We start from the raw sequence: 44,902 nt of genomic DNA on the forward strand, positions 1-44,902 counted from the left end.
AGGCATCGTAGTCCTTTGCCATCGGCCGGTAGAGCGGATCGCCTGCATTCTGACGGGTTGACGATTTCGCACTCAGAGGTACCCGATCCGGGAAAAACCGGTTCGGTTCGGCGTGGATCAACAAGTCGACTGCGCGTCGCAGCAAGAAAAATGGCTTGCCCGTTCAATCTTATCCATGGATGATTCACTACACATCAGGTTGAAATGCGATGCTTGTACGAATTTGGCTACTCATAGCCGGCGACTGGAAAGATCAATCCGACATCATCGGGAGAGATGCATGCCAACTGGGACTGGAACCTCATCTCGCAAGCGTCACCGACACCAGTGTTTGGCAATTTGCTCGCTTGCCCAGCATCGGAAGCATATTGCGCGCGACCCCGACCGAGTGATCGCCCTTTTTAGGCAGACCGGTGTCATCAATCACCAGAAACGCATCGGATGCACCAACGATCCTGTCAGCCTGTCGCGCAAGCTCGGTCTCAAGAGGCGCAGCATCCCAAACGCTGTCGGCAATGAAATGGTGGAGGCGGTCATACTTGCCTGGAGCAAACCGTTCCGCCATCGGCTCGATGGTCTTGCGGTCACCGGGACCGATGAGCCCGGATAGGTAAAGCGGACACATCTGTCATCGTTTCTTGTGTCCCAGCTGGTCCAAAAATGGCTGCAAAAATGCTGAATGCTCCGTATCCAAATCGGCCATATCGCGCTCCCAATGAAGAGAGCGAAAATCATCGCAAACCAGCCTTGCCTCAAACTGCCAAAGTAGTGCTTCTATAATGGGCCTTTTGTTCGTCAAGTACCCTCCGATACCAAAATCTCGTCACCAGAATCATGCTTCTGTCCGTGGTCAACACGAAGGTCGCCACACTATTCCTTATGATCAGAACCGGCAGGTCAATCTAGGCGACGTGGATTGCCGAAGCCTCACAGCACTACTTACGACCTTGCCAATTGTATTTTCAGCGTCACAATGTACCTGTCACACCGTATGAAATAATCGATCACGCGTGCGTCAATATTCGCCACAAGCCTTCCGGCGCGATTTATGCCTGGGAGTTTGTTCAGGATGGAAAGGAGTTTACGGTCAAGGGCAACGGACAACTGATTTTCAACAGTATCATGCATGTCATGAACGGCGCCATCGAAGGGTTAGAACTGGCATATGTGCCTGAGGAACCTGCCGCTCCACATTTAGCAGACGGCAGGATTTTTCAGGATTTCATCTATACTATCGAAATCGCTGTCAGGCATCCCCCGCGTTTACCGTATTCGTTGATGCACTACGGTATCGCATCTAGCTTAGAGGGCTGTCCACCTTTTCGATCAACAAAGCGCGCTCCATCAACGATGATCTCCATCTGAAACCAAATATCTCAATTCATGCGTGCCGTGCATATGTTTATGCATGAATCACGAAATAGTCGGCATGAATCCTCCATGTTAGCTTCAAGGCATATGGCCGGCGCGCGCCGTCGTGCCCGGGCCTATAACACAGGGAGAAGAAAAATTTCTCATTCACTTTCCACACGAGCTGGGGTGGTTGCGCTTGCTGGCCTCGGCGTTCTCATCATCGCAATCGGCCTGTTCCTGGCCATTGGCGGCTTATACCTGATCACTCTTGGAGGATCGTGGTATTTCGCTCTGGCTGGTGCGGCACTCCTTGCCTCCGGTTATCTCATTGCTCGACGGCGACCTTCAGGGGCCGCTGTTTTCCTTATCGTATTTTTCGCTACGATCGTGTGGGCGATATGGGAAGTCGGGTTCGACTTTTGGCCGCTCGTGTCCCGGCTTTTTGCGCCTGCTGTCATTGCTCTGCCCGTTCTGCTGGTTACGCCTGCCCTGCTCCGTGGTTCGCGCCGACGGTTCAAGGCTCCTTCCTACGGTTTGGCGGCTGTTATCCTTCTTGCTCTTGCCGCGACCACATATTCGGCCTTCCAGCCTCATCCAATCGTGACCGCAGATGCCGCGTCGCAGCCTGTTCCTGGCGCCGCTGTTGGTCCGATTGCAGGCACCAGTTGGTCCTATTGGGGCCGAACACCCTCTGGCACACGCTATGCCCCAATTGATCAGATTACTACTGACAACGTCTCAGGCCTGCGAGTCGCCTGGACCTACCGCACGGGTGAAATCCCTAACCCGGACAAGGGCGAGGGTTTTGTCACAACGCCGCTATTTGTGAACGGGCTGCTTTATGGCTGCACCCAATCAAACGCCATCTTCGCGCTGGATCCGGAAACTGGGCAGGAGCGTTGGCGGTTCGATGCCAAGGCGACCGGAAACAACCGTCCGCGTTGCCGTGGCGTCGGATATCACGACGCCTCATCGACCGGAACGCAGCGGGCTTCCGCAGCATCATCGAGCTCTGCCTTGTGCACCCGCCGTATTATCTCCACCACGGTGGATGCGCGCATCGTGGCACTCGATGCGTCGACGGGCGCGCCATGCACCGACTTCGGCGACAACGGCGTTGTCAATCTTGGCGCTGGCATGGGCAACGTCAGACCGGGCTTCTACTTTCCCACTGCCGCACCAACGATTGCCCGTAATCTGATCATCGTCGGTGGTCTTGTGTGGGACAATGCAGAGGTCAATGAACCATCCGGCGTCGTGCGCGCTTTCGACGTGCGCACCGGAGCGCTTGTCTGGGCCTGGGATCTTGGCAACCCCAACATTACAGGCCTCCCGCCAGCAGGCGAAGACTACTCGCGCGGAACGCCCAACGTCTGGTCGACACCTGCCTATGACGATGCACTTGGGCTGATCTATCTGCCGACCGGGAACGCGACACCTGATTTCTGGGGCGGCCATCGCACCGAAGCGGACGAGCGATATTCCTCATCAATCGTGGCACTGGATCTGGCAACCGGTCGCGAGCGGTGGCGCTTCCAGACGGTGCATCATGACATCTGGGACTTCGACGTCCCGTCGCAGCCGGCGCTTTATGATGTCCCGGATGGCAATGGCAGCACCATTCCAGCCCTGATCCAGACAACCAAGACCGGCCAGATATTCATGCTTGATCGGCGGACCGGAAGTCCGATTGCCGACGTTCAGGAACGACCCGTTCCTCAAGGCGGCGTCGCCGACGATCACACCTCGCTGACGCAACCGTTCTCGTTGGGCATGCCCACCATCGGCGTGGAGCGTCTCACCGAGGCGCGTATGTGGGGGATGACACCGCTCGACCAGTTGGCCTGCCGCATCGCCTTCAAGAAGGCGCGATACGAGGGCCCGTTCACGCCTCCTAGCGCCAAAACCACCATCCACTTTCCCGGCTGGTTTGGCGGCATGAACTGGGGCTCTGTTTCGATTGCAGAAAACCTCGGCTATCTCATCGTCAACGACATCCGCACCGGCACCACCAGCCGTCTTGTCCCTCGCACCGAGTTCGACGCCACCCACAGTGGTCCAGGGTCGGAAGGAGCTGGTGGCAGGCAAGCAGGTACGCCTTGGGGCATCGAGCAGGGCACATTCACATCAGTACTCGGCACGCCTTGCCAGGCACCGCCGTTCGGCACTCTCACGGCCATCGATCTCGCCACGCGCAAGATCGCCTGGCAGATGCCGATGGGCACCGCGGAAGATCTCGGCCCGCTCAACATGCCGACACACCTGCCCATTCCGATCGGAATGCCGACGCGCGGTGGCCCCGTGACGACCTCCAGCGGAATAATCTTCATGGCTGGCACACAGGACTACTACCTGCGCGCAATCGATGTGCGCACCGGCCAGGAATTGTGGAAGGGGCGCCTGCCGGTCGGGGCAGAAACGACGCCCATGACCTATGTCTCGCCGCAAAGCGGTCGGCAGTTCGTGCTGATCAGCGCCGGCGGGACGGGTGCCAGCAAGAAGATGGGTGATTACGTCGTGGCCTTTGCGCTTCCAAAATAACTAAGTGGACGACCTCCTGGCGTCCCATGCGTCGCCAGAGCTCTGCTCAATGTTCCAACCGAATCTTAAATGCAAGATTAAGGACGCTTTGACATGGAATACAGACATCTCGGCCGCACAGGCCTCAAAGTCAGCCCGCTCTGCTTGGGAACCATGAATTTCGGTGAATTCACCGACGAGACGACGAGCTTCGAGATCATGGACAAGGCGCAGGAGGTCGGCATCAACTACTTCGACACCGCAGATGTCTATGGCGGACCGAACGCGCCGGACATGAAGAAGGGCTGGGGCATTTCCGAGGAGATCATCGGACGATGGCTTGCCCAAGGCGGACGCCGGGAGAAGATCGTTCTCGCCACCAAGGTCTACCAGCCGATGGAGGTTGGTCCGAACGATAAATACCTGTCCGCCTACCATATTCGGAAGGCCTGCGAGGACAGTCTGCGCCGTCTGCAGACGGACCACATCGACATCTACCAGATGCACCATATCGACCGGAACACCCCGTGGGAGGAGATCTGGCAGGCGATGGAACTGCTCGTTCAACAGGGCAAGGTTCTCTATGTCGGATCCAGTAACTTCGCCGGATGGGACATCGCCACGGCTCAATCGAAGGCACAGGCCCGCGATTTCCTCGGTCTTGTTTCCGAGCAGAGCCTCTACAATCTGACGGCGCGGACCGTCGAACTGGAAGTCATTCCGGCCTGCCGCCACTACGGTCTGGGATTGGTTGCCTGGAGCCCGCTTGGCGGTGGACTGCTCGGAGGGATCCTGCAGAAAGCGGCTGATGGGCGCCGCTCCAAACCCAAGGTCACGAGGCAGATCGATAAGTTCCGTCCCCAACTGGAAGCCTACGAGGCGCTCTGCCGGAACATCGGCGAGCAGCCTGCGAACGTGGCGCTGGCTTGGCTGCTGCAAAATCCTGTCGTCACCGCTCCCATCACTGGTCCGCGCACCGTCGAGCAACTTACCGAGAATCTCGGAGCGTTGGACGTTACCCTGTCTCAAGACACGCTCGATCGCCTCGACGAGATCTGGCCGGGATACGGGGTCGGCGCACCGGAAGCCTATGCTTGGTGATCATGCCGAGAATTCGACCGGACGCCGCCCGGCTCCGAACGAGCCCACATTTGAAAGGAAACGGAAATGAACAAGCTTGCCGCTACGGCTCTCTCAATGACGCTAGCTGCCTCGCTCCCCGCGCTTGCCGATGAGGACAAGAAGCGTCTCGGGTCTGTGCCCGTCACCATGGCCGACGTTCAGTCGGTCTCACCCGCTCTGGCCAAATACACGCAGGGAGTTCTGCTCGGCGACCTCTGGAAGCGACCAGGTCTTTCGCCGCGTGACCGCAGCGTCATCACGGTTGCAGCCCTAATCGCCCGGAACCAGCCAGTCGAGATGCCGTACCACTTCAACCTGGCGCTCGACAACGGGGTCACGCCAGTAGAGCTCTCGGAGATCATTACCCACCTCGCCTTCTATTCGGGTTGGGGGAACGCAACGGGCGCAGTTACTGTGGCCGCTCAGGTCTTCGCCGCACGCGGCATCGGCGCGGACCAGCTCCCCGACGCATCCCCTGCTCCACTCCAACTAGATGAAGCTGCAGATGCCGAGCGCGCCAAGGGGGTCGAGAATAACGTTGGACCCGTTTCACAGGGCGTTGTGGAATATACAAACGGTGTCCTGTTTAGGGATCTCTGGCTTCGTCCCGGTCTTGCGCCACGCGATCGCAGCCTCATCACCGTCACATCCCTGATCGCGTCCGGCCAGGTTGCTCAGATCACTTACCATCTCAACCGCGCGATGAATGCCGGGCTGACACAGGATCAGGCCTCGGAAATGCTGACCCAGCTCACTTTCTACGCCGGATGGCCAAACGTCTTTTCCGCTGTTCCCGTGGTCAAGGACGTGTTCGAAAAGCGGCCGAGCTAATCTCGCCGCGACGCTATCGTGCCCCCTTCCGAGTGACTCGGGCACGATCACTATCGGTCACGCAGGGCATCGACGACGACCTTGAACGCCGCGGAAGACTGTCGCCGGCTCGGATAAACCAGATGGTATCCTGGATAATAAGGACACCAGTCACCCAGCACCTCGACCAACCGTCCTGCCTCGATCTCAGGTGCGGCAAGCCCTTCGGGAATGAAGCCCAGACCGAATCCATCGATCGACATGTTCCTGATCTGAGTTATGCCGTTGCAGGTCATCTGGCCATCTACCCGCACCCGGAGCTCCTGCTTATCCTTCTCGAACTCCCAGACATACAATCCGCCCCTGGTCGGCAGGCGGAGATTGATGCAGTTGTGGTGCGTCAGATCCTGTGGAACCAGTGGCGCGGGGTTCAGCTCAAGATAATCCGGCGATCCGATAACCACCATTCGCTGTTCCGGACTGATCCGCACCGCAATCATTCCCTGTGACACGATCTCGCCGAGACGGACGCCAGCATCGAAGCGCTCGGCGACGATGTCGACCAAGCCATAGTCGACGACGAACTCCACCTTGATGTCGGGATACTCATGCAGCACCTCTCGGAGCTTCGGCCAGAGAACATGGTCGATCGCAAAGTCTTCTGCGGTGATGCGGATGGTTCCGGCAGGCTTCTCCCGCAGATCCGTCAGCGCGATCAGTTCGCGCTCGATCTCTTCGAAGCGCGGGCCGACCATTGTCAGCAGGCGCTGGCCTTCCGGCGTGGCCGCAACGCTGCGGGTCGTTCGCGTCAGGAGGCGCAAGCCGAGACGCTCCTCGAGGCCGCGGACGGTATGGCTCAGGCCCGACTGCGAGACGCCCAATTTCGCTGCAGCCTTGGTGAAGCTACGCTCACGGGCGACGACGAGAAACGCGAGCAGATCGTTGACATTCTCACGCAGCATTGATGGGTACCTCGCATTAATCGAACGTCAATCTAGCAGAAATTCGCCACGACGCGATATTTTATTCATGTGCTGTGCCCATATGTCTTTGCAGAATTAGACATCTAATCCTTCTGAATGCGCTGCGCTACTTTCTTCTCAACAGGAGCAGGAAGGATCAGGCCATGGACATCACGAGAAACGGCACTACGCCCTCGAACAAAGGACCGGCAGACTGGTTCACGGGCACGGTGCGCATCGATCCCATGTTTGCAGCCAACGACGCCCGTCGCGGCTCGGCCGGAACGGTTACGTTCGAACCGGGTGCGCGCACGGCGTGGCATACACATCCGCTCGGCCAGACGCTTGTTGTGACGGCAGGCCTTGGACGCGTGCAGCGCGAAGGCGGCCCGATCGAGGAAATCCGTCCCGGGGACATCGTCTGGTTTCCACCGGGCGAGAAGCACTGGCATGGCGCCTCCCCAACGATCGCGATGACGCATATCGCGATCCAGGAGCATGTCGACGGCAAGGTGGTCGACTGGATGGAACACGTGATGGACCACCAGTACCAGGGGTGACCTGAACTTAGCGAATACCAAAGTCGAACCCGCCGGGCTCTCCGGTGCGGGATCGGAGAATGCTGTCCAATCCTTGAGAAGGAGATCGCGAATGTGCGAAGCGTGTGGTGACTTTACGCATGGGGCTAGAACGAGCCGCCGTGGCCTGCTGATCGGTGGCGCAGCGCTAGTGGCCGCGCCTCTTATGGCGATGGCTGGAAGTGCCAATGCGCAGTCCAGCGCGGATGGTCAGGCGATCGACACTGGCTCGAGCAACGTTCGAGCCTTCGCCGCAACGAGCGCGACATCGAAGTTCAGCCAGATCGAGATCGAACGTCGGGCCGTTGGGCCACACGACGTGCTTCTCGACATCCTCTACGCCGGGATCTGCCATTCCGACATCCACTCCGTCCGCAGCGACTGGGGTCCGGCGAACTATCCCCTCGTTCCAGGCCACGAGATCGTCGGACGTGTCCGTGCGGTTGGCAGCAACGTCTCAAAGTTCAGGGTCGGCGACATCGGCGGCGTCGGCTGCATGGTCGCGTCCTGCGGCACCTGCGAGAACTGCCTTGCAGACCGCGAGCAGAATTGCGTCAACGGCACGACATTCACCTACGACGCGCCGGACAAGATCAGTGGCGGTCGCACGTTTGGCGGCTATTCCGACGCCGTCGTCGTTACCGAGAAATTCGTCATCCGGATGCCGCCCTCCGTCGACCTGGCTGCCTTCACGCCGATCCTGTGCGCGGGCGTGACCACCTTCTCCCCGCTGCAGCACTGGGAGCTCGAACCCGGCCAGAAGATCGGTGTCGTTGGACTGGGTGGCCTTGGCCATATGGCCGTCAAACTCGCCGTCGCCCGGCGGGCACAGGTGACTGTCTTCACCACCACGCCCGGAAAGGTCGAGGATGCCAAGCGCCTCGGCGCGAAGGACGCTGTTCTGTCAACGGACGCGGAAGCGATGAAGCGGCTCTCCGGCCAGTTCGACCTGCTGATCTCGACAGTCCCCGAGCCGTACCAGATGCAGCCCTTCATCGATACGCTGAAGCTCGATGGCACCATGGTCAATGTCGGTGCGCTCGGCACGCTGCAAGGCGGCCTCAGTGGCTTGCTGATGGGGTTCGGCCGCAAGAGCCTTGCGGGCTCGATGATCGGCGGCATCGCCGAAACCCAGGAGGTTATCGACTACTGCGCGGCCCGCAACATCAAGGCCGATGTCGAGGTGATCACACCCGACCAGATCGACCGCGCCTACGAACGGGTCATGGCGAAGGATGTTCGCTACCGTTTCGTCATCGACATGTCGGCGGGCCGCAAGGCCTGAGACTGCACCCATTTAACCGCACAAGAAAGGACGAACCATGAAACAGCTTACAGCAACTGCCATCGCTCTCGCCCTCTTCGCATTGACCTCGGCCCATGCCGAAACTTCGCAGTTCTCGCAGGGCGGCTCCCGGCCCTCGATGAAGGGACCGGCAGCCAACTTTACGGGCTCAGTCACGGTTGACCCGCTTTATGCCGACAACGAGCACACGAGCAATACAGGCGGCCACGTTACATTCGACCCCGGCGCCCGCTCTGCTTGGCACACGCATCCCGCAGGCCAGATCCTGATCGTCACATCGGGGACGGGTTGGGTGCAGGAGGAAGGCGCTGAGAAGCGCGTCATGAGGCCGGGTGACGTCATCTGGTGCCCGCCCGACGTGAAGCATTGGCACGGTGCGACCGCAACGACTGGCGTCAGCCATATCGCCATCACCAACATGAAGGACGGCACGAACGTCGCCTGGATGGAGAAGGTCTCGGACGAGCAGTATCTCGACTGACCACTGAACCGGGGAGCCTTCGATGAGATATGCAATGACATTGGCCGGGGCACTCGTCCTGGTGACCGCTCTGACATCGTTCAAAGCTCGGGCTCAGGATCTTCGTCCAGTGTCGCCTGTTTCCGCCACATCCAGCTCGGACTGGATAGCCGAAGTCGCGGCCGAAGGATTGGATTACCCCTGGGAGATACAGGAGGCTGACGGTCGGATCTGGATCACGGAAGCCGCGGGCAACGTCGTGTCGATCGAAAACGGCCGCCTGGCACGGCACCCTGTGAGGACCTCGGATCCTATCGCCCGCGAAGGCGGCGGCGGTCTGCTCGGCATGGCGCTGCCGAAGGATTTCGACACGAGCGGCATCGCCTACTTCTACCAGACCTACCGGGCTAGCGGTGGACTCGCGAACAAGGTCATCGAGGCGCGCTTCGACGGAAACTCATGGCGCGAGACACGGGTTATTATCGACGGAATTCCCGGGCACCTTCTCTATAACGGCGGCCGGGTCGCCATCGGTCCGGATGGAAATCTCTATGTGATGACCGGACAGACGGAGAACCGCCACCGCCCCCAGGGTGTCTCGAGCCTGGCGGGAAAGGTCCTGCGCATGACGGTCGATGGAAAGGTCCCGGCCGACAATCCCTTTTCCGGCTCCTACGTCTATTCCCTCGGCCATCGAAACCCTCAGGGACTTGCCTGGGATCCTGAAGGTCGCATGTTTGTCGCGGAACACGGGCAGTCCGCCCATGACGAGATCAATCTGGTACTCCCCGGACGGAACTACGGATGGCCGATCATTTTCGGCGATGAAGATCGTCAGGGGATGGAGCGACCGCTCCTGCACTCCGGCTACCAGACCTGGGCACCGTCCGGCATCGTATTCGCGGGCACCGAACTGCTTGTCGCAACGCTCGTCGGCAAGGGACTGTACGCGTTCGACGAACGGGCGAAGACCCTCAACCCAATTTTCACATCCGGCGACAGGATCCGCGACGTTCTGCCCGTCGGCCGCGACATCTACCTCATCACCACCAATCGATCCCCGCGCGCCGAAGGCCCGTCGGAGGATCGGCTGCTGAAACTGACCCGGACGCCGTAATCCGACCAACAAATCGATATGACAGGAAAACCAAAAATGACATTCGACTTTCAGAACAAGGTGGCGCTCGTCACGGGCGCTGCATCCGGCATGGGATTGGCCACAGCGAAGAAGTTCGCTGCCGCGGGTGCTGCCGTCGCCCTCGCCGATGTGAACGAAGACGCGGTCAGGGCTGCCGCCGCCGAACTGGTTGCGGAAGGCCACCGCGCCATCGGCATCCGCTGCGATGTCGCGAACATGCAAGAGGTTGAGGCGATGGTTGCCGAGACGATCGCCACCTTCGGCGGTCTCGACGCAGCCTTCAACAACGCAGGCGTCCAGAGTCCCGTGGCGGAGACGGCGCTGGCCCAAGCTTCCGACTACGAATTCGTCATGGGCGTGAACCTGCGCGGTATCTGGAACTGCATGAAGTACGAACTGCTCCACATGCGCGAACAAGGCAGCGGCACCATCGTCAACAACTCCTCCCTCGGCGGTATCGTCGGAATTGCCGAGCGCGGCATCTACCATGCCTCCAAGCATGGCGTCGTCGGTCTGACGAAAAGTGCCGGCCTCGAATACGCGCCGAAGGGCATCCGCATCAACGCCGTCTGCCCCGGGATCATCTCGACACCGATGGTCACCACCATGCTCGAGACGCAGCCGGAAGCGATGGACGTGATGATGAAGGATGTTCCGATCGGTCGCCTCGGTACGGCCGAGGAAATAGCCGACGCGGTTCTCTGGCTGTCTAGCCCTGCGTCGACATTCGTGATCGGGCACGCACTCCCGGTCGACGGCGGCTATACGGTCCGCTGAACGGCAACGAGGATACGATCCGATGACACGTAATATCGACGCGATTCCAAAGCCTCGGCCCACGAGAAAGATCGAGCTTTCTATCAAGGCTATGACGCCATAACCATTTTCTGCCGGGGGCCTGCTTGCCAGCGACACCGTCCAGTCATTCAATCTGCGAAGCATGCGTTCTCCTGCCGCCCGAACCGAGATTGTCCGGCTATCGGCATTGACGGGCGGCCTGCTCGCTACATCTTGCGCCAGGTGATGGCCGAGTTGGTCATATAGTTCCAAGCCGCGCCAATCGCTGCGCCCGCAAGCCCAGCCGCCCACCAACGTGGTTCGTTCTGATAGAAAGCGGATGAGACACCCACGCCGGCAACGACGCCCAAACTGCAGAGAGCCGCGAACATTCCAAGGCCCGTCAGAAAGCGCCAACCACGGCGGCGGCGATCCCTGTAGGTCAAGGAGTTGTTCAGCGTGTAGTTGAAGGTCATGGTAGTCAGCATCGCCGCGGCCTGCGCCGTTGGGAAGGCTACATCGGACGTGAGTAGTATTCGCAGGATGCTCAGATGGATTGCAACCCCAGCCGAGCCGACCATGCAAAACGCCAGGAACCGGGCCGAAACCGTATCCCGCGAGGCCTTGGCGATAAGCAGGCCAAGATATTCGAAGACAACGCTAGCATCGAGCTTGCTCTCGCCGTAAAGGCGCGGACTGAATAAATATGAGACTTCTTCAATCCTGATCGGCTTCGTCGACGATGCAACGATATCTAGAAGAATCTTGAAGCCCTGATGAGAAAGGCGCGGTGCGACCTCCTCGACAAACTCTCTGCGGATCATGAAGAAACCGCTCATCGGATCGCTCAGGCGAACTCCGAGAAGCGACTGGGCCAATCCGACCGCCAGCCGGCTGCCTGCATGCCGGATTTTGGAGAGTCCGTCCGACGCTCCATCCGAACTGATATATCGACTGGCCACCACCAGGTCGGCTTCACCACGACGAATCACGGCAAGCATTTCAGTGAGACGCTTCTCATCATGCTGGAGGTCGGCGTCCATTACAGCGACAATGGAAGCGGAGCTGGAAAGAATTCCTTCCAGGCACGCGCCAGCCAGTCCTCTTCTGCCCACACGGCGGAGGCCACGGATGCGTCGATCGGAAACCGAGAGCTGCCTGACCCTCTCCATCGTATCGTCGACGGAGTCGTCATCAACAAAAATGACCTCCCAATCGATGCCTTCGAGCGCGTCGCGCAGTCGCCCAACAAGGGTGGGTATGTTCTCGCGCTCGTTCAACGTCGGAATAACAATGGAAAGCGACGGCCCGGCATTGTGGAGATACGATTGGGCAATCGAAAGATCTGGATCGTCTCTAGTGAGGCGAGAAGCGGCAATCGAATTCATAAAATTTATGTCCTTCGAGCAGAAGCGAGACGAATAGCCCGATTTTCCGCATCAGCCGTTTGAGCGACAGAATTCCCCCAAACCGAGGTCAAAGACCGACGGTTTACCTTAAGCGGTGGTTCTTTCATTCAACCCTGACAGCCAACTGAACTCCGTTTCTCCTTCATCGATATTATTCAGATTTTTTTTAGGTGTTAGCGCGGATTTCAAAGGACTTGAATTGGAAAACTAACAGCCACGGTGTCACTTGGTCGAGCATGAGATCAGCACCACAGAGCAATCCCGATATCCGTAACCGACCCGGTAGTAGAACTGGCCGATAGAAGCTCCATTCTTCCTGACGGTTTGGCTCCTGATATCCGTCAGCCGATCGAAATAGCGTCCGAGGTCCTGTTGTTCGACGTCCCCGCTTTTCACCCCGAACAAGATGATCGTCCGTCCTTGCATATCGGCAGGCTTGTACCAATAGCCGTACATCAGGCTGTCGTTTCCAAACGGACCGGCACCCACCGATTTCTGAATGACATCGGGACCCTGGCGGTTGTAGAATGCAATCTCGCTGGCGACGAAGTACTTGTCCATTCCTGCAAGCAGCACGCTTTGTCCCGTTTCCTTCTCGACAGCCTGCTGCACGAGGCCGACCTTATGGCCGAACGCGTCCCAAGCGACGGGAAGCGTGCGGATGTTCCCGAGATGACCGACAAGTGGCAGCCCGACGACCATGTAGTGGAGAAAAACCGCGTAAATCGCCAGCGTTCCTACACAGCCTGTTGATCGCGACCTCGAACTTGGAACGCTGGCCCGACTGGAAGATCATGGCGGCTATGGCCGGCAGAATCGCCAACCAGACGGGGCCTGTCCAGTCGAGCTTGACCTGATGCACGAAGCTGAATGCCAAGAAGACGGACAAAGGTGCTGCGGTGAACACCGTGATGAAGAGCAGCTTTCTGCGAGCTTGGACGTCGGCGATCGGGGCGAGAACGGACCGGCGGCGACGTGATACGAAGACGCCTAGCGCGGAGATCAGCCCAAGCGGTGTCAGCAAGAGTGCAGCGCTTGCCACCAAAGACGGCGTTGAAAACTTTGCAGGGTCTTCCAGCCGCTGGGTGCTCTGAAACGCAAATGAAGCCCACCCATGAATGGCGTTCCAGTAGATCACGGGAGAAAACAGTGCCAAGGCGAGGATGGCGGCAACATAGGGCTCGGGCTTCCTGAGCCAGCGGCGCGCCGGGGGGTCGAGGACGAGAAAGATCAGCGCTGCGGGACCAAGAAGCGCGATCGTGTATTTGGAAACCATTCCAAGGCCGGCGCAAATTCCGACGCCCCACCAGGCCTGCTGCCTGTCGGCGATAAGAGCACGCTCTAGGAAATAGACGGCACCAGCCCAGGCGACCGTCAGAGGCACGTCGGGCGTCATTATGAAGCCCGTGTAGAAAAAAACGGGGAGCGTGGCAGTGAGAACGATGCAAATGATGGCCGTGGATTTGCCGAACAGGTTGGCAGTGAACCGGTAGAGGAAGAAGGCTACTGCGATCCACGAAAGGTAGGCTCGGATTCGGACCCCGAATGCGGTGTTACCGAACAGGTTGGTGCCGAGCCAGATCGTCCATGCGGCCATCGGCGGGTGATCGAGGTAGCCAATATCGACGTGCTGTGAAAAATTCCAATAATAGGCTTCTTCCGGGAGAAGGTTCAAAAGCCCAAGGTAGGCCAGCCGCAAGGCCAGCATATAGCCGACTATGCCGAAGGCGGCCAGCCGCCAGCGATCGGCTGACAGAGAATCCGAAGAAGTTTGAAAAACAAAAAATCGCCCCCCAGATAGCTCACGATAGCCGATGCGCCCGCCCCGGCGACAATCGATGCTAGCGGTGGCCAGTGCAGGAATTGACTCGCATCCGAAAGGACGCCTCCTCGCAGTCAGAAACCAAGAAGGCAGATGGCGATGAAGCGCACGGCTTCTGCCGAGACCTTGGCTCCTGGAGACCGCGGAGTGGCTGGCGCCTGCGAGCAAACGACATAGCTGAAGACGGAGGAACAGACGAAACTAATCGTCAACGCAGGCAGGAAACCAACACCAAACTCGAATAGTATCTCGAAGATTAGGACATCGATCGCTAGGGCTGTCAACGTTACCCAAAGTAAGTGGCGTACTGACCTGCCCGAGTGTTCATCAATCCTAAAGCCGGCCATATCTTGGACATTTATATTCATCAACAATTCTCTGAATGAATGCGCCGAAAACAGCGTCGTTGCGGCGCACGTCAGCCAATGGTTGGCTCGAACGATGATTGGTTTACCGTGTACTGGGTTGTAATTTTGATCGTTCTGACCTGCGGGGCTCTCTGAGGTGTCCAGTTTCGTAGAATGCTCGGTGATTCCTACCCCTCACAGGGTGTGTCGACCTATCCCGAGGCAGGGCACTCCGTCACAATTATGCGAATGCCTTTAGCCCGTGGTGTATTTCGTAATGTCGGGACAAGCTGACAGTCGCCTGAACTCACCTCGACGGCCCAATGAATGTCGAACGAGTGCGACTTTCAGTGGGCATGATACCGCTCTCCTGCACGCGTTCGACGAAATTCGATGCTGAATAGGTCAAGACCCCTGCCTGGCTGGGTCCCTATCTGTTCGCCACCTGGTAGAAAGCCAGGCAACGACGATCAGCAATGCTGTCGATACCGCTGAGGCCTGCCAAGTGCCCAGTTCCAGACCACCTTTTTCAAGTGGCTTCGTCAAGAAATCGCCGAAGGTTGCGCCGAAAGGCCGCGTGAAAACAAATGCCGCCCAGAAAAGAGAGACCTCGTTCATCTTTGTAAAGTAATGCAGCATGAGAACGAGCGCGATCACCCCAGAGGTAACCAGTGCGCCTTGCATATAGCTCAAGCCAATAAAATCTACGAGCGCATCGCCAAACGCTGTGCCCAGGCTGTTTGAAAATATCACAGCAATCCAAAACATAATCTCGGTGTCACGGTCCGCGATCGGAACGACAGCCAAGTTTCCCTTGCGGTAGTACCAGACGGCAAGAGATAGTCCGAGACCTACGACAAGAACACAGGATCCGGCGACATACCCCAGTCCAAAGGTCCTATCCATCATGTCTGAAACCTCGGTTCCAGCGGTCGTCGTGGCGACGATTGCTGCCCAGAACAGACCGGAGTGAAAAACCGTTGATCTAACCTGAAAAACGAGGATAGCGATTAGCAGCACCCCTGTTATCAAAAGGCCTACGACGTAACCGAGGTTCAGTGTCTGAGAGATGAAATCGCCTGCCGTTTCGCCAAGCGTGGTTGCGACGATTTTAGCAACCCAGAAAAAGACAGTAATTTCGGCGATCTTATTTATCGCGCCTAACTTATTCATTGGTGAGCTTTCATTATGGACGGAGGCCCGTCAATCACGGTTGTTGAGCGGGGCGCCCGTTGTTGCGGACGAACTTAACGGCTTGCGTATCCTCGCGTTCGCCGGGCCTCATGCCATGCAATGAGTGAACGCGTTCCTCTCTCCAAGGAATTCTCCGCTATTTGGAAGCGGAGGTTCCTAATGTATTCATGAGCTTAAATAGCGCAGATTCCACATTGTGTACGTCGGGCTTTCCCTTGCGCAGCGAAGAGATCGCGCCGTCGGCTGCATCGTCGATTACGCCCCAGCGTTGCTTGTCTGCTGCATACAGTTTTGGTTCGGTAGCGTCCCAGGCTGTCTCAAAGTCAGTGATGCGATTTTTTGCACCGCCCAGGTCGCCCGCTTTCACGAGACGAAGCGTATCGGCCGCAATTGATTCGAAGGCCGAGAGATCGCCAAGTCCACTTTGTGTTGCAGCAAATGCGGGTACCAGCAGAGAGGTCGCCATCAGCGCCGGAGGCACCAGGATAGAGAGGATCAGCATCAGTTTTTTCATCGTCGCCTCGTGTTGAACCGCGCAGCAAGGGCGCCACGCTGCAGTGCACAATGAAGCGGTTTGCTTACAGACACCTCGCTCGCGCCATACCATTTGGTAATGTCGATAGAGACGCTCGAAGGATGGCGTCTCTATCGCGCCGCAGCAGCGGTAGGCGGACCGTCGACCCTCAGTGGGCCATGGCCGCCTTGGACGGCTCCCTGCTAGTTCTTTGCGCCAGCTTTCCCAGCATCAGGTAGATGACCGGCGTTGTGAACAGCGTCAGTATCTGCGACACGATTAGGCCACCGACAATGGCGATGCCAAGCGGTACTCGAAGTTCCGAGCCCGGACCGTTCCCAATCGCCAGTGGTAATGCACCGAGGAGCGCCGCAAGGGTAGTCATCATGATCGGCCGGAAGCGCAGCAGGCAAGCTTGGCGGATCGCCTCTGCCGGGCTCATCCCTTGATGCCGCTCGGCTTCCAGCGCGAAGTCGATCATCATGATGGCGTTCTTCTTGACGATACCGATCAGGAGGATGATGCCGATCATGCCCATGATAGAAAGGTCCTGGCCGAACAATTTTAGGGCAAGCAGCGCGCCGAGACCGGCGGACGGCAGTGTCGATATGATCGTGAGCGGGTGGATCGCGCTTTCGTAGAGCACGCCGAGAACGATATAGACGGCGATGACGGCGGCCAAGATCAGATAGGGCTCGCTTGCCATGGAGTCCTGGAAAGCCTGCGCCGTTCCCTGGAACGTACCGATCACGGTAACGGGCATTCCGACGGACACCTCCGCCGCGTGGATGGACGTCACGGCATCACTTAGCGCGAAGCCCGGCTTTAAATTGAACGACAGCGTCGTGGCGGGCATCGATCCCTGGTGATTGACCGATACGGGCGTGACGCCATTTCTCAATGTCCCGAGAATGCTCAAGGGAATGAGCTTGTCGGTCGTCGACGAGCGGACGTAGAGATGGCTGAGCGCCTCCGTCGTCAGGGCAAAGCGTGGGTCGACCTCCATGACGACGTGATACTGGCTGACTTGGGTAAACAGGGTGGCAACCTGCCGCTGGCCGAAGGCGTCGTAGAGCGTGTTGTCGATGGTTTCGGCATCGACGCCAAGCCGCGAGGCCGTGGTGCGGTCGATGTCGAGCGTCACGCTGGTCGCCGCCGTCTGCTTGTCGGAGATGACGTCCTGCAATTCCGGCAGGGCGGCCATCGTCTTGCCCATGACCGCCGCCCATTTGTCGAGTTCGGCTGCGTCCGGGTCCTGCAACGTATACTGATACTGCGAGGCCGAGGACCGCCCGCCGACCTGGATGTCCTGACGCACCTGCATGCCGATCGTTAGGCCCTCGAGATTGGCGGTCGCCTTCTTCAGCCGCGCCATCACGTCGGCGGCCGGGCTTCGTGTGCCAAACTGCTTGAGGTCGATCTGCACCTGACCGACGGCGGCCGACGGGCTCGGATTGATCCAGTAGGCAACGTTCTCGACGGCCGGATCAACGGTGATGATCTTGCCGAGTGCCTGCATATTCTTAGACATCGCCTCGAAGGAAATGTCGGTGGCCGCCTGCGCCTGCGCCTGGATGTAGCCGGTGTCCTGCTGCGGCAAAAAGCCCTTGGGCATCGACGTATACAGCCAGAGCGTCGCGGCAAGCGTTGCGAATGCCACGAACAGGGTGGGCAGGCGATGGCGGAGCACGATGTCCAGGCAATGTCCGTATCCCCGCGTGCAGGCGTCCAAGAAGCGCTCCGACCACAGATAGAGCCTGCCATGCGTCTGCTGGTGATCGTGCCTGATCAGCCAGACGCACAGCATCGGCGTCACCGTCAGCGACACCAGACCAGACACCAGGATGGCGACGCTGACAGTGACGGCGAACTCCCGGAAAAGCCGGCCAACGATACCGCCCATCAGCAGGATCGGAATGAACACCGCGATCAGCGAGATGGTCATCGAGATGATGGTGAAATTGACCTCCCTCGCGCCTTCGATCGCCGCCTGCAGCTTGGACTTTCCCTGCTCCAGATGCCGGACGATATTTTCGATCACGACGATCGCGTCATCGACGACGAAGCCGACGGCGATGGTCAGCCCCATCAGCGACAGGTTGTCGAGGCTGTAGCCCAGCAGGTACATGACCGCGAAAGTGCCGACCAGTGACAGCGGAATCGTCACGGCGGGAATGACGGTCGCCCAGACATTGCGCAGGAAGGCGAAGATGACCATCACTACGAGGCCGATGGTGATCAGCATGGTCATCTGCACGTCGGAGACGGAGGAGGTGATGATCTGGGTGCGGTCGCCGACGACGGAAAGCGTGATGCCCGCAGGCAGCGCCGCTTGAAGCGCCGAAAGCCGGTCCTTGATGGCCTGCGTCGTGCTGAGAATGTTGGACCCGGCCATCTTGTGGATGTCGAGCATGACCGAGCGGCGGTCCTGCAGCCAGGCCGCCTGGTGCGTGTCCACTGGCCCGGTGATCACCGTTCCAAGATCCTTGACATAGATCGGGGCGCCGTTGCGGTAGGCGACCACCATCGATTGATAGGCCGGGACGTCGACAATCTGGTCAGTGGCGTCAAGAACCGTTGTGCGACCGTCGCCGGACACAGATCCCTTCGGCGCGTTCAGGGTCTGCGTTCCAACGATCGTGCGAACGTCCTCAAGCGTCAGCCCACGCGACGCGAGCTTGTCCGGATCGAGACGAAGGCGGATCGAAGGGCGCTGCGGCCCGTGATAGTCGACAAGCCCAACGCCGCTCATCTGCGATATTTGCTGCGCGATGATGTCTTCGGCGTAGTGATCAAGTTCCGTCAGCGGTAGCCGGTCAGATGTCAGCGCCAAGGTCAGGAAGGTTACTTCCGCAGGGTTGGTTTTGTGGAATGTCGGTGCGCTTGGTAGATCCTTCGGCAGCTGGCCGCTGGCGGCGCTGATCGCCGCCTGCACGTCCTGGGCGGCACTGGTCAGGTCGCGGTTGAGATCGAACTGCATGGTGATGCTGGTGCGGCCGGACGAACTCGTCGAGGTCATCTGCGACACGCCGGAGACGGTCGAGAGCTGGTTTTCCAGCGGGGTAGCAACAGACGTTGCCATCGTATCGGCGCTAGCCCCCGGCAATGTCGCTGATATCTCGATCGTCGGAAAATCGACTTGCGGCAGCGAGGCGACGGGCAGTTTCGAATAGGCGACAGAGCCTAACAAAATCATGCCGAGCGCCAGCAGGCACGTACCGACGCGGCGGCGAATAAAGACCTCGGAAATGCTCATTGAGCGATCTCCCCGGCGCTGGCGACCTTTTGCGGAACCGCTAACTTCGGTGCGATCTTCGTTCCGTCCGTGAGCCTCGATTGGCCGGAAATGACAACTTTGTCCCCAGGTGCCGCGCCGGAGAGCAAGCTCGTCATGCCGTCGACCACCGGTCCGGTCTTGACCGATGACGTGGCCACGGTTTGATCCGGCTTCATGACGAAAACATAGGGTCCGGTCTGGCCGTTCTGGATGGCCGCCGATGGCACGACCGTCTGGTTCTTTTCCGTTCTCAGCACAATCCGCGCAGTCACCAGTTCGCCCGGCCACAGGGCAAGATTGCCGTTGGCAAACTCGGCCTTGAGTTTGATCATGCCGGTCGTGGTGTCGACCTGGCTGTCGATCACCGAAAGTCTGCCGTCCCCCAGATGCTTGGAGCCATCGCGGCTGTCGACGGAAACCGCCAGAACGCCTTCGGACTGGCCATCGACTAAGGCCGGGACCTCGTCCTGCGGCAGCGTGAACTCGACCACAATCGGATGCATCTGGGTGATCGTCACGATGCCGGCCGTATCGCTGCTGTGGACGATTGCCCCCTGTTCGGCGGTTCGCAGACCCGCACGCCCGGAGATCGGCGCGGTGACCGTGGCAAAGCTGAGGTTCAGCTTGGCGATATCCACCGCCGCCTGATCGCCATCGACCGTCGCCTGGAGGACCGCGACCTGGGCCGTGGCCAGATCGGCGGCTTGGGTCGTGCCGCCGCCCGAGGTGGTCAGGCGCCTGGCCCTCGCCTCGTCAAGCTTGTTGCTGGCGAGCTGGGCCATGTCCTTCTGCAGGCTCGCCTGCGCCTGCGCCAGGGCGGCGTCATAGGGGCGCGGATCGATCTGGGCAATGGCATCGCCGGCATGGACGGTCTGGCCCTCGGAAAACAGCACCTTTTGCAGCTGCCCATCGATACGCACCTTGACGTCGACGGCGGTCAGCGGCGTCACCACGCCGAGGCCGGACCGCTCGATGGGCAGGTCCTGCGTCGTCACGGACGCGGTGTCCACCGGTATCGCTGCGGCAGCGGCCTTGGGCGATTGTGCCGACACGCTCTTCTGTGCCGGCCAGAAGACCGAAACGGCGGTTCCGGCAACCAGCAGGAATGCGAGGCTGCCAAGGATGGCCCTGTCCCGCGGGCGGCGCGGGTTTGTGTCAACGGCGGGTTTCGTCGGAATTGCATCATGATTCATGGGGCGCTCGCTCAACTGGACTTGGCGATACGGATTGGTGCATCGCAGCATCACAGTGCGGGCCGGCGCATGGACGGCAAATCGCGCGAAGATGAAAAAAAGTTTAAGGAGCCGCTGTCTTGCCGGCAGGCTGCGCCCTCTCCGGCCCCGTGGCCAGCCGGTAACCGACACCCGGTATCGTTCGGATCAAGTCGAAGGCATGGCCATGGTCGATCTTGCGGCGGAGCCGATGGATGTGCATGTCGATGATGTTGCCGCGCGGCTCGAAGGCATAGTCCCAGGCCGCCTCCAGCAGCATGGAACGGGTGACGACCGCATTGGCATGCCGCATCAGCGTCTGTAGAAGCAGACATTCGCGAAACTGCAGCGAGATAGCCCCTCCGGCCCGCATAGCGATCCGCTGCTGGATATCGAGGGTGAGATCGCCGGCCATCAGCACCGCCCCGTGCGCGGCACCGTCATGCCGCCGCGCGATGGACTGCAGCCGCGCCATCAGCTCGCCGAAGGCATAAGGCTTGGCGAGGTAGTCGTCGCAGCCGGCGCGAAGACCTTCCACCCGATCGAGCGGATTGCCGAGCGCGCTCAGCATCAGGATCGGCACCGGGTTTTGCTGACAGCGAAGGGCCAGGACCAGATCGATGCCGCTCATCTTCGGCAGCAGGCGGTCGACGATCAACGCGTCATAGATGTCTTCGCTGGCGAGTGCCAGGCCGAGTTCGCCATCCGCGGCGCGGTCGATGACGATTCCGGCCTCCGACAAACCCCGTACAAGGTAGTGAGCGGTCTTATCATCGTCCTCTACGACTAGCACCCGCATGGCATCCCAACCGTTAGATTAAAAAATTTTCACGTTTGGGCGAAACCCGATTAGTCTTCGCACATATAAGGTCGCACAGCAATCTGACCATATGCCATCCGTATAAGGCTTGCTCCTTGGAGAAAATGTGTCGAGAATCTTGGTGATCGAGGACGATGTGAAGACCGCTGCCGAGATCGAAGCGGCTTTGGTCGACAATGGCTGCGAGGTCGCCTGTTCGCACGACGGACGCGAGGGACTGGTGAAAGCCGTCTCTGAAAATTTTGATGCCATCGTCCTGGACCGAATGTTGCCGGGCAGCCCGGACGGCTTGGGATTGCTGGCGACCCTGAGGACGGCGGGTGTTCAGACACCCGTGTTGATCCTCAGTGCGCTATCGGCAGTCGACGAACGCATCCGGGGGTTGAAGGCGGGCGGCGACGACTATCTGACAAAGCCCTTCGAGGCGCTCGAACTGACCGCGAGGATCGATGTCCTCGTCCGCCGCCGCTACAGCGTCGCCCAGGCAACCGTGCTGAAGGTCGGCGATCTCGAAGTCGACCTTCTGAACCATGTTGTCAGGCGGGCGGGACGATTGCTCGATCTGCTGCCAAGGGAGATGAAGCTGCTGCAATATCTGATGCGCCATTCGGGCCAGGTCGTCACCCGGACCATGCTGTTCGAGGAGGTCTGGAATTATCGCTACGACGAGCCCACCAACGTCATCGACGTCCATATCAGCAAATTGCGCAAGAAAGTCGACCTGGCGGGCCTGCCGCCGATGATCAGGACGATGCGCGGATCAGGATATGTGCTCGATGCGGCTGTTTGACCTCCTCCGCACAACCAGCTTCCGATTAGCGCTGACATTCCTTGTCTTGTTCAGTATTGCGGCGACGAGTCTGTTTGTCTTTGTCGCCTGGCAAACCTCCGACTTCATCGCGCAAAGGACGGATGAGTGGCTGCTACGGGAGGTGTCCGGGCTGCAGGATGTGCCGCCGGATGTCATCCGGACAAGACTGGTCGCGCGTCTAGCGAACGGCCTCAGTCTCGAGCGCTCCTTTGCACTGTTCGACGAGAACGGAAAACTGCTGGCCGGCAGCGACATACCCCTGCCCCCCAACGCGGCGGCCGCGACGACACCGTTCGACTTCAAGGTTCGCGTCGGCGACCGTCGTCTGCCGTTTCGCGGGGTGGTCCGGCGGCTTAGAAACGGCGAGCAACTGCTGATTGCTCAAGGCGTCGCCGAACAGCACGAATTCAACGAATTGCTTGCGAACGCCATGTTGCTTGGCGCTGTGGTAACAGCGGTCTTGGGATTGTTCGGAGCGGCCTTCGTCGGAGCAGGCTCAATCCGACGCATAGAGGGCATCACCCGCAGCGCCCGGATGATCATGAATGGTGATCTGGCGCAGCGCTTGCCGACAGGCCGAGCCGGTGGCGATATCGACCGGTTGGCTGCGGTCGTTAACGACATGCTGGAGGAGATCGAGCATCTCATGCATGAGGTCAAAGGCGTCTGCGACAATATCGCCCATGACATGCGCACGCCGTTGACCCGCATGCTGGCTGGCCTGGAACGGGCACGCCGGCGCGCCGTGACCGTCGAGGACTACGGACGATATGTAGACGAGGCCGTGGTCGAGCTGCAGGGCATTTTAAAGACATTCAGCGCACTGTTGCGAATTTCGGAAGTCGAGGACGGGATACGGCGGTCCGGGTTTCTTCCCGTCGATCTGGCGGCGATCGCACAGGACGCAATGGAGTTCTACGAGCCTTTCGCCGAGGAACGCGATGTCGCGCTTTCCTACCGCAATCATCTCGGATCAGCCGTCACTCTGTCGGGTGATTCCAATCTGCTGTTCGAGGCCATTGGCAACCTGATCGACAATGCCATCAAGTTCACCCCGGCTGGCGGACGGGCGACGGTCACACTCGAGAAGATCGATGGTGCGATCCGTCTGATCGTCGAAGACACCGGATGCGGAATTCCGCCCACCGAAGCGGAAGCCGTTTTGCGCCGCTTCCACCGAGCCGAGCCGAGCCGACATACGCCCGGCAACGGTCTGGGCCTCAGCCTTGTATCGGCTATAGCCCGGCTGCATGGCATGGCACTGGGAATAGAGCAGCCCGCCCAGGGAAGCCGAATCGTGCTCGTGATACCAATGCTGACTCCAAAGCTCATTGATGCGCGGTTTGCTTACTAGCTAGCGTCGATGTTCCAAAATGGAGGAAGATCGACTTTAAATTGACGCTTTCTGCTCCATGTCAGCCTCGGAAGCGTATCGGGCCGTCATATAGACCACGATGAGCACGATCACCGCGAGGAACAGCAGGCTGGTGTAGATCGTTCCCAGCCCAAGTCCGCCATACTCCATAGGCTGAGACAGATAGTCCCCCAACGATGCGCCAAGCGGTCTGGTGAGGATGTAGGCGAGCCAGAACGCGACGACGGCGTCGAGCTTCAGATACCGGTAGGCAAGGCCAATAGCGCCAATGATCACGCCGAACAGAATTCCCGTCGTCACATAGCCAAGGCCCATCACCTCGGCGATCCAATCGCCGACGGCCGTACCAAGTGCAAAGGTGAAAAGGATAGCCAACCAGTAGAAGATCTCCCGCCTGTCAGTCGAGATCGAATGGATCGAAAGCGTGCCCTCCCGCACCCTCCAGACAACAAACGTCAGGGCTAAGGCGATGGTGAACCCGATCACCGTCGCAAACAGGGGGATGCCCAAATTGTCGACGAGGTTGTCAGTGACCAAAGTCCCGACAATGCTGATCATCACCACCGCCGTCCAGTATACGTATGGAATATAGCGCTTCTGGGCGTACTGGATCTGCAAGCCGACGAAGAGAAGACCAGCCATGATCAGCGTCGTCACAGTCAAGCCCAGCCCAAGGTTGACGGCGAGATAGTCGGCGGCCGTTTCACCCATCGTCACGGCCATCAACTTGATGAGCCAGAAATCGACGGTGACGCGCGGGACACGGTTAAGCGCTTCCGCCGGGCCCATGAGGGTAAGTGTTTTCATGACGTCTCTCCTGGCCGCTGCGTTCGTCACTTGCCCATGATCTTCATGGCTTCCGACAGAAACTTGTCGGACCGGGTGTCATCGTCCGCATTGCAACGCTCGACGGCCTTTGCCTCAAGATCGTCGACCTTCGTCTTGTCGGCATCGCTCAGTTTTGCGGAGGCCTTGGTCGCCCGCATGTCCTTCAGCATTTCCTCGCAGGGCACCGAAGCGGCGTGGGTAGGAATGGCAAGAGCAACGAAGCCGGCCAGGGCAACGACATTAAAAAGGGAAGCGGCAATTAATGTTCTCATGTGAATAGCTCCGAATGACCGACTTGGCGGTGATTGATCTTCCGCACGATGCGATTTCTGATCGGCGGCAGATCAAGCTATACTGGGTTGCGCATACGACCTTCTGTCCGCCACAATACGGTTTCGTAAGGCAAACCAGAGGCGTATCTTACGAATCTGTAAGGTGCGGCTAAGGTTGGTGACACAATACTGCGATACCAAAGCGCGCAACCCCGGATTCCGTCTGAAGCGAAGGACGTCAACAGCCCATGCATATTCTCGTCGTCGAGGACGACTCCAAGACGGCGCAATATATTTCCAAGGGTTTTCTGGAGATGGGGCATGTCTGCGACATCATCGCCGATGGACGAGATGCGCTTTTTCAAGCAACGCGTAACCCTTACGATGTGATGATCGTCGACCGGATGATTCCGGGGCTGGACGGCCTGTCGATGGTCCGGGCGGTTCGCGCCGCGCAGGTGAAAACGCCGGCAATTTTCTTGACGTCGGTCGGAGGGGTCGACGACCGGGTCGAGGGACTGGAGGCCGGCGGCGACGACTACCTGACCAAGCCATTCGCATTCTCCGAGTTGTTGGCGCGCGTTAACGCGCTTGCCCGCCGCCCGCCGATCCAGCAGGAGAAAACTGTCCTTCGCGTCGCCGACCTCGAAATCGATCTCGTCCGCAGGCTCGTCACCCGTCAGGGCCAGGTGATCGAGCTGCAGCCGCGCGAGTTCACTTTGCTCGAGGTACTGACGCGCGGCGAAGGCCGGGTTCTGACGCGCACCATGTTGCTGGAGCGGGTCTGGGACTTTCATTTCGACCCGAAGACCAGCGTCGTCGAAACCCATATCAGCCGGCTTCGCGCCAAGATCGACAAACCCTTCGAGGTCCAGCTTCTGCACACGGTCCGCAACACGGGCTATTGCCTTCATGCGCCGCGCTAGGCTGTTGCGCAGCACGCCGTTTAGGCTGGCGCTGACCTTCGGCATCCTTGTTATTACGGCCTTTCTGATCGCCGGCGCGGTGACCTACGAACTGCTAAGGCGGGAATTGTCGCGCGCTTTGGACATGTCGATCCGGGAAACCTATTCCGTTGTCGCCTCGACTTACGTCGCCAACGATCTCGAGGACCTGACGGCAGCGGTCGGCACCTATGCCAGCCTTAGCCGCTCGAACAATCGCATTTTTCTCCTGCTCGATCCCGATGGCAGAAGGGTGGCGGGAAATATTCCGGCCGCCCGTTTCCAGGAGGGCTTTTCCACCGTTCTTGCCACAGACGTCGGAATGGCAAGCGGTGGCCAATTCCGGAGTTTCGCCGGAAATGTCGGACCCAATCATCTGATCATCGGGCAGAGCTATGCCGAGACGAACCATCTCGAACGGATCGCCCTCGTGAGTTTCGCCTGGGCTTCTGTCGCCATCGTCGCCTTGGCCGTGGCCGGTGGCGCGTGGCTCGCGGGTCGCGCGCAACGCCGTCTCGATGGCATCGAACGGACAATGGTCGAGGTCTCCGGCGGCAACCTAACCGACCGCATACCGCTACGCGGAAATGGCGATGATATCGATGTCGTCGCCACGCACATGAACCACGCGCTCGATCGCCTCTCCGGCCTCGTCGAAGGCATGCGGCAGGTGAGCACCGATATCGCCCATGACCTCAAGACCCCGCTGAACCGCCTGAAGATGACCGTCGAACAGGCAATACTGCAAAGCGAGAGTGGACAAGAGACATTGGCCCTGTTGCTCGAGGCGCGTGCCGAAGCCGATCATATCAACGCCACCTTCGAAGCCCTGCTGCGTGTCTCACAAATCGAAGCTGGCGCACGCAAGACGCGCTTTAAACGCGTCGACCTATCGGGCATTTTAGCCTCCATCGCGGAGATCTATGGCGACGTCGCGATCGACAATGGGCAGTCGATACAATTCGAGCCGAGTTCGAGCCCGTCGCAGTGGGTGCTGGGTGATCCTGAATTGCTGACCCAGATGTTCGTCAATATTGTTGAAAACGCCATCACCCATTGTCCGGCGGGCACCGTCATATCGATAAGGTCGGGCAGGGATGGTGAAAGTCCGCGGGCTGTCGTCGCGGACAACGGCCCAGGGATTCCACCAGAAGAACGGGCCCTGGTTTTCCGGCGTCTCTATCGGCTGGACAAAAGCCGGACGACACCGGGCAGCGGGCTGGGCTTGAGCCTCGTGAAGGCGATCGCAGAACTCCATGGTGCAATAGTTCTGTTACAAGACAATCAACCGGGACTGTCCGCCGTCGTGCAATTCTCCCTGTCTGACGTTCATGCGGCTGTCAACACCGAAAGCGTCTTTTGACTGGCACTGGCTTGACCTCCTGCGGGTCCGCGCCGCGCCGCGACATCGACTTCAATACCCACCGGCGGATAGTTCAGTCTTCGATCTCTTTCTGGTCAACGACGAATAGACGACAAGCGCACAAATTAGGATCGCCAGAACCAGGCTGACGGGACCGGTTCCCCAATTCAAGCCTCCGCGGGCGGCATTCACGCCCATCCAGTCCGCGAACGAGGCACCCAGAGGCCGGGTGACGACATAAGCGAACCAGAAGGTCGCAATTTCTGAAAAGCCAAGTTTCCAATAGGCAATCGCAGGAAGCGCGAACACGACGGCAAACAGAATGCCGGATTGCAAATAGCCGAGCCCCATGTTTGTCGCGGTCAGATCGCCGGCCGCAGTTCCGAGTGCAAAGGTGGTCGAGACGGTCGCCCAATAGAAGAGTTCGCGCCGTGTCGTGTAGACGCTGTGAATCGACAGCGTTCCCTCGGTCCGCTGCCAGATGGCGAAGATCACAGCCAGCGCGACAGCAAAGAACGGTGTCGAGATCGCGTAGGAGATGCCCAGCGCGACGTGCACCACGTCGGCGGCCATTGTCCCGAATACCGAGACCATGACGACCGCCAGCCAGTAGATCCAGGCGATGTAGCGCTTGGCGCGCAATTGAAGCGCCAGCGATGCCACGAAAGCAACGCCGCCAATTCCAACAGCGACCATGGGATCGATTGTGTTGACGAGGTAGTCGGACGTTGTTTCACCCATACCCGTAAGCAGGATCTTGATGATCCAAAAAAGCGCGGTGACCTCAGGGACCTTGGAAGCCCCCGTCTCGAGATACACAATGTTCAGATCGGGCTTGCGGCACAAATCTACCATTTGACGGGACTTCCTGGATCGATGTGGGTGTGGAGATAAATAAAATAAGTTGGAAACGGAGCGGAGCGGATGACGTTTATCCACGCGAACGCGCCAGCGTCAGGCGTTTTGTCACCAGCCAGCACACCAAGACCCAGACGAGGCCACAGCACCAGCCAGCCACCACATCGATCGGATAATGAACACCAAGATACACCCGGCTCGACCCAATGAGGGCGATCATGACAAGCGCCAGAGCGTATCCGCAAGCCCGCAGCCGACTGGAGGACTGGGTGGCGGCAAACAGCAGCGCAAGGGCCAGATAGGTTGCAGATGAATCGGTAGCGTGCCCGCTTGGAAAGCTGAAGCCGCTCGCTGTAACGAGGTGCAATCCGATGTCCGGTCTTGGACGCCCAACAGCAAGCTTGATAATGTTGAAGAGGCACCAGGCACCGATCACCGAAAAAAGCAGAAACACGGCATCTGATCTTTTCCCGACAATGAAGAGATATCCCGCGATGGCTGCAGCGATGATGCCAAGTGCGATACTGCTGCCGAGGTCGGTGATGGCGATGAAGATATGGACGAGTGACGATGGACCCAGCGGCATAGACGTATCGTCCCTGTGGCGGATCGCTAGCAGCACGTCATGATCGAAACGCTCTGTCCAAGCATTCAACACGGCGACCGTCAGCGACACGAACAAAAGAGATCCGATTGCGATGGAAGTCCGGGCGATCCTCAGTGCGGTGCCGGACTTCTCGCGTTGATCAGAAGAGGAAATCATTTCAAGCCCCTGGTGTCGATGCGCAACGACGAACACCGGCGTCGGTTCGCAGGCAGCTCGGGACGCGATGAAAGGCTGTGAAAGAAATCACCCACTGACTGGCTTCGAACTCGGGGGCGCCAGAACCTGTTCCTTGACGCCGAAATGCTTTTCGAGCTTCGTCCAGCTAGAATCCATAGCGTAGGTCGGAGAAACCGTCTGCAAGCCAACATGGCCATAGTAGAAGGAAAGTTGCCGTTCAGCCGTTTCCTCATCGACGCCGGCGATCTGCTGGCTGTAGATAACCGAGACTAGGCCGGTTCGGTCGGCACCGCTGTTGCAATGGACCAGGATCGGCTTGGGGGCCGACCGCATGATCGCAACAAGCCGGTCCGCCTGATCCGGCGACAATTCATGCGATGACGACATGCGGAAATCGATGTGTTGGACGCCTAGACGGTTGGCCTCCGCCAGCTCGCTCCCGTACCATTTTGCAGCCTCGTCCTCACCCCGCAGATTAATGACCGTCTTGATGCCGTTCTTCTGCACGTATTCGGCAAGCTGTTGCGGCGATGGCTGCGCCGACCGATAAAGCTCGCCCGGAATGACAGTATGAAAATTGCCCGTCAGTTGCAGCGCCCAGGCATAGCCGCCGAGTGATGCCGCAACGGCAAGCGCCGAAAGACCGGAAACTGCGAAGGCTTTTTTCAAGCGTTTAGAAAAAAACTTCATTGGTAAAGTCCACCATTGACTGTGCTGTCGCTTATGGCGGAGCCTACTGACAGCTACCTGAAAGCACTGGGGAATTGCTTGGGATGGTCCGCATCCACCACCAACATCTTTGCATCGGACTCGGCAATCGCGACTAGCCGTTGGACAGGCGATCAAGTCTGAGACGGTGGCGCTCGTCGGTCAGCCGCGAGAGCGAGAAGAAGACGGTGATGATGATGCTGGCGACCGACGCGGCGCACAGCAGGAACATCAAAAATATCTGCGACTGCGCGGCTGCCATCGGGTCCTGACCGACCAGGATCTGGCCGCTCATGATCCCCGGCAAGGTGATAATACCGGCGCCGGCCATCTGGTTGATGATCGGAATGGCACCCGCATGGACGGCGCGGCGCATGACCGAGGACACCGCCTGCCAACGGGTATAACCGAGCGCAAGTTGCGCTTCGATGGCGTTGCGTTCGGTGGAAATGCTGCCCAACATGCTGTTGAGCGCCACGCTGGCAGCGTTCATCGATGTCCCGAGAATGATGCCGGCGATCGGAATGATGATCCGAGGGGTCGTCCAGTCTTGGCTGCTTGACAGGGTCACGAGAGCAAAGGCCGCGATTGCCGTCGTCGACAGGCTGACCGCCACACCACTGATCAGATAGTGCCAGATCCCGGCGATGCGCCGCTGCTGACGCGAACCGACTTCGAACGCGGCGGCCGCGATCATGGCGATCAGCAGAAGCGCCGTCAAAAGGTGGCTGGCGCTTTGAAACAGGACCCGCAGTACAAATCCGATCATTAGCAATTGCAAGGCGGTGCGCAACGCCGCGATCAGGATCTGCCGATGGATGCCGAGGGACAGGGCCAGCGAGAGACCTGAACTGAGCAGCACCAGCCCACTCGCCAACACCAGTTCCATGGGCCCGAAGGTCATGCCGCTCATCGGCCTGTCCCCATGGTGAAAACGGCCTTGCTGAGTCTTTGCACCTGGTCGGCCGCGTGCGAGACGATGACGATGCCGATATCCTCCGCGATGAGTTCGCGGATCAGTGACTCGACCTGCAGGGTGGAATTGTGATCGAGAGCCGAAGTCGGTTCATCTAGGAGGAGAAACCGTGGCCGCTGTTCGATCGCCCGCAGCAGCGCGAAGCGCTGCCGCTCACCGGTCGACAGTCGGTCGGGCGCTGCATCAAACAGAGCCTGTGAAAGACCCAGATGCTCGGCACCGCCTCTATTGCCTTGTGTATCGCGAAAATGCGCCCCGATCGTCGGTGCCCACCAGCCGGGCTCCGATCCACTGTAGCGTATCAACCGACGCCATTGCGGTGCGGGCATGGCGGTGCATTCCTGGCCATCGAGCCAGCAGGACCCCGCATGGGGCAGCAGATCGGCCATCATTCGCAGAAGCAAGGATTTCCCCGATCCGGAAGGACCGGCCACAGCCAGACATTCTCCACTTGCAACCGAAATGCTGAAAGGGCCGATGTCACCGGATTGCAGGCCTGTGGTCTTCAATATCGATGGCAAGGACGAACCGTTCCGCTGGATTACCAGCTTTGTTTCCTGGATGGGGTGAAAAGACAATGGCCGTCGCATCGGTTTCGAATGAGGCAGTCCCCAGACGAACGACGCTAGCCAACCGTCAATAGGCCAATCATTCCGATCACTCCAACGATAATCCGCCACCACGCGAACGGCGCAAATCCGCGCGTCGACACGAAATTTAGCAGTGATCGCACCACCAGCAGGCCGGAGACGAAGGCAGCGACGAAGCCGACGACGATCAGTAGCCCGTCATCGGCGCTGAGATCGTGCCGGCTCTTGAATAGGTCGAGGGCGAAGGCCCCGACCATGGTCGGCATCGCCAGAAAGAAAGAGAATTCGGCTGCCGACCGCTTATCTCCGCCAAGCAACAGCGCGCCGACGATCGTCGCCCCTGACCGTGATGTGCCCGGTATCATGGCCAAGCACTGGAAGAAGCCGATGCAGACCGCCATTGGCCAGGAATAGTCCATGGCATCGCGATAAAGAGGTTTGAATGCGAATTTGTCGACCGCCAGCAGAACGAAGCCGCCGAGAACGAGCACGATGCAAACCAGCATCGGCGTCTCGAAAAGCACAGCCTTGATATAGTCGTGGGCTACAGCGCCGATCACCGCCGCCGGCAGGAACGCAAACAGAATGGCGAGCACGAAGTGACGCGCGCGTCTGTCCGTCGGCAGGGCCTTTGCAATGCCCACCAGGCGCTGGAAATAGACGAGCAGGATTGCCAAGATCGCGCCGAGTTGAATGAGCACGTCGAAGGTCGCGGCAGACTTGAAGCCCATGAAATGGCCGAGAAGTATCAGGTGCCCGGTGGAAGAAACGGGAATGAATTCGGTCAGACCCTCGACCAGGCCGAGGATCAACGCCATTGCGATCTGTTCAATCATGAATTCAGCCTTGCGTGCGTGATCTTGGAAGGAATGAACGGCCGGATGCGGAGCTGGTCACCGAGCGGACGTGCAGCGGATGGAGAGGCCCGCGTCACCAATATCGAAAGAGGACTTCGCCGCGTCGTCGTCTCGCAAACCTAGCTGACAGGAGCCTTAACGAGCCGGTTTCAGGTGGATGTCAGCATGCCGGTGCATCTTGACTGCCGAAGCTGGAGCCGAATAAGTGCCCGTACTGTTAGTGGAAGACAATTTCATAATCGGCAACGCGCTCCGCGACCATATCGCTGCGGATGGCTGGTCCGTCGATTGGTCGGTCGACCTGCGTTCCGCAATTTTCGCGACTGATCACCGATCCTACACGCTGATCCTTCTGGACCTGCATTTGCCCGATGGCAGCGGGCTTGAGCTCCTGCGGCGCCTGAATGAGCGTTTGTCAATGCCACCGGTGATCATCCTGTCAGCCTACGATCAACTCTCTGACAGGCTCGAAGGAATTAAACTCGGCGCAGCGGACTATCTCGTGAAGCCGTTCGATTTGATGGAGATGATTGCCCGTATCGACCGCGTGATGGGCAGGCCGGTCTATGTCCAGCGCGCTGCCCGCTCAGCCTGATTTGCCAGCGACACGACCGAAGGCAACAAGACGCTTCGGGCATTTATGCCGACAATGTAATGAAGGAAGGGGATGCCTCCCGCCAAGTGGATCAGTTGGAGCAGCAGTTGGTAAAGGCCGAAACGCGGCGGGAGGCTATGACAATAAAAAGCCCGATAGACGGTGTAGTTCAGACCTCGGCCATCACGACCATCGGTCAGGTCGTTTCGGCCGGTACCGAGCTGATGCGGGTGGTGCCTAAGGGCGCCGCCTTGGAGATCGAAGCCTACATCCCCAACAGCGATATCGGCTTTGTCTCGGTTGGGCAGGAAGCTGTGATCAAGGTTGAGGCGTTTCCCTTCACTCGCTACGGGATCATCAGCGGTCATGTGACCGAGGTCGGAACTGATGCTATCCCCGAACCCGATGCGCAAGCGCTGGAAGGGCAACCCGCAAAAGAGCTTCAAAGCCTGATCCCAATAGGTAATGTCCAGCGGGTTCAAAACCTCGTATTTCCTGTGACGATCAGACCAGATGTTTCGACCATCAACGTTGATGGAAAGACCTTGCCGCTGTCGTCGGGCATGGCCACGACGGTCGAGATCAAGACTGGAAAACGACGAATTCTGGAATATTTGTTTTCGCCACTCGCCGCAATCACATCTGAGGCAATGCAGGAGCGGTGAGTCTGTTGACGCTATCAAAGCTGTTCAGCATCGAGGATCTGAATGAATTCGCTCGCCGGGAATTTCGAGCGACGGTGGGGGATAACTCATATCGTTCCCTTTACAACGTTCGAGCACATTGAACAGATATGAACGTTGTATACATCGGCACGAGGTTAGCTAAAAGCTTGAAAAGCTGAAAATTTGATTTGGGGAAAGCAAGTCGCAGCCGTCTATCTATTCGAATTAAGTCTTTGAACCGAAGGTCATGTGATCGAGTGCGGTCTTCTGTGAGGCCTGTAGATACGGCGTTTACAGAAGCCGCTGGCCGGTATGGTGATCTGCGGGTCGGGTCCAAATCTGAATCCCGAGCTCTTCTGCTCATGATTCAAGGCTGGTTTTCCCGATCCAGATCTTTTCGATCATTTGCCCATTCGGGTCGTCGCCTTCTCACACCCCTTTTTCCGACATTAGGTTACCTGCAACACCTTCATCATGTTGCTGGCGCCTGTGCCGGAACTCGATAATCCTCATGTTTTGTCAGCAATGCCTAGACCGTGCGCGCCATCTTGTTGGCCAGTGCGATCGCGACCAACATTCGGGGCTTTCGCGCGAGCATGCGCGCCAACCACGATCCTTCCGGTTTGGATTTCCGGCCCAGCCAGCTCAGGCGTGTCATTGCCCCAATAATCAGCAGCCTGCGGATATCAGACTGCCCAGACTTGGAAATGCGTCCCAGTCGTTGTTTGCCGCCCGACGAGAACTGACGTGGCACAAGGCCGAGCCATGCGGCGAAGTCACGGCCACGCCGGAAGTTCTCCATTTGCGGGGCAAAGGCTTCGATCGCCAAGGCTGTCAAAGGGCCAACGCCAGGAATGGTCTGCAAGCGCCGCGCCGTGTCAGCTTCAGCCGAAGAAGCTATCGACCCCAGTGAGGGCATCTTGCAAGGATACGCCCTCGGCCTCGATGTTTTTTTCGGTAATGCCGGTCAGTTTGGTGAAGAACGGATCGATGGCATACCTGTTGCCAAACCTGTTGACTGGCTGGACATATGCCTTGTATGTCCCCAAAATCGGAAATTCACCTTGAAGCGCTAGCCTGACCGCCCCGATCTGCGCGATCACGGGATCCGGATCGTGGGCTGCACACCAACACCGACGTTGAGACCCTTCCAAGCAAAGAAGTTCGCAGTCAAATATGATCGCCGTTTTCATACGTCACCGTTTCTCTGCGTTGACGAGTGCTTCTCATTACGAGAAAGATAACTGCACTTTCGGATATAGGACAAGCCCTATAGCATTCCCATGAACCCGCCCGATTTACAGATTCATTGCGGCGCCAACGCTGCCGAGGGTTGTCCACGAGATTAAGCCGGTCACTAGAGCGGTATATCCGCTCACGGCTACATCGGACGCCCATCGCCGGATGGAGGCCGGTGGCTTGTCGGGAAGGCAGTTCTGGCTGGTTTTCATGAAAGAGGCACGCATACGGACCTATCAACTACCCTTGATGTAAGACGAACACATGCCGCCGCAAAACCTCCCGGCATGCCGCACCCCGACCGACTTGACGATCTTTCGTCTATCTTGTTCATTCGGGGAATGTTCAAAGCCGCAAATGCTGTCCAGATCAGAGTTTCTATCGATGAGATCGAACCAGACGTCTGGCGCCGGCTGGTCCTGCCGGTCCAATGGACCCTAGAGCATCTGCATCTTGGAATTCAGGCTGCATTCAACTGGTGGAACTATCATCTCTATGAGTTCCGGATCGGTGGTCTGCGGTATGGGGAAGTCGAGACCCTGACGGAGGATGCCACCGACGACGATCCTCGGGTCTTCGATCAGAGAGAGGTCCGTTTGCTGGACTTCGAGCAAGGTTCCGTGTTCAGCTACCATTATGATTTCGGGGACGACTGGCAGCACACTGTCGTGGTTGAAGAGTTCTTGACGCTCACTGCTACGCCGAAGCACGGGAGCTGTGTCGCAGGCGCAAGGGCGCGACCACCGGAGGATGTCGGCGGCGTGTCGGGATATGAGCGGTTCCTGGAGATCATCGCCGACCGGGAAGACCCGGAGTATGATGAAACCATCCGTTGGTGCGGTGGCTACTTCGATCCGGAATGGTTTGACCTTTCGACTGCCGACAAGGATCTGCGCAATGCGTTGCGCTCCAACGTGAAACGGCGCTTGTATCAACCGAAGCCGAAGTCTGTCCCAAAGAAATGAGTTAGCTGGGTGCGAGGCGGCGGTCCTGATGGAATACGTATTCTCGCCAACTCCGCCAGGCAACGACAGCCTGTCCCTCTGTAGTAAGACCTTCGGGCACCGACTGCTGCGTCCTTTAGGACGACGGTTCAAGCGTTCTGACTTCGATGACCAACGCCTTTTAACGCCGGAGAGTTTAGAAGCGTCAACGATACTGCTCGGTGGGTTGTCGGCGGCTGATTCTCGCTGTGGCATTGCGCCAACGTCTCAATCCATGTTGCGATATCACCCGGAATGGCGACTTCTCCCGACTCCAGCGCCTCGATCCAGGCAAGGTCGCAATGCAGCGAGTTTACCAAATCAATCGATGTCCAGCGGATGAGGTTCAGGCATTCTCTGAAACGGTCGGGCGTCATGTTGACCACTCCTAGTCCTCAAAGTTCGAACGACTCTGTTGTGCCATTATACCCTCATTGCCGAGCCTCGAGCGGGAGCCGCTCGCGTCTATCCTGAGACGCGAGATTTCTAGCCCGCGCGGCGTTTTCCATGATCTTCGCAAATTCACCCAACGGCACGTGATCAGCACGAAGCATGAGCCGGATCACCGGATCATGGAGAACTTCCGACATCGTCAAATCATCGTGGCACATGCGATCACCCTCTTTTTTGTGAGGTTGATAGCGCTGGTCTGTGACGCCAACATGATGAGAGCGAGGCTAGATTTGGGCCTGCCTTGACAGCGCGGCCGGCCATGGAAATCCGGAATGCATCGAGAGCAGGTGCCGCCCGCGATCTGTTGCAACTTTGCCGCATCTCAAAGATTAGCCAAAAATCTAGCCGAGTTCGACTTGGCCTGCGTCCCCAATCGATCTAGGATTGGCAATCATCAACACGGTTCTAGGGAGTTTTCGATGGCTAATTTTCACAACTCCCGAGCAGCTTACGCGAAGTTCGCCTGAAGCCTGCAGCGTTTTTTCGACGCGATAGAACCTGATTGGCTGGTGCCACCCTCCCGTCGATCATTCCTCACAAAACCGTTTCGCGCGTTTCTGCGCGGACATCCTTTTCCCTGTGAAGGAGCCGGCGTGAGCCGGATATATCAATGGCTTTTGGTATCAAATCCCGCCGCAGCGGGGCTTTTCGCAGCGTCTTCCGTTTTTGCTGGGCTCATTGGAAGCATCAGCCGGGCCGTGCGCTTTTCATGTTGTTTACTGTCATGCTCTCGACGCTTGCGGATGTGCTGACACCTCTGTTCTCCGGTCGGCTGGTCGATGCCGTGGTATCCGGGCAGGCGAGCGATGCCACAACATGGAGCAATGCCATCAACGCCTTTTGTTGGCTGATGGGACTGTCGATCGGCGCCGTCATGCTACGGCATGCGACGTTCACTGCCATTATAGGCTTCACCCTGAAGTCGATGTCTGAGATTGCCGCGGACTCTTTCGCCCATATCCAGCGGTTTTCGAGCGAATGGCATGCCAACAGCTTCGCCGGCTCTACCGTGCGCAAGGTGACGCGCGGCATGTGGGCGCTTGACGTCCTCAATGACACCGTCTTCGTAGCGCTATTCCCGTCGCTGGTGATGCTCATCGGCTCAACGATCCTGATGACTTGGTACTGGCCGATGATGGGAGTGCTGGTCGGCGCCGGTTCAGTCCTCTTTATTGTGTTCACTGCGGTGATGGCATTGCGCTATGTCGCGCCGATGGCCAGCATGGCCAACAGTTGGGATACGCGTCTTGGAGGCGCGCTCGCCGACGCGGTGACGTGTAATGCGGTGGTTAAAGCCTTTGGTGCCGAAAGCCGTGAAGACGAGCGCCTCTCCCTCGTCACTCGCAAGTGGCAAGATCGAACACGACGGACCTGGACGCGGGGCACCCTGAACGGCACCTCGCAGAATGCGCTGCTTAGCCTGTTGCGTGGGTGCGTGCTGGGCCTTGCCCTCTGGCTCTGGGCCAATGGCAAGGCCAATGCCGGCGACATCACCTTCGTCCTGACCGCGTTTTTCATCCTACAGGGCTACCTGCGCGAAATCGGCATGCATATCCGTAACCTCCAGCGCTCGGTCAACGACATGGAGGAGCTTGTCACCATCCATGCCCAGCCCTTGGGGGTGGAAGACATTCGCGGGGCACCTGCGCTCCACGTGAAAGCTGGCTTGATCACCTTCGATCGTGTCACCTTCCACTATGGCAACCACCATGCGCCACTCTACAAGGACTTTTCGGTCACTATCAAGCCCGGCGAGCGGGTGGGCCTTGTCGGCCATTCCGGCTCGGGAAAGACCACCTTCATCAAGCTGATCCAGCGCCTGCATGATATCAACGGTGGGATAATCTCGATCGACGGGCAGGATATTTCCAAGGTGGCTCAGACCTCTCTTCGCCGCCAGATCGCCATTGTCCAGCAGGAACCCATCCTGTTTCACCGCTCGCTGGCGGAGAATATCGCCTACGCAAGACCAACCGCTACGCAAGCAGAAATCAGAACGGCCGCGCGGCTCGCCAGCGCCCATGACTTCATAGAGGCGTTGCCAAAGGGCTATTCGACACTTGTCGGCGAACGTGGCATCAAACTTTCCGGTGGCGAACGGCAACGCATCGCCATCGCCCGGGCATTCTTGGCCGACGCGCCCATCCTGATCCTCGACGAGGCGACCTCCAGTCTCGATTCAGAGTCGGAGATGCTCATCCAGGAGGCAATGGAGAAGCTAATGGAGGGCCGTACAACACTCGTCGTCGCTCACCGGCTGTCGACAGTGCGGGCGCTTGATCGGCTGCTGGTCTTCGAACGGGGACATATCGCCGAGGAAGGCACCCATGCTAGCTTGATCCGGCGCAAGAGGGGGATCTATCGCGGGCTGTTCGAGCGCCAAGCGTTGGAGCTGACGAAGGGCATAGAGAGCGAAGGGCTGATCGGATGACAAGAGGCTACAGGCAGTCCGCTGTCCACAAAATGCGCTCACCTCGAAAAGCGAGGTGGCCAGACGCGTCAGTGCTAGCTTGTGGTTTTCTAGAGAATGCTGCCCAAGAGGAGTGAATTGGTTTGTTGAGACAATCACACAGCTATGAGGCAAGCCTCGCCTTGAACGGATACGAACCGTCGACCCACTCACTAACCGTTGAATATCAATGATAATGTCCTTTATCATATATAGAAAGCACAGCCATGACACGGGATGAATACGAGCGCCATATTTGTGAGGGGAGCGGGACGGCATATCTGCTGAGGCAGAGACCTAACTTACACGTCGGCGCCACAAAGCGGCGGACGAAAGGAGCGTTAATGTCGCACAAAAAAACCAGAGGGCTGCCGGTGATATCTGTGCGTAGATCAACGTGCCAATCGATGGCGCAGCGACGCCGGCAACTGATTGGGCCGTTCGATAAAACCCCATGTACTCGCCGCTTCTTCCACCATTTCTAGCGGCCTCTCCCATGACGATCGACATGATGGCGGGGTAGAACAGTAACTGCCCCATCGTGATCAGAAGATACAGGCATACGAGCATAGCGATGCCAGATCCAAGCGGGAGCAGGGCGAAAGCTGCTGCAACGATACACATGCCAATAACGGCCATTCGCGTTTGATTTTGCTTTTTCACCCAGCCGGAGACCGGCATTACTGCCGCCGCAAAGGCGATGTACCCAACTGTTAACAGGTTTCCAAAAGCCTCTGGCCTCATTCCATACGCTGAGCTGACGTACAGCGGAAATGTGGCTGATGTCTGCTTCGAGACAACATCGAGAACGCAGGATGCTAAGCATACGATCAAGAAAGCTACGCTCCTATGAGCAGCCAACGTCGGTCTATCGGGAGCTCTATCAGAGACGGTCACGTGAGATGGTTTGAGATGCCGGTCTAGCGAAAAAAACACTAGCCCTGCGGCGAGCAAGGAACTCAGCGCATCCGCGTAAAAGATCAGGCTTGGTTCAATTCCATAGAGATACCCCCCTATAGCGGCGGCGATCCCCGCTCCCACGTTGATCGCGACAACGTAAACCCCGTAAGCGCGGGATCGTTCTTCCTCCGGGCACAGATTAACGACGCATGCGTCATAAGCGGGTCGGAAAGCTCCAGTGGCGAATGCCAGAACAACAAGCGTTCCGCCGATAAGCACCACATTCGAGAGTAGCGGAATGATCGACATGGCTCCGGCACTCACTAGGAAGCTAAGCACCAAAACGTTGGGCGCGCCAATGCGATCACTCAACCTGCCGCCGGTCCAAGCACCCAAAATACCGCCGATACCAAAACACGTCAGCAAGACCCCGGCAACTTCGACCGGGAAGGCAGCAACCTGCGTCAGATATAGCACCAGAAATGGCGTGACCATGAAGCCCAAGAAATTGACAAAGGCTGCAACTGCTAGCAACCAGAGTTGGGCCGGAAGCTGCGGCACCAGCGCGCTCCAGCGTAGTTGCCATTCTCTCATAAGCGTTGATAATCCTTGGGGACTGTTGGCCAATTCGTCGCGGCCTGGAACCATTGTGCAAGCATGAGAAGGCGCGCTAGCATGGTCAGGGGACCCGCTAACGTCAGCCCCATTGGCAAACCTTCTGCGGAGAAACCGTTTGGAACAGTTATTGCCGCGCTATTGCTAAGCAATACCGGCATAATGGTTTCGAAAGGATCGGGGTCATATCTTCCCGGCTTGAGCGGCCATTCGGTAATCAGCGGAGCTGCCAGCCCGCTTGTAGGCAGCAAGAAGATACCTTCGCTGACCGGCAAGCGATAAGTTCCGCGCAAATCCTGAAGCTTCTGTTGCCCAGCGGTATCGAGCGGATTCCGTGCAATCAACGTCGCGGCAGCTCTGCACTCCTCAGTGATCAGGTTTTCAGTCGGAACGACCTCTATTCCTACTTTTTCGAACTCCCGGATTGCCAAGGCATAGTTAGTCCTCGCATCGAAATGGGCAGTGTCCCAGAACCTACCCTTGGCCAGATGAACGCGAGGTACTATCGATGCGATGGCAGATTGCTGATCGAATTCATCGTCAGCCTCAAATGCTTGCAAGGCTTCGTCATCCAATGAAAGACTTTTCAACCAGCTGTGCCGAATATCGCGAACATCGTGCCCGAGGAATATGAGCCGCCCGCGTGCGATGGAGCCAGAGTTACGGGGCCCGTAAAAACCGATGACCCCTGACATCGATGCTGCAACAAGCAGCTGACCGTTTATATCTTGTCCCAGCCCGATAGTTTCCGGGCGTGTGGAAATCGCATGTGCTAACGGTGAGCCCAGTGGCCCAGCAACGAACTCTTCACCCCATGCATTGGGTATTTTGCGGCCTGCGGCCGACTCAGTAACTACATCGGCGATATGAGCGGCATTGTTCTCAAGTTGGCGTAATGCCTGACCAACGATTGCGTCATCCGAGATTTGCAAAGTCCGTTCGTTTCCACGTTCATATCTCAAGTAAATAATTGCTTTGCTCGGTATCAGTTCAGGAGGCACCGAGAGACCGTCGTCTGTTTCGAGTTCTACATCTTCCATTGACTTAACCGTGAAAGTTTTGAGCGTGGATCTTGGAAAGCAGCCCGTCGCGAATTGAAAATTCGGGCGCCAACCATGCGACATAATCGTCAGACGTATCTGGATAACCGACCGCTAAAGCATAGACGACGCTGTGCGTCAGATCAGTTTCGCCGATCGCTCTCTCTATCAGCGAATGACCGATTGCGCCGGCCGGATTGACGACCACGCCCTGCTTACTAAGAATAAGCATCATGTTTTGGGCGATGTGGCCGGCCTCAACGAATGTATGGGCATATGCGCTCCCATTTATATACTTCCACATCACGCGCTCGAAATGCGCGACAAGAAAAATGATAAAACTCGCTTTTGCGACCCATGGCTGATTTTCGGCAAACATTGCCTCCATCGTTGGCATGGGGTCATGAAGCTCGATCAGCTCCAACGCGTGGTGAAAAGCATTATAATGGTAGAAGCGATCTTCAAGCAGACCTGAGACCTTACGGGCGAAGATGTAGCCTTCGTAAGCATTGCGGGCCCCTGGTGAGGGTGTCATACGAAGTGGATGGTCGCCGACTTCGGTGGAAACGATGTCGGTCACCCCGAGCCCGGCATACAAGGCATCAGCGACGAGCGGCAATTGCAACGGCGTATCGAGAAATGCGCGTATCGAACGTCTGGTACGCATGACAGCTTTAAGTTCGCTATCGATTTGAAACCTTGGCAGAGAAATGCTGGCTTCACGAGGCTGCAAATCCATCAATGGAGGCGAAGGTTGAGATTTCGAGCGAAGAATTTGGATTTCGGCCGCCATCTGGTCACTGACGGTCAAATTGTCCTGCGACGAAAAATGGAGTTGAGCTGTTACCGATCCCCATTCCCAGGTCTCGTCATACTCGGAATCCTTTTCAGATATGAAATCACCTTCGACAACTAAGGCCGTAAGCGAAAATAATTGAACAATTTCCTCAACAAGGGATGATGTGTGAAAGTCGTGTGTTATTGAAAATAGCTCATTGAGTGGTCGCCACTCTTCTGAATTCAGGAGCACTTCGAGGCAGCGTAAATTACAGGCAAAGGACCGATTGGTCAGAAAATTGAAGACAACAACTTCACCGTTTTTCACAAAGTAAGAAAGAGCTCTGGCCCTCCGATATCGAAACACTGTTCGTTCTTTTTCGGAAAGAGTCTCCATAAATAATCTCCACGAGAAACACTATGATGACGAGCCAACACGTGATTAGCCTTGGCTCGTCGCGTCACGATTCTGATGAAGTTTAGTTATTGCTCGTTGTTAGCGTGGACGTGAAGCGCCGGCTTCACGAACGGCATGCTCTTGTTCAAGCTAAGAGCACAATAAACAATTTCCTGTGCGGCCTGATCAATCTTGGAAATTGCGAACGCTGCCTCGTTGCGGGCCGGTCCTTCGGGGAGCTCTTTTGCGATATTTCGCAAGGTGTCCTGTACCTCTGACAAAAGCTGGTCGCCAACCTGGTAACGAGCGATGGCACTTTTGTCGATCTCTGATGACAGTTCGTCCTCGGACATGGGGACGGATTTTGCTTTGTGATACTGCATCAACTTTGATTTCAGTTCATTGGGTGTAACGCGTTGGGACTGCATACTTACCTCCATTGATATCAAATATTGAACTCAAAATGGTGGATCTCCGATATTTCCAACCGGCGATTTCAGGTTATTTCGGTTTTTTACCGGTGTAAAGGCGAAAGCCAATCACATTTTTCGACGATCCTGGGGCTGTAATAGACGCAAAGAATGCCGCAAAAATAGTGCGGCATAGTCCCAAGGTTTTGCAGTTTTGCGCATGATATATGCGACGGCGCTGAGTACAGATTTTTTGCAACAACTTCAGCGCCTAACTAGCTCTGATCCTTCAGAGCCTCATAGAGAGCGGTCCTGCCGATTTTCAGGCGCAGCGCTGCTTCGCGGACGTTGAGCCGGTTGGCGATAAACTTCCGTGGGGCCTTATTGAGTGGACGGTCTAGAAAATTAAATGTCGTCAATGCCGCAAAGGCGGGCATGGTTCACAAGATCCCGATCTAACAGCGTTGCGAATTTAGAAATTCCGCGACAGGCGCCTTGTGTCCAAGTCAGATAGCATCTGCGAATGCATTTAGCTCGTCGACGCTCCGAAGTTGCACCAGTGGCTTGCCCTGGACTTTCGCCTCTGCACAAAGCTCTCGAAGTGCCGGCATCCATCCCTGGTCGACATCCCAGATCGTACGAAAAAGCTCTCGCGTGGGGGGCATAGCAGAAATACCGCCTGGGGCATGCTCGAGTTTCCCAGACATCCAGGCCATCTGCCGTTCTGCGGCGAGCCAGAAATGCATCCATAAAGGGCATGTCGATGAGAATGATTTCCGTCGCTCGTGCAACGCGCGCCGGGATCGAATCCAGGCTCCCGAGCCCGTCGATCACCCAGGCATCTTCGGAAATGACCTGCTCATGCTTGAGTGCATGGATGTCAGGCGGAGTTAGAACCCAACCTTCTTGCCAAAGAATGCGGTCAATTTCGACATGTCGAAGACCTCGCTTCTCGCCAAGTTTGCGAGCGAGAGTGGATTTTCCCCCACCTGCATTACCGAGAATGGCGATCCGCGACATCGGCTATTGTCTCAAATATCCAGAACTATGTTCCTCATGTAGCCCGACTTTAGCGAGGTTCGAAAGCAGTATTTTGCGAAAGCGCAGATGCCCAGTCTTGTTCGCTATTACACCAGACAACAGCAAAACAGGATTTCCACCCCTTGGATGTCATAGCCGCGTGCCGGTGACTGCCGTCGCGAACGATAAGACGCCTTTCGTGCCATCCGACAATTAACGGCGGCAAGCTTTCTGCGTCACGGAGATCGGCAGCCATGTTTTCAATTCGCTTGTTTCATATGTCGCGCGGGACATGATAGGTTATCTCTGGCTCAGGTCCGCAGCACCGTTCCAGCTTTGAAAGCTCTATTGACAGAGGCCCCATCCAATACCGCGTATGGAGCAAAAGACCGTCGCGAAGACCGCGGTTCGCCCAATAGCTCGTCGAGAGATATTCCATGACCCAATTCTGAAGGTTCCCAGCGTGCGCGCTAGCCGTACACGTTTCGAGATTAAACATCTTCGCCCCACAAATGCCAAAGGACGCGACCGATCGCTTGTTCTAACGTCAGTGCCGAGGTGTCGAGAATTTCGCACCCGGCTGCCTCATTTCTAAGGAAACTGGCCCAGTTCATCATGTCCTCGTTGGCAAGATCAGGCTGGCCTCGATCGACCGCTAGCCGTCTGGCCCTCGTTTCGTCGTTACAATCGACGAGGATCGCGGTGTAGGATGTAATACCCGCATGTTCGACGGCCTCAGTCAGAAACGAAAATCGTGACTGGCCTTCAAAAAGAACGCTCCGGCCTTGCGCCAGGAGCAGAGATAATCGAGCCATCCACTCGAAAGTGGCAGCTCTCTGCCACCCTTCGACAGAGCCGAATTTATCGACCATCTCTTGCACAGACGGAACACCGATACGGTCCTTGTAGAAAACGTCGAACTCCTGGCCGTGTCGGTTTTCGATCGCTTCCGCAATTGTGGTCTTGCCGGCCCCTGATGCTCCGGTGAGAATGACGAGTGGCATAGAAAATCTCCTTCAAGATTTGGCAGCGTTGGCGTTGAAGTTGCTGTTTCTGAAAAGCCATAGCGTGCGATGGCCATGAAGATATTTGCCGGCTCGCTCGAAGCCGGCATAGTCGAATTTTATTCCTTTGGCGGTTGCCAGGACCACGACCGGAACGTTGATGCTGGCTAGTGAGGTCAGCAGGGCGGGTTCGTGTGATCCTGTTCGCCAATGCTCTTGTTTGCCGTAAGGCACGTCTGCAATCACCAGATCGACAGGTGGTAGAGCGGCGAGCTTTGAAGCAACCAGATCGGCATCTGCCGCATCGGCCTTAACAGGTTGCGGAAAAAGGCCCTTGCTGTGAGCGGACTGGCGTGATTCCATGCCTGG

General features: G+C 57.8%; 41 protein-coding genes and 5 pseudogenes. 17 read left to right on the forward strand and 29 right to left on the reverse strand.

The annotated features are described in order from the left end of the window. Positions 1-304: 304 nt before the first annotated feature. A pseudogene (locus tag EQW76_RS25820) lies at positions 305-703 on the reverse strand (transposase); the annotation flags it as partial. Between the two features lie 251 nt (positions 704-954). Between EQW76_RS25820 and EQW76_RS25825 the strand changes: the two are divergent. The 4 genes from EQW76_RS25825 to EQW76_RS25840 all read left to right on the forward strand — a co-directional run bounded on the left by EQW76_RS25825 (position 955) and on the right by EQW76_RS25840 (position 5,826). Continuing rightward, positions 955-1,365, forward strand: a complete 411-nt coding sequence (locus EQW76_RS25825; protein WP_142832108.1) for a hypothetical protein — start codon at positions 955-957, stop codon at positions 1,363-1,365. A 174-nt stretch (positions 1,366-1,539) separates the two neighbouring features. Next, on the forward strand, positions 1,540-3,894 hold the full coding sequence (locus EQW76_RS25830) for a membrane-bound PQQ-dependent dehydrogenase, glucose/quinate/shikimate family (RefSeq protein ID WP_202617218.1): 2,355 nt from the start codon (positions 1,540-1,542) through the stop codon (positions 3,892-3,894). A gap of 93 nt (positions 3,895-3,987) precedes the next feature. After that, positions 3,988-4,974, forward strand: coding sequence for an aldo/keto reductase (locus EQW76_RS25835; RefSeq protein ID WP_142832110.1), 987 nt, complete (start codon positions 3,988-3,990; stop codon positions 4,972-4,974). Between the two features lie 66 nt (positions 4,975-5,040). Beyond that, a complete protein-coding gene (locus EQW76_RS25840) occupies positions 5,041-5,826 on the forward strand; it encodes a carboxymuconolactone decarboxylase family protein (RefSeq protein WP_142832111.1) in 786 nt (261 codons plus the stop codon). Between the two features lie 50 nt (positions 5,827-5,876). On the opposite strand, the gene EQW76_RS25845 is transcribed toward EQW76_RS25840, so the two are convergent. Next, positions 5,877-6,767 (reverse strand): LysR family transcriptional regulator, encoded by an 891-nt coding sequence (locus EQW76_RS25845; RefSeq protein ID WP_142832113.1) that lies wholly within the window; start codon positions 6,765-6,767, stop codon positions 5,877-5,879. Positions 6,768-6,931: 164 nt separating this feature from the next. Here EQW76_RS25845 and EQW76_RS25850 point away from each other — a divergent pair, with 164 nt between their 5' ends. The 5 genes from EQW76_RS25850 (at position 6,932) to EQW76_RS25870 (ending at position 11,026) form a co-directional block, all read left to right on the forward strand. Next, the gene (locus EQW76_RS25850) at positions 6,932-7,327 is read left to right on the forward strand and encodes a cupin domain-containing protein (protein WP_142832115.1); all 396 of its coding nucleotides are present in this window, start codon (positions 6,932-6,934) and stop codon (positions 7,325-7,327) included. 91 nt (positions 7,328-7,418) lie between these two features. Further along, positions 7,419-8,630, forward strand: coding sequence for an NAD(P)-dependent alcohol dehydrogenase (locus EQW76_RS25855; protein ID WP_161991084.1), 1,212 nt, complete (start codon positions 7,419-7,421; stop codon positions 8,628-8,630). Between the two features lie 37 nt (positions 8,631-8,667). Further along, positions 8,668-9,132 (forward strand): cupin domain-containing protein, encoded by a 465-nt coding sequence (locus EQW76_RS25860; protein ID WP_143123373.1) that lies wholly within the window; start codon positions 8,668-8,670, stop codon positions 9,130-9,132. 22 nt (positions 9,133-9,154) lie between these two features. Beyond that, the gene (locus EQW76_RS25865; protein ID WP_244615548.1) at positions 9,155-10,228 is read left to right on the forward strand and encodes a PQQ-dependent sugar dehydrogenase; all 1,074 of its coding nucleotides are present in this window, start codon (positions 9,155-9,157) and stop codon (positions 10,226-10,228) included. Between the two features lie 36 nt (positions 10,229-10,264). Beyond that, a complete protein-coding gene (locus EQW76_RS25870; protein WP_142832116.1) occupies positions 10,265-11,026 on the forward strand; it encodes a glucose 1-dehydrogenase in 762 nt (253 codons plus the stop codon). A 60-nt stretch (positions 11,027-11,086) separates the two neighbouring features. Here the strand turns inward: EQW76_RS25870 and EQW76_RS29985 are convergent. The 9 genes and pseudogenes from EQW76_RS29985 to EQW76_RS25915 form a co-directional block, all read right to left on the reverse strand. Beyond that, a pseudogene (locus tag EQW76_RS29985) lies at positions 11,087-11,191 on the reverse strand (DedA family protein); the annotation flags it as partial. Positions 11,192-11,253: 62 nt separating this feature from the next. Further along, positions 11,254-12,414, reverse strand: a complete 1,161-nt coding sequence (locus EQW76_RS25880) for a glycosyltransferase (protein ID WP_142832118.1) — start codon at positions 12,412-12,414, stop codon at positions 11,254-11,256. 243 nt (positions 12,415-12,657) lie between these two features. Then, positions 12,658-13,047: a hypothetical protein gene (locus EQW76_RS25885; RefSeq protein WP_161991020.1), complete on the reverse strand. Its 390-nt coding sequence runs from the start codon at positions 13,045-13,047 to the stop codon at positions 12,658-12,660. A gap of 10 nt (positions 13,048-13,057) precedes the next feature. Beyond that, the gene (locus EQW76_RS25890) at positions 13,058-14,425 is read right to left on the reverse strand and encodes a glycosyltransferase family 39 protein (protein ID WP_142832121.1); all 1,368 of its coding nucleotides are present in this window, start codon (positions 14,423-14,425) and stop codon (positions 13,058-13,060) included. A gap of 584 nt (positions 14,426-15,009) precedes the next feature. Then, positions 15,010-15,777, reverse strand: coding sequence for a hypothetical protein (locus EQW76_RS25895; protein WP_202617219.1), 768 nt, complete (start codon positions 15,775-15,777; stop codon positions 15,010-15,012). Positions 15,778-15,934: 157 nt separating this feature from the next. Continuing rightward, positions 15,935-16,312 (reverse strand): hypothetical protein, encoded by a 378-nt coding sequence (locus tag EQW76_RS25900; protein ID WP_202617220.1) that lies wholly within the window; start codon positions 16,310-16,312, stop codon positions 15,935-15,937. Between the two features lie 169 nt (positions 16,313-16,481). Further along, complete coding sequence (locus tag EQW76_RS25905; protein WP_142832123.1) at positions 16,482-19,568, reverse strand: efflux RND transporter permease subunit; 3,087 nt, start codon at positions 19,566-19,568, stop codon at positions 16,482-16,484. Then, the gene (locus EQW76_RS25910; RefSeq protein ID WP_142832125.1) at positions 19,565-20,782 is read right to left on the reverse strand and encodes an efflux RND transporter periplasmic adaptor subunit; all 1,218 of its coding nucleotides are present in this window, start codon (positions 20,780-20,782) and stop codon (positions 19,565-19,567) included. The genes EQW76_RS25905 and EQW76_RS25910 overlap by 4 nt, the downstream gene beginning before the upstream one ends. 103 nt (positions 20,783-20,885) lie before the next feature. Further along, the gene (locus EQW76_RS25915; protein ID WP_142832127.1) at positions 20,886-21,599 is read right to left on the reverse strand and encodes a response regulator transcription factor; all 714 of its coding nucleotides are present in this window, start codon (positions 21,597-21,599) and stop codon (positions 20,886-20,888) included. Between the two features lie 127 nt (positions 21,600-21,726). Here EQW76_RS25915 and EQW76_RS25920 point away from each other — a divergent pair, with 127 nt between their 5' ends. Both EQW76_RS25920 and EQW76_RS25925 read left to right on the forward strand, forming a co-directional pair. Then, complete coding sequence (locus tag EQW76_RS25920; RefSeq protein WP_142832129.1) at positions 21,727-22,410, forward strand: response regulator transcription factor; 684 nt, start codon at positions 21,727-21,729, stop codon at positions 22,408-22,410. After that, positions 22,397-23,785: an ATP-binding protein gene (locus tag EQW76_RS25925; RefSeq protein ID WP_142832130.1), complete on the forward strand. Its 1,389-nt coding sequence runs from the start codon at positions 22,397-22,399 to the stop codon at positions 23,783-23,785. Before EQW76_RS25920 ends, EQW76_RS25925 begins: the two co-directional genes overlap by 14 nt. Positions 23,786-23,821: 36 nt before the next feature. On the opposite strand, the gene EQW76_RS25930 is transcribed toward EQW76_RS25925, so the two are convergent. Then, positions 23,822-24,613: a hypothetical protein gene (locus tag EQW76_RS25930; protein WP_142832132.1), complete on the reverse strand. Its 792-nt coding sequence runs from the start codon at positions 24,611-24,613 to the stop codon at positions 23,822-23,824. A gap of 26 nt (positions 24,614-24,639) precedes the next feature. After that, a complete protein-coding gene (locus EQW76_RS25935) occupies positions 24,640-24,906 on the reverse strand; it encodes a hypothetical protein (protein WP_142832133.1) in 267 nt (88 codons plus the stop codon). Positions 24,907-25,154: 248 nt separating this feature from the next. On the opposite strand from EQW76_RS25935, the gene EQW76_RS25940 reads away from it, so the two are divergent. Beyond that, the gene (locus tag EQW76_RS25940) at positions 25,155-25,832 is read left to right on the forward strand and encodes a response regulator transcription factor (protein WP_142832135.1); all 678 of its coding nucleotides are present in this window, start codon (positions 25,155-25,157) and stop codon (positions 25,830-25,832) included. Then, entirely contained in the window at positions 25,819-27,213 is a 1,395-nt protein-coding gene (locus tag EQW76_RS25945; protein ID WP_142832137.1) for an ATP-binding protein, read from the forward strand. The genes EQW76_RS25940 and EQW76_RS25945 overlap by 14 nt, the downstream gene beginning before the upstream one ends. 51 nt (positions 27,214-27,264) lie before the next feature. Here EQW76_RS25945 and EQW76_RS25950 read toward each other — a convergent pair whose 3' ends face one another. The 6 genes from EQW76_RS25950 to EQW76_RS25975 form a co-directional block, all read right to left on the reverse strand. Then, positions 27,265-28,068 (reverse strand): hypothetical protein, encoded by an 804-nt coding sequence (locus tag EQW76_RS25950; protein ID WP_142832139.1) that lies wholly within the window; start codon positions 28,066-28,068, stop codon positions 27,265-27,267. 76 nt (positions 28,069-28,144) lie between these two features. After that, complete coding sequence (locus EQW76_RS25955; RefSeq protein ID WP_142832141.1) at positions 28,145-28,870, reverse strand: phosphatase PAP2 family protein; 726 nt, start codon at positions 28,868-28,870, stop codon at positions 28,145-28,147. Positions 28,871-28,921: 51 nt separating this feature from the next. Further along, complete coding sequence (locus EQW76_RS25960; RefSeq protein ID WP_142832143.1) at positions 28,922-29,545, reverse strand: dual specificity protein phosphatase family protein; 624 nt, start codon at positions 29,543-29,545, stop codon at positions 28,922-28,924. A 133-nt stretch (positions 29,546-29,678) separates the two neighbouring features. Beyond that, positions 29,679-30,476 (reverse strand): ABC transporter permease, encoded by a 798-nt coding sequence (locus EQW76_RS25965; RefSeq protein ID WP_142832144.1) that lies wholly within the window; start codon positions 30,474-30,476, stop codon positions 29,679-29,681. Beyond that, positions 30,473-31,129 carry an ABC transporter ATP-binding protein gene (locus EQW76_RS25970; RefSeq protein WP_142832146.1) on the reverse strand — a complete coding sequence of 219 codons (657 nt, stop codon included), beginning with the start codon at positions 31,127-31,129 and terminating at the stop codon, positions 30,473-30,475. Before EQW76_RS25970 ends, EQW76_RS25965 begins: the two co-directional genes overlap by 4 nt. Before the next feature lie 35 nt (positions 31,130-31,164). Continuing rightward, on the reverse strand, positions 31,165-31,965 hold the full coding sequence (locus tag EQW76_RS25975; RefSeq protein WP_142832148.1) for an undecaprenyl-diphosphate phosphatase: 801 nt from the start codon (positions 31,963-31,965) through the stop codon (positions 31,165-31,167). A 226-nt stretch (positions 31,966-32,191) separates the two neighbouring features. Between EQW76_RS25975 and EQW76_RS25980 the strand changes: the two genes are divergently transcribed. Both EQW76_RS25980 and EQW76_RS25985 read left to right on the forward strand, forming a co-directional pair. Then, on the forward strand, positions 32,192-32,581 hold the full coding sequence (locus EQW76_RS25980) for a response regulator (RefSeq protein WP_142832150.1): 390 nt from the start codon (positions 32,192-32,194) through the stop codon (positions 32,579-32,581). A 59-nt stretch (positions 32,582-32,640) separates the two neighbouring features. Further along, the gene (locus EQW76_RS25985; protein ID WP_142832152.1) at positions 32,641-33,246 is read left to right on the forward strand and encodes an HlyD family efflux transporter periplasmic adaptor subunit; all 606 of its coding nucleotides are present in this window, start codon (positions 32,641-32,643) and stop codon (positions 33,244-33,246) included. Positions 33,247-33,775: 529 nt separating this feature from the next. Here EQW76_RS25985 and EQW76_RS25990 read toward each other — a convergent pair. Next, positions 33,776-34,114: pseudogene (locus EQW76_RS25990) on the reverse strand (transposase); the annotation flags it as partial. A 25-nt stretch (positions 34,115-34,139) separates the two neighbouring features. Beyond that, positions 34,140-34,439: pseudogene (locus EQW76_RS25995) on the reverse strand (exonuclease); the annotation flags it as partial. A 387-nt stretch (positions 34,440-34,826) separates the two neighbouring features. On the opposite strand from EQW76_RS25995, the gene EQW76_RS26005 reads away from it, so the two are divergent. Further along, on the forward strand, positions 34,827-35,450 hold the full coding sequence (locus EQW76_RS26005) for a plasmid pRiA4b ORF-3 family protein (protein ID WP_143123376.1): 624 nt from the start codon (positions 34,827-34,829) through the stop codon (positions 35,448-35,450). 128 nt (positions 35,451-35,578) lie between these two features. Here EQW76_RS26005 and EQW76_RS26010 read toward each other — a convergent pair whose 3' ends face one another. Further along, positions 35,579-35,845, reverse strand: coding sequence for a hypothetical protein (locus EQW76_RS26010; RefSeq protein ID WP_142832153.1), 267 nt, complete (start codon positions 35,843-35,845; stop codon positions 35,579-35,581). Positions 35,846-36,531: 686 nt separating this feature from the next. Between EQW76_RS26010 and EQW76_RS26015 the strand changes: the two genes are divergently transcribed. Next, complete coding sequence (locus EQW76_RS26015; RefSeq protein WP_143123374.1) at positions 36,532-38,352, forward strand: ABC transporter ATP-binding protein; 1,821 nt, start codon at positions 36,532-36,534, stop codon at positions 38,350-38,352. Positions 38,353-38,667: 315 nt separating this feature from the next. Here EQW76_RS26015 and EQW76_RS26020 read toward each other — a convergent pair whose 3' ends face one another. The 7 genes and pseudogenes from EQW76_RS26020 to EQW76_RS29155 form a co-directional block, all read right to left on the reverse strand. Continuing rightward, entirely contained in the window at positions 38,668-39,831 is a 1,164-nt protein-coding gene (locus EQW76_RS26020) for an MFS transporter (protein ID WP_203452802.1), read from the reverse strand. A 29-nt stretch (positions 39,832-39,860) separates the two neighbouring features. Then, a complete protein-coding gene (locus tag EQW76_RS26025; protein WP_142832159.1) occupies positions 39,861-40,925 on the reverse strand; it encodes a hypothetical protein in 1,065 nt (354 codons plus the stop codon). A 4-nt stretch (positions 40,926-40,929) separates the two neighbouring features. Further along, entirely contained in the window at positions 40,930-42,099 is a 1,170-nt protein-coding gene (locus EQW76_RS26030; protein ID WP_142832161.1) for a SagB/ThcOx family dehydrogenase, read from the reverse strand. 86 nt (positions 42,100-42,185) lie between these two features. Then, positions 42,186-42,527 (reverse strand): hypothetical protein, encoded by a 342-nt coding sequence (locus EQW76_RS26035; protein ID WP_142832162.1) that lies wholly within the window; start codon positions 42,525-42,527, stop codon positions 42,186-42,188. A 257-nt stretch (positions 42,528-42,784) separates the two neighbouring features. Beyond that, positions 42,785-42,883: pseudogene (locus tag EQW76_RS29990) on the reverse strand (recombinase family protein); the annotation flags it as partial. A gap of 1,137 nt (positions 42,884-44,020) precedes the next feature. After that, a complete protein-coding gene (locus EQW76_RS26050) occupies positions 44,021-44,533 on the reverse strand; it encodes an AAA family ATPase (RefSeq protein ID WP_142832164.1) in 513 nt (170 codons plus the stop codon). Positions 44,534-44,545: 12 nt separating this feature from the next. Then, the coding region (locus EQW76_RS29155; protein WP_202617222.1) for a hypothetical protein at positions 44,546-44,902 on the reverse strand (357 nt) is incomplete at its 5' end.

Origin of the sequence: Rhizobium sp. rho-13.1 (genome assembly GCF_007000305.1) — a bacterium.
GTDB lineage: Bacteria > Pseudomonadota > Alphaproteobacteria > Rhizobiales > Rhizobiaceae > Rhizobium > Rhizobium rhododendri.

Coding starts and splice junctions, on each gene's coding strand:
- EQW76_RS25835 (WP_142832110.1), top strand. CDS start 3,988: ATGGAATACAGACATCTCGGCCGCACAGGCCTCAAAGTCAGCCCGCTC.
- EQW76_RS25840 (WP_142832111.1), top strand. CDS start 5,041: ATGAACAAGCTTGCCGCTACGGCTCTCTCAATGACGCTAGCTGCCTCG.
- EQW76_RS25845 (WP_142832113.1), bottom strand. CDS start 6,767: ATGCTGCGTGAGAATGTCAACGATCTGCTCGCGTTTCTCGTCGTCGCC.
- EQW76_RS25850 (WP_142832115.1), top strand. CDS start 6,932: ATGGACATCACGAGAAACGGCACTACGCCCTCGAACAAAGGACCGGCA.
- EQW76_RS25855 (WP_161991084.1), top strand. CDS start 7,419: ATGTGCGAAGCGTGTGGTGACTTTACGCATGGGGCTAGAACGAGCCGC.
- EQW76_RS25860 (WP_143123373.1), top strand. CDS start 8,668: ATGAAACAGCTTACAGCAACTGCCATCGCTCTCGCCCTCTTCGCATTG.
- EQW76_RS25865 (WP_244615548.1), top strand. CDS start 9,155: ATGAGATATGCAATGACATTGGCCGGGGCACTCGTCCTGGTGACCGCT.
- EQW76_RS25870 (WP_142832116.1), top strand. CDS start 10,265: ATGACATTCGACTTTCAGAACAAGGTGGCGCTCGTCACGGGCGCTGCA.
- EQW76_RS25880 (WP_142832118.1), bottom strand. CDS start 12,414: ATGAATTCGATTGCCGCTTCTCGCCTCACTAGAGACGATCCAGATCTT.
- EQW76_RS25895 (WP_202617219.1), bottom strand. CDS start 15,777: ATGAATAAGTTAGGCGCGATAAATAAGATCGCCGAAATTACTGTCTTT.
- EQW76_RS25900 (WP_202617220.1), bottom strand. CDS start 16,312: ATGAAAAAACTGATGCTGATCCTCTCTATCCTGGTGCCTCCGGCGCTG.
- EQW76_RS25905 (WP_142832123.1), bottom strand. CDS start 19,568: ATGAGCATTTCCGAGGTCTTTATTCGCCGCCGCGTCGGTACGTGCCTG.
- EQW76_RS25910 (WP_142832125.1), bottom strand. CDS start 20,782: ATGAATCATGATGCAATTCCGACGAAACCCGCCGTTGACACAAACCCG.
- EQW76_RS25915 (WP_142832127.1), bottom strand. CDS start 21,599: ATGCGGGTGCTAGTCGTAGAGGACGATGATAAGACCGCTCACTACCTT.
- EQW76_RS25925 (WP_142832130.1), top strand. CDS start 22,397: ATGCGGCTGTTTGACCTCCTCCGCACAACCAGCTTCCGATTAGCGCTG.
- EQW76_RS25930 (WP_142832132.1), bottom strand. CDS start 24,613: ATGAAAACACTTACCCTCATGGGCCCGGCGGAAGCGCTTAACCGTGTC.
- EQW76_RS25935 (WP_142832133.1), bottom strand. CDS start 24,906: ATGAGAACATTAATTGCCGCTTCCCTTTTTAATGTCGTTGCCCTGGCC.
- EQW76_RS25940 (WP_142832135.1), top strand. CDS start 25,155: ATGCATATTCTCGTCGTCGAGGACGACTCCAAGACGGCGCAATATATT.
- EQW76_RS25945 (WP_142832137.1), top strand. CDS start 25,819: ATGCGCCGCGCTAGGCTGTTGCGCAGCACGCCGTTTAGGCTGGCGCTG.
- EQW76_RS25950 (WP_142832139.1), bottom strand. CDS start 28,068: ATGGTAGATTTGTGCCGCAAGCCCGATCTGAACATTGTGTATCTCGAG.
- EQW76_RS25960 (WP_142832143.1), bottom strand. CDS start 29,545: ATGAAGTTTTTTTCTAAACGCTTGAAAAAAGCCTTCGCAGTTTCCGGT.
- EQW76_RS25965 (WP_142832144.1), bottom strand. CDS start 30,476: ATGAGCGGCATGACCTTCGGGCCCATGGAACTGGTGTTGGCGAGTGGG.
- EQW76_RS25970 (WP_142832146.1), bottom strand. CDS start 31,129: ATGCGACGGCCATTGTCTTTTCACCCCATCCAGGAAACAAAGCTGGTA.
- EQW76_RS25975 (WP_142832148.1), bottom strand. CDS start 31,965: ATGATTGAACAGATCGCAATGGCGTTGATCCTCGGCCTGGTCGAGGGT.
- EQW76_RS25985 (WP_142832152.1), top strand. CDS start 32,641: ATGAAGGAAGGGGATGCCTCCCGCCAAGTGGATCAGTTGGAGCAGCAG.
- EQW76_RS26005 (WP_143123376.1), top strand. CDS start 34,827: ATGTTCAAAGCCGCAAATGCTGTCCAGATCAGAGTTTCTATCGATGAG.
- EQW76_RS26010 (WP_142832153.1), bottom strand. CDS start 35,845: ATGACGCCCGACCGTTTCAGAGAATGCCTGAACCTCATCCGCTGGACA.
- EQW76_RS26015 (WP_143123374.1), top strand. CDS start 36,532: ATGGCTTTTGGTATCAAATCCCGCCGCAGCGGGGCTTTTCGCAGCGTC.
- EQW76_RS26025 (WP_142832159.1), bottom strand. CDS start 40,925: ATGGAAGATGTAGAACTCGAAACAGACGACGGTCTCTCGGTGCCTCCT.
- EQW76_RS26030 (WP_142832161.1), bottom strand. CDS start 42,099: ATGGAGACTCTTTCCGAAAAAGAACGAACAGTGTTTCGATATCGGAGG.
- EQW76_RS26035 (WP_142832162.1), bottom strand. CDS start 42,527: ATGCAGTCCCAACGCGTTACACCCAATGAACTGAAATCAAAGTTGATG.
- EQW76_RS26050 (WP_142832164.1), bottom strand. CDS start 44,533: ATGCCACTCGTCATTCTCACCGGAGCATCAGGGGCCGGCAAGACCACA.